45 protein-coding genes and 2 tRNA genes (2 of these 47 cut by a window edge) are annotated in these 57,671 nt (G+C 35.9%); 27 read left to right on the top strand and 20 right to left on the bottom strand.

The window, feature by feature from the left end; translation table 11 throughout:
- From OZP07_RS17950 to OZP07_RS17890, 14 genes are all read left to right on the top strand, one after another.
- On the top strand, positions 1-62 hold the final stretch of the coding sequence (locus OZP07_RS17950; RefSeq protein ID WP_281636190.1) for a DUF4861 family protein. Its footprint begins 796 nt before the window's first position; 62 of the gene's 858 nt are visible here — the last part of the coding sequence; its start codon lies off the left edge, out of view; it ends in the stop codon at positions 60-62.
- Positions 63-148: 86 nt separating this feature from the next.
- Entirely contained in the window at positions 149-1,732 is a 1,584-nt protein-coding gene (locus OZP07_RS17945; protein WP_281636189.1) for a glycoside hydrolase family 28 protein, read from the top strand.
- Positions 1,733-2,803 carry a phosphatidylinositol-specific phospholipase C1-like protein gene (locus tag OZP07_RS17940; RefSeq protein WP_281636188.1) on the top strand — a complete coding sequence of 357 codons (1,071 nt, stop codon included), beginning with the start codon at positions 1,733-1,735 and terminating at the stop codon, positions 2,801-2,803. It abuts the gene before it with no gap.
- A 185-nt stretch (positions 2,804-2,988) separates the two neighbouring features.
- On the top strand, positions 2,989-4,818 hold the full coding sequence (locus OZP07_RS17935) for a metallophosphoesterase family protein (RefSeq protein WP_281636187.1): 1,830 nt from the start codon (positions 2,989-2,991) through the stop codon (positions 4,816-4,818).
- 53 nt (positions 4,819-4,871) lie between these two features.
- Entirely contained in the window at positions 4,872-8,903 is a 4,032-nt protein-coding gene (locus OZP07_RS17930; protein WP_281636186.1) for a hybrid sensor histidine kinase/response regulator transcription factor, read from the top strand.
- A 122-nt stretch (positions 8,904-9,025) separates the two neighbouring features.
- Complete coding sequence (locus OZP07_RS17925) at positions 9,026-9,898, top strand: inositol oxygenase family protein (RefSeq protein WP_281636185.1); 873 nt, start codon at positions 9,026-9,028, stop codon at positions 9,896-9,898.
- A 140-nt stretch (positions 9,899-10,038) separates the two neighbouring features.
- Entirely contained in the window at positions 10,039-13,185 is a 3,147-nt protein-coding gene (lacZ, locus tag OZP07_RS17920) for a beta-galactosidase, LacZ type (RefSeq protein ID WP_281636184.1), read from the top strand.
- A 170-nt stretch (positions 13,186-13,355) separates the two neighbouring features.
- A complete protein-coding gene (locus OZP07_RS17915) occupies positions 13,356-14,504 on the top strand; it encodes an acyltransferase family protein (RefSeq protein WP_281636183.1) in 1,149 nt (382 codons plus the stop codon).
- Between the two features lie 219 nt (positions 14,505-14,723).
- Positions 14,724-16,361, top strand: a complete 1,638-nt coding sequence (locus tag OZP07_RS17910) for a sodium:solute symporter family transporter (RefSeq protein ID WP_281636182.1) — start codon at positions 14,724-14,726, stop codon at positions 16,359-16,361.
- Positions 16,362-16,551: 190 nt separating this feature from the next.
- Entirely contained in the window at positions 16,552-18,117 is a 1,566-nt protein-coding gene (locus OZP07_RS17905; RefSeq protein ID WP_281636181.1) for a glycoside hydrolase family 28 protein, read from the top strand.
- 58 nt (positions 18,118-18,175) lie between these two features.
- A complete protein-coding gene (locus OZP07_RS17900) occupies positions 18,176-19,615 on the top strand; it encodes a glycoside hydrolase family 28 protein (RefSeq protein ID WP_194642098.1) in 1,440 nt (479 codons plus the stop codon).
- A 47-nt stretch (positions 19,616-19,662) separates the two neighbouring features.
- Positions 19,663-21,126: a putative Ig domain-containing protein gene (locus OZP07_RS17895; RefSeq protein WP_281636180.1), complete on the top strand. Its 1,464-nt coding sequence runs from the start codon at positions 19,663-19,665 to the stop codon at positions 21,124-21,126.
- Positions 21,095-21,229 carry a hypothetical protein gene (locus OZP07_RS22280; protein WP_432419539.1) on the top strand — a complete coding sequence of 45 codons (135 nt, stop codon included), beginning with the start codon at positions 21,095-21,097 and terminating at the stop codon, positions 21,227-21,229. The genes OZP07_RS17895 and OZP07_RS22280 overlap by 32 nt, the downstream gene beginning before the upstream one ends.
- 59 nt (positions 21,230-21,288) lie before the next feature.
- Complete coding sequence (locus OZP07_RS17890) at positions 21,289-23,274, top strand: alpha-L-arabinofuranosidase C-terminal domain-containing protein (RefSeq protein WP_281636179.1); 1,986 nt, start codon at positions 21,289-21,291, stop codon at positions 23,272-23,274.
- A gap of 67 nt (positions 23,275-23,341) precedes the next feature.
- Here the strand turns inward: OZP07_RS17890 and OZP07_RS17885 are convergent, their stop codons facing one another.
- The 3 genes from OZP07_RS17885 to OZP07_RS17875 are packed head-to-tail and all read right to left on the bottom strand — an operon-like array spanning position 23,342 to position 27,770.
- Positions 23,342-25,687 carry a glycoside hydrolase family 2 TIM barrel-domain containing protein gene (locus OZP07_RS17885; protein WP_281636178.1) on the bottom strand — a complete coding sequence of 782 codons (2,346 nt, stop codon included), beginning with the start codon at positions 25,685-25,687 and terminating at the stop codon, positions 23,342-23,344.
- Between the two features lie 28 nt (positions 25,688-25,715).
- On the bottom strand, positions 25,716-26,705 hold the full coding sequence (mgrA, locus tag OZP07_RS17880; protein WP_194642102.1) for an L-glyceraldehyde 3-phosphate reductase: 990 nt from the start codon (positions 26,703-26,705) through the stop codon (positions 25,716-25,718).
- Between the two features lie 45 nt (positions 26,706-26,750).
- Positions 26,751-27,770, bottom strand: a complete 1,020-nt coding sequence (locus OZP07_RS17875) for a LacI family DNA-binding transcriptional regulator (RefSeq protein WP_281636177.1) — start codon at positions 27,768-27,770, stop codon at positions 26,751-26,753.
- 434 nt (positions 27,771-28,204) lie between these two features.
- Here OZP07_RS17875 and OZP07_RS17870 point away from each other — a divergent pair, with 434 nt between their 5' ends.
- From OZP07_RS17870 to OZP07_RS17840, 7 genes are all read left to right on the top strand, one after another.
- The gene (locus OZP07_RS17870; protein WP_194642104.1) at positions 28,205-29,557 is read left to right on the top strand and encodes a heme-binding protein; all 1,353 of its coding nucleotides are present in this window, start codon (positions 28,205-28,207) and stop codon (positions 29,555-29,557) included.
- Between the two features lie 38 nt (positions 29,558-29,595).
- Positions 29,596-31,314, top strand: coding sequence for an alpha-keto acid decarboxylase family protein (locus OZP07_RS17865; protein WP_194642105.1), 1,719 nt, complete (start codon positions 29,596-29,598; stop codon positions 31,312-31,314).
- Between the two features lie 26 nt (positions 31,315-31,340).
- On the top strand, positions 31,341-33,338 hold the full coding sequence (locus OZP07_RS17860) for a flavin monoamine oxidase family protein (protein ID WP_281636176.1): 1,998 nt from the start codon (positions 31,341-31,343) through the stop codon (positions 33,336-33,338).
- Positions 33,339-33,421: 83 nt separating this feature from the next.
- Positions 33,422-34,936, top strand: a complete 1,515-nt coding sequence (locus tag OZP07_RS17855) for a ferritin-like domain-containing protein (protein WP_281636175.1) — start codon at positions 33,422-33,424, stop codon at positions 34,934-34,936.
- A gap of 16 nt (positions 34,937-34,952) precedes the next feature.
- Positions 34,953-35,531 (top strand): hypothetical protein, encoded by a 579-nt coding sequence (locus tag OZP07_RS17850; protein WP_281636174.1) that lies wholly within the window; start codon positions 34,953-34,955, stop codon positions 35,529-35,531.
- On the top strand, positions 35,528-36,442 hold the full coding sequence (gene bufB, locus OZP07_RS17845) for an MNIO family bufferin maturase (protein WP_281636173.1): 915 nt from the start codon (positions 35,528-35,530) through the stop codon (positions 36,440-36,442). Before OZP07_RS17850 ends, bufB begins: the two co-directional genes overlap by 4 nt.
- 9 nt (positions 36,443-36,451) lie before the next feature.
- Entirely contained in the window at positions 36,452-37,291 is an 840-nt protein-coding gene (locus OZP07_RS17840; RefSeq protein WP_281636172.1) for an HvfC/BufC N-terminal domain-containing protein, read from the top strand.
- A gap of 275 nt (positions 37,292-37,566) precedes the next feature.
- Here OZP07_RS17840 and OZP07_RS17835 read toward each other — a convergent pair whose 3' ends face one another.
- The 5 genes from OZP07_RS17835 to OZP07_RS17815 all read right to left on the bottom strand — a co-directional run bounded on the left by OZP07_RS17835 (position 37,567) and on the right by OZP07_RS17815 (position 43,207).
- On the bottom strand, positions 37,567-37,992 hold the full coding sequence (locus tag OZP07_RS17835; protein ID WP_281636171.1) for a hypothetical protein: 426 nt from the start codon (positions 37,990-37,992) through the stop codon (positions 37,567-37,569).
- A gap of 806 nt (positions 37,993-38,798) precedes the next feature.
- Complete coding sequence (locus tag OZP07_RS17830; protein WP_194642112.1) at positions 38,799-39,320, bottom strand: endonuclease V; 522 nt, start codon at positions 39,318-39,320, stop codon at positions 38,799-38,801.
- Positions 39,317-40,111, bottom strand: a complete 795-nt coding sequence (locus tag OZP07_RS17825; RefSeq protein WP_194642113.1) for an alpha-ketoglutarate-dependent dioxygenase AlkB — start codon at positions 40,109-40,111, stop codon at positions 39,317-39,319. Before OZP07_RS17825 ends, OZP07_RS17830 begins: the two co-directional genes overlap by 4 nt.
- Positions 40,112-40,125: 14 nt before the next feature.
- Positions 40,126-41,355, bottom strand: a complete 1,230-nt coding sequence (locus OZP07_RS17820) for a hypothetical protein (protein WP_281636170.1) — start codon at positions 41,353-41,355, stop codon at positions 40,126-40,128.
- 292 nt (positions 41,356-41,647) lie between these two features.
- Positions 41,648-43,207 carry a tetratricopeptide repeat protein gene (locus OZP07_RS17815; protein WP_281636169.1) on the bottom strand — a complete coding sequence of 520 codons (1,560 nt, stop codon included), beginning with the start codon at positions 43,205-43,207 and terminating at the stop codon, positions 41,648-41,650.
- Between the two features lie 90 nt (positions 43,208-43,297).
- On the opposite strand from OZP07_RS17815, the gene yiaA reads away from it, so the two are divergent.
- Entirely contained in the window at positions 43,298-43,768 is a 471-nt protein-coding gene (gene yiaA / locus OZP07_RS17810) for an inner membrane protein YiaA (RefSeq protein ID WP_194642116.1), read from the top strand.
- Positions 43,769-44,233: 465 nt separating this feature from the next.
- Here yiaA and OZP07_RS17805 read toward each other — a convergent pair whose 3' ends face one another.
- From OZP07_RS17805 to OZP07_RS17765, 9 genes are all read right to left on the bottom strand, one after another.
- Positions 44,234-45,217, bottom strand: coding sequence for a quinone oxidoreductase family protein (locus OZP07_RS17805; protein WP_281636168.1), 984 nt, complete (start codon positions 45,215-45,217; stop codon positions 44,234-44,236).
- A gap of 11 nt (positions 45,218-45,228) precedes the next feature.
- Positions 45,229-46,230 (bottom strand): NADP-dependent oxidoreductase, encoded by a 1,002-nt coding sequence (locus tag OZP07_RS17800; protein ID WP_281636167.1) that lies wholly within the window; start codon positions 46,228-46,230, stop codon positions 45,229-45,231.
- A gap of 10 nt (positions 46,231-46,240) precedes the next feature.
- The gene (locus OZP07_RS17795; protein ID WP_281636166.1) at positions 46,241-46,618 is read right to left on the bottom strand and encodes a DoxX family protein; all 378 of its coding nucleotides are present in this window, start codon (positions 46,616-46,618) and stop codon (positions 46,241-46,243) included.
- Between the two features lie 25 nt (positions 46,619-46,643).
- Positions 46,644-47,408 (bottom strand): SDR family oxidoreductase, encoded by a 765-nt coding sequence (locus OZP07_RS17790; protein ID WP_281636165.1) that lies wholly within the window; start codon positions 47,406-47,408, stop codon positions 46,644-46,646.
- 63 nt (positions 47,409-47,471) lie between these two features.
- Positions 47,472-48,209 (bottom strand): SDR family oxidoreductase, encoded by a 738-nt coding sequence (locus OZP07_RS17785; RefSeq protein WP_281636164.1) that lies wholly within the window; start codon positions 48,207-48,209, stop codon positions 47,472-47,474.
- 91 nt (positions 48,210-48,300) lie between these two features.
- Complete coding sequence (locus OZP07_RS17780; protein ID WP_281636163.1) at positions 48,301-48,891, bottom strand: TetR/AcrR family transcriptional regulator; 591 nt, start codon at positions 48,889-48,891, stop codon at positions 48,301-48,303.
- A gap of 968 nt (positions 48,892-49,859) precedes the next feature.
- A complete protein-coding gene (locus tag OZP07_RS17775; protein WP_281636162.1) occupies positions 49,860-50,429 on the bottom strand; it encodes a hypothetical protein in 570 nt (189 codons plus the stop codon).
- The gene (locus OZP07_RS17770) at positions 50,416-50,910 is read right to left on the bottom strand and encodes an RNA polymerase sigma factor (RefSeq protein ID WP_281636161.1); all 495 of its coding nucleotides are present in this window, start codon (positions 50,908-50,910) and stop codon (positions 50,416-50,418) included. Before OZP07_RS17770 ends, OZP07_RS17775 begins: the two co-directional genes overlap by 14 nt.
- Before the next feature lies 1 nt (position 50,911).
- Positions 50,912-51,748, bottom strand: a complete 837-nt coding sequence (locus OZP07_RS17765) for an alpha/beta fold hydrolase (RefSeq protein ID WP_194642121.1) — start codon at positions 51,746-51,748, stop codon at positions 50,912-50,914.
- A gap of 423 nt (positions 51,749-52,171) precedes the next feature.
- Here OZP07_RS17765 and OZP07_RS17760 point away from each other — a divergent pair, with 423 nt between their 5' ends.
- Both OZP07_RS17760 and OZP07_RS17755 read left to right on the top strand, forming a co-directional pair.
- Complete coding sequence (locus tag OZP07_RS17760; protein ID WP_281636160.1) at positions 52,172-52,519, top strand: ISAon1 family transposase N-terminal region protein; 348 nt, start codon at positions 52,172-52,174, stop codon at positions 52,517-52,519.
- The gene (locus OZP07_RS17755; protein ID WP_432419569.1) at positions 52,512-53,519 is read left to right on the top strand and encodes an ISAon1 family transposase; all 1,008 of its coding nucleotides are present in this window, start codon (positions 52,512-52,514) and stop codon (positions 53,517-53,519) included. Before OZP07_RS17760 ends, OZP07_RS17755 begins: the two co-directional genes overlap by 8 nt.
- A gap of 58 nt (positions 53,520-53,577) precedes the next feature.
- Here the strand turns inward: OZP07_RS17755 and OZP07_RS17750 are convergent.
- Positions 53,578-53,650 (bottom strand) — tRNA-Met (locus OZP07_RS17750).
- 35 nt (positions 53,651-53,685) lie between these two features.
- Positions 53,686-53,758: transfer RNA gene (locus OZP07_RS17745), tRNA-Met, on the bottom strand.
- A gap of 117 nt (positions 53,759-53,875) precedes the next feature.
- Here OZP07_RS17745 and era point away from each other — a divergent pair.
- Positions 53,876-54,757: a GTPase Era gene (gene era / locus OZP07_RS17740; protein ID WP_194643518.1), complete on the top strand. Its 882-nt coding sequence runs from the start codon at positions 53,876-53,878 to the stop codon at positions 54,755-54,757.
- A 159-nt stretch (positions 54,758-54,916) separates the two neighbouring features.
- On the opposite strand, the gene OZP07_RS17735 is transcribed toward era, so the two are convergent.
- Positions 54,917-55,420 (bottom strand): hypothetical protein, encoded by a 504-nt coding sequence (locus OZP07_RS17735; RefSeq protein WP_281636159.1) that lies wholly within the window; start codon positions 55,418-55,420, stop codon positions 54,917-54,919.
- Between the two features lie 138 nt (positions 55,421-55,558).
- Here OZP07_RS17735 and der point away from each other — a divergent pair, with 138 nt between their 5' ends.
- Both der and OZP07_RS17725 read left to right on the top strand, forming a co-directional pair.
- Positions 55,559-56,869, top strand: a complete 1,311-nt coding sequence (gene der, locus OZP07_RS17730) for a ribosome biogenesis GTPase Der (RefSeq protein ID WP_281636158.1) — start codon at positions 55,559-55,561, stop codon at positions 56,867-56,869.
- A 175-nt stretch (positions 56,870-57,044) separates the two neighbouring features.
- Positions 57,045-57,671 carry the start of an outer membrane beta-barrel protein gene (locus OZP07_RS17725; RefSeq protein ID WP_281636157.1) on the top strand. Its footprint extends 2,166 nt past the window's final position, so 627 of the gene's 2,793 nt are visible here — the first part of the coding sequence; it begins with the start codon at positions 57,045-57,047; the stop codon falls past the right edge of the window.

The following is a 57,671-nucleotide window of genomic DNA, read 5'->3' as shown; positions in this document are numbered from 1 at the left end:
CTTCAAGCGAAAGAGAGCAGGAACTAAACACATTGGATAAATTAGAAGCCTATATAAAATAGACTGATTGTCCTTTAATTTAAGCCAATGAAAAACAGTTTTAGTTTAGTATGTTCTTGTTTGAATTGTAAAATAATAAAAGAATAATATGTTAAAAATTAAACTAAAACCGTTTTTTTTGGCTTTATTGATGGGTCTTTTTTCATTTGGTTTTATTTGCACAGCGCAAAAAAGCATTAAATCCCAAAAAGAATTTCTTATCACGGATTATGGTTCAAAACCAAATGGTAAAACGCTTAATACAATTGCTATCCAAAATGCAGTTGATGCGGCTTTTAAAAATAAAGGTGGCCGTGTAATTTTTCCCAAAGGGATCTTTTTGTCAGGGAGTATTATTTTAAAAAGCAATGTAACCTTATATTTTGAGGAAGGTTCGGTACTGCTGGGAAGTACAAATCCCAAAGATTATCCGAATATGGCTTTTGAAGGACGCCCTGATTCTCCAAAAAAAGATGACAACTCCCAGATGGCTTTAATTATAGCCCATAAAGCAAATAATATTGCGCTTAAAGGTAAAGGTACAATTGATGGTCAGGGACTAAAGCTGGCCTTGAATATTGACAGCCTTCATCATGCAGGGATTGCTGTTGACCTAAAATACAGCATTCGCAGAAACAGGCCAAATGAAACCATGAGGCCCAAATTATTTCGTTTTTCACAATGTGACAATGTTTTGGTCGAAGACCTGAAAGCAGGAGAGGCATCCTGCTGGGGATTGTCTTTTGAATTATGCAGCAATCTTACGCTCAATAATCTTACAATTGTGAACCGCTCGTATTGGAACAACGACGGAATAGATATCACAGATTGTAGAAATGTTAAAGTTGTCAATTGCGATATAAACGCCGCAGATGATGGTATTTGTTTAAAATCATACTATCCAGGATATTGTAATGATTCGGTATATATTGCCAATTGTACCATTAAATCCAGTGCCAGTGCTATAAAGTTTGGAACTGCTTCTTTTGGCGGATTTAAAAATGTGACCATTAAAGATATTAAGGTTTTCGATACTTTTCGTTCTGCCATTGCAATAGAATCTGTTGATGGTGCTTTTATTGAAAGCATTAATGTTTCAAACATAGAAGCAGTAAATACAGGTAATGCCATTTTTATACGTTTAGGACAGCGTACTGGCGAAAAACCGGGAAATATAAAAAATGTATTTCTAAAAAATATAAAAGTGCAAGTACCATTTGGTCGGCCCGATGACAATTATGATTTGAGAGGACCAGAGGTTGATTTTTTTCACAATCCTTTTCCTGCTTCAATAGTTGGTTTGGAAGGTTATGCAGTTGAAAATGTAACTTTAGAAAACATCGAAATAAATTATCCAGGAAGAGCAACAAAAGGAATGGCTTATATTCCGTTAAACCGATTAAATAAAGTGCCGGAAGCAGTAAAGGATTATCCTGAATTTTCGATGTTTGGTGAATTGCCTGCATATGGTTTTTATGTGAGACATGCCAATGGGATAACAATGAAAAACATCAAACTGACATTAGCGGATGCTGATTTCAGACCAGCATTTGTATTTGATGGTGTTCAAAACTTAAAAATGGAAGCCATAAATCTTCCGAAAGAAAAGCAGAAACAGCTTGTCTTTAAGAATGTAATTTCAGCAGTCTTAGAAGATCAGTTATTAGAACAAACAATAGAAATTAAGAACTAAATGAAAACAGTAAATATCCGAAAATATTATCCTGCTCTATTAATTTTAGGCATCTTCATCTGCGGTTTTTCAAATGATGGTGTCCGCCTTAATGACATTCAGGTTATCGGCAGTCATAACTCTTATAAAATCGCTATTGAAGAACCTTTGTTTAATTATTTGTTTAAACTGGATTCTTCACGGGCAAAATCGCTGCAGTACAGCCATATTCCTTTGGAAGAGCAGCTCGATTTAGGTTTGCGAAATTTAGAACTGGATGTTTTATATGACCCCAACGGTGGCTATTACTCGAATCCAAAAGGCCTGGAAATAGTGAAAAATTTAGGGCAGGAACCTATGGCTTTTGATAAAGAGCAAAAACTTAAAAAGCCAGGTTTAAAGATGTTCCATATTCAGGCTATTGATTTTAGAAGTCATTATCTATTGTTTAGGGAAGGCTTATTGGCGCTGAAAAAATGGTCTGATAAACACCCGAATCACACCCCGATTTTTATTTTGATGAACACAAAAGATGATGTTATTGAAAAATTGCGTAAACCGTTACCTTTTACCGCAAAAGCTTTGGACAGCATTGATATAGAAATAAAAAGTGTTTTTTCTAATAAACAGCTTATTACACCAGATTTGGTTAGAGGAAAATACAAAACTTTGGAAGAAGCAGTTCTAAAAAAAGGCTGGCCTGAATTGAAAGATGTAAAAGGACGTTTTCTTTTTGTATTAGACGAAAAAGAAGATAAAATCAATCGGTATTTAGAGAATCATCCGTCATTAAAAAACAGAGTTTTATTCGTTAATAGCAAAGAGGGGAATCCCGAAGCAGCGTTCCGGATTATAAATGACCCAATCAAGGATTTTGACTATATTAAGGAATTAGTTGCCAAAGGCTATATGGTTCGTACCAGAGCCGATTCGGATACCAGGCAGGCTAGAACTAATGATTATACTTCGTTTGAAAAAGCCAAAGCATCAGGAGCACAAGTTATTTCAACCGATTATTATCTGCCAAGTAAATTATTTAAATCGGATTTTAGAATTTCCTTTGAGAACAATACTTTTGAACGAATAAAATAATGTAATTAAAATTATGATTCTTATGGTATTTGTGTCAAATCAAAATAAGAAAAAGAATTTTAAAATCTTTGGACCATTAAGAGATTAGGAAAATTAAGGTATTGTCCGCTTCATAATGAGCCTTCATGTCTTAATGGTGGAAGAAAAATTAATATTGATAATATTTCCAGTAAAACTAAAATTATATGTTAAGAATATCAAGTTTGTTATTACTGCTGTTTTCTTTCTATGCCTGTAAATCACAGCAGCAGGAAAGAAAAGCATCTGTAAAGATTGCTTTTATAGCTGATGTTCATCTGCAGGATATTTTTGCAAAATTTGAAGATAATAATTACCAGGGAATTAAAAATCCGGTTACGGGCGAGTATGCGAATATCAGGACGATGGACTCCCAGCTGCATTCTACCCGAATTTTTAATGAAAACTATTTTGCCTTTTTGGATGCTCTGAATGATATTTCCAAAAGAGGAATTAAGCTCGTGGTACTTCCAGGTGATTTCAGCGATGACGGACAGCCTGTGCATATTAGAGGATTAAGAAAAATATTGGACGAATATTCTAAAAAATACGGCATGTCATTTTTTGTAACTACAGGAAATCATGATGCTCCTAAGCCTTTTGCACAAGAGGCTGCTAAAACTGATTTTTTAGGCAAAGACGGTAAAGAACAAATCATCAGCAGTTCTAAAAGTATTTTGAAGCCGAAAGAAAATCAATTGGAACCCATCATCACATCCGATATAAAAAATGGCGGCTACAAAGAGACTCTGAGTGAAATGGCGAATTTTGGTTTTTATCCAAAAAAAGAATTTCTGTATTGGGAGACACCTTTCTCAACTTATAGTTATGAAAGCTATAATTTTGATAAAGCTTTAAAAGAATCTATTTTAGAAAAACGAATTTATCCAGTAAAAAACACTAATTTATTCCTTCCGGATGCGAGTTATCTGGTTGAACCCATAAAAGGAATTTGGCTCTTGGCAATAGATGCTAATGCGTATGTCCCAAACGAAAAATTATCAGGTCTGCCGAATGATCCACATGATTTTTCGGGAGCAAGCATAGGCTATAACAATGTGCTTATTTATAAAAAACATTTAATACAATGGGTAAAGAAAGTTTCGGCAGAAGCAAAACGGAAAGGAAAAGTTCTTATTGCTTTCAGTCATTATCCGATGGTTGATTTCAACGATGATGCTTCAGCAGAAATGAAACTTCTTTTTGGTTCCGATAAAATGCAGCTGGCAAGAGTTCCAAATGAAGAAGTCGCACAGGCATTTGCGGATGCAGGTATTCAGATTCATTTTGGCGGCCATATGCACATTAATGATACAGGAGTGCGGACAACTGCCAAAGGCAATACTTTATTTAATATCCAGACACCGTCTCTGGCAGCTTATATGCCGGCTTATAAGATACTCACTATACATTCGGCTGCAGCAGTAGAAGTGGAAACGGTTGTTGTGGGTTCTGTTCCAAAATTTAATAGCTTATTCCCTTTTTATGAAGAAGAATATGCTTATCTGCAAAATATAAAAAAACCTGCGATTTGGAATAAAGACATTCTGAAAGCCAAGGATTATGAAGATTTCACAAAATGGCACCTGAAAGAATTAGTGCGTCTTCGGTTTTTGCCTGAAGATTTTCCGACAGATTTTTTAGCATCTGTCTTGAAACTTTCCGGGAAAGATTTATTGCAGATTAATAATAATGCCGCTGCTTTTGAAAAACAATTAGCTTCTAATAATTTAACTGTTAAAGATTTTGAATCATGGACTGGTTTTGATATGATTTTTGATTTTTACAGGTTAAAAAACGCAGATGAATTGGCCATTCCCGGAATTGGTGTCAAAAGATTAAAACAGTATCAATTAGTATGCGGGCAGTTAGAAAAAACAGATAATGCGAAGCTGGTTTTATGGGCAGAAATAATGCTGAAAACCATGAATGGAAAACCGTCCGATCATTTTAAAATTAATCTGAAAACCAATCAGATAGAAAAAATAAATCCTTAAAAAATAATGATTACTGGTTAAAAATCAGTATATTGTATTGATAATTCAATGTTATGAAGAAAAATCTGTTTATAGTATTCCTTTGTCTATTTACTTTTTATTATTCTTATTCTCAGAATATAAAGTTTACGCATTATAACGACAACAATGGTTTGTCTCATAATTCCGTTAGGCATATAGTTCAGGATAAAAAAGGTTTTTTATGGCTGGGTACTTTCTCTGGATTGAATCGTTTCGATGGTTATCAATTTAAAAATTACATGAGTTCTTCCGCTAGTGCAAATAAACTATACAATGATGATATCACGGCATTGGAACTCGATGAAGAATCAAACAATTTATGGATAGGTACTAGAAAAGGCTTGACTCTTTTCAAATTGGACACGCAGGTTTTTACCACTTTTTTCTCCAAAAAAGAAGATTCAAATAGTCTGCCCGAAGAAGAAATTCGTTCTGTATATGTAGATAAATTTAAAAGAGTTTGGGTAGGTACTAAAACCAAGGGTGTTTATCTGTTTTTTTTGAAGGAAAATAGATTTGAAAAGATTCCGATAAAGGGTTTTGAATATGTAAAAGAAATTTTTGAAGACAGAAGCGGGAATATCTGGATAGGCAGTTATGAAAAAGGATCTGTGGCCAAAATAACAATGGACACCAAAGGTGCAATCGTAAAAATTAATGATTATACGCTTACTGTTCCTCATTCGAATGAGAAGAATCCATACGTCAATTTTATTTATCAGGATGCCAAGTCGGATATTTTTGTTGGAACACGCCAAGGGCTTTATAAATTGGATAAAAATACTAATCAATTTGTAAACCTGTATATTGAAAACAAAGAGATTAGAGGAAGTTTAGGCCCGTATTTTTTGTCTGTTGCCCAAGCTCCCGATGGTAAATACTGGGTGGGAACTTTAGGAGGATTACTCGTTTGCAATCAATTGGAAGATATTCAGAAAGGCTATTATAAATGGTATTATTCTATATTGTCAGAAGAAACATCTATAGTTGATAATTTGGTTTCGGCATTATATTTTGATGCTTCAGGAGTACTTTGGATAGGAACCGAAGACGGACTGGATAAATACGATCCTTATGAAAATCAGTTTACAATCAACAAAGATATATCACATTACATAGGCAATCAGGCTCCCCGCATAAGAGGATTTGCCAAGACCTATGATAATAAGGTGATTGTTACAACCAGCCATAATGGACTTTTTATCTCGAATGGCAATGTTTTCAAGCCATTGTATAATAGTGATAAGGATATTGCCAGCATTTATTCGGAAGATGGGAAGATTTTTTACTGCGGTCTTTGGAATGGCAATCTGCTGGTTTATAATTATCTTACCAATTCTTCAAAAGAAATTAGTTTAGGTTTCGAATCGGCAGCATTATTTGCTTTTTGTAAAATAGGACCGCAAGCAATGATGGTCGGTTCTTTTGGCGAAGGAGCAGTTGTGATAAACACTAATACCTTGGAAGTTCAAGTCTCGAAAGGTAAATTACTGCCAGGTTTTCAAATCAATGCCATAGAAAAAGACAATCAGAACAATATTTGGTTTGCCACAGAAACCGGTGTAGTGAGGTACAACACTGTATCAAGCAAAATAGATACCTATAAGTCGCTTTCTAAAAGAGAAAACGGAATACCATACGACGATAATGTCAGCGATGTTTTAATAGATAAAAAAGGAAAGGTATGGGCTTCTACCCGCTATGGTCTGTGTATTTATGAGCCTTCAAAAAACAAATTCAAAGCAGTTACTCATCTCAAGGAACTAAATGGAAAGTGGATTACAGATATACTGCTGGATTCCAAAGGGGATTTATGGTTAAATATCAATAATAACAGTATTGCATGGGTAAAATACAATTTGAAAGATATTAATATTTATCATGTCAATAGCGGTAATAGATTAGATGTATTTAGTTCAAGCGGTTTTTTCAATTTTAATGATTCGAAAATCTATTTAGGAGGCAAAAACGGTATTATTTATTTTTCTCCTCATACGATGAAAAAAAATAACTGGTCGCCCAGCCCTATAGTTACCGAATTCAAAATTCAGAATGAAGAAGTACTTCCGGGAATGGAAATTAACGGACAGATTCCATTGGTTAATGATTTAAATTACGGCAGGGAGATTGAACTGGATTATAGAAACCGCAATTTTTCGCTCCAGTTTTCGGCTCCGTCATTTGCAAACGAAAAATTGAATAAGTTTCAGTATATGCTGGAAGGCTTTGATAAAAACTGGATTACTGCAAACAGCAACTCAAGAACCGTGCAGTATACCAACCTTTATCCGGGCAGTTATGTGTTTAAAATAATGTCCAGCAACAGTGACGGACATTGGAGCAAGGCTGCTTCTTATAAAATAGTAATACATCCTCCTTTCTGGCTGACACCAATAGCTTTGCTGTTATTTTTAGTGCTGTTATCTGTCGGTTTTTATTTCGTTAGAAAAGAAATCAGAAACCGTATCAGATTAAAACAGGAATTACTTACTGAAAAAATAAACAGGGAGCAGGATATTAAACTGAACAATGAAAAGCTTCGTTTTTTTACCAATATCTCTCATGAGTTAAGAACGCCTTTGACACTGATTTTGGGCCCCGCCAAACAATTGATGGAGGAAGGGAATGCAAGCGAATATCAAAAGAGCAGGTATAATCTGATTCATCAGAATGCCAGCAGAATGTTAAATCTGGTCAATCAGGTACTGGATTTTAGAAGAGCACAGGCAGGGGAATTAAAACTTAAAGCTTCGGAGACAGATATTGTTACCTATTCTAAAAATATCTTTGATTCTTTCAAAGAAATGGCTTTCAATAAAAATATTGTCTTGACTTTTAATACAGAAAATGACCATATAAGAGGCTGGGTGGATAATGATAAGTATGATAAAATTTTATACAATCTTTTGTCTAATGCATTGAAATTTACCAATAAATATGGAAACGTTGATTTGTTTATCCGATTAAAAGAAGAAAACAAATTAGTTATTGAAGTAAGTGACAATGGAATAGGAATTCCGTTAAAGAGCCAGGAGAAAATTTTCAAACGTTTTTATCAGGTTAGCAGCAGTAAAACTGATAATACGGGTTCAGGAATTGGTCTGTCATTGGTAAGATCATTGGTAACACTTCATAAAGGAACTATTAAAGTAGATAGTACTCCGGGAAGCGGCAGTGTATTTACAGTTGAAATTCCAATTGACCGCAGTTTTTATAATGACAAAGAAGTATTCGAATATATTCTGAAAAATGACAATCAGAGTATGTCTCTTCCCGAAAAGACCGTGAAGAAAATTCTGCAGAATACGGAGATGAAACAAAAAATATTAGTGGTTGAAGATAACACGGAACTAAGGAAATATTTGGTTGATTATCTGTCTGATTATTACAAAGTTTATGATGCAGAAAATGGAATGGAAGGACTGAAAATCTGCAGACAGGTAAAACCAATTCTGTGTGTTGCAGATGTCATGATGCCGGTTATGAACGGACTTGATTTTTGCGAAGAATTAAAAAAAGATGAGTTTATCAGTCACATTCCAGTGGTTTTACTAACAGCACTTTCTGAAAATGAAGATAAGGTAAAAGGATATGGCATTGGCGCAGATGGTTATCTTGTGAAACCATTTGAGCCTTCACTGCTTAAAACAGTTATCGAGAATATTATTAAGTCAAGATTAGAATTAAAGGAAAAATTCTCCGGCGAAGTAGAAAGCAAGGTGGGTTTATTGACACATTCTCCTATCGATGAAGAATTTATGACCAAAATTACTGCTCTGATAAATGACAATCTGGACGAAATTGATTTGTCTACAGAATTTCTGTGTGATAAACTTGGAGTAAGCTCTTCAAAGCTGTACCGAAAAATAAAAGAACTTACAGATTTGGCACCAAATGAGTTTATCAGAACGATTCGTCTGAAAAAAGCAGCACAGCTTCTCAAAACAAAAAGATATAATGTTTCTGAAGTAACAGAGTTAGTCGGCTTCAATGATCCTTTGTATTTTAGCCGGTGTTTTAAAAAACAGTTTGGATTTCCTCCAAGCAAACTAATTAACGGCTGATTTCTTAAAACTTTGAAAATCAGCTGTAGTAATTAGAATATATCCATGTTTTTGATGAATTAATCCATTTCGTTTTCTAAGTGATATTATATTTTTGTCTTGTAAATTTTAATTTAAACACGATGAAAAAGATAATAGATACAGATAAGCCGTTAAAGAATTTGGACGAATGGGAAGACGATTTATTAATACGTTATCCCGATCCGGCCGAAAATATAAAAGAAAAAGAAGAGTTTAGAAATTATGTCGATTCAGAAAGAGTAGAAACCGTTAAGGAGTTTTACAGAATGAACCATACATATCAAACCTATGATTTTGTATGCAGTAAAGAAGAAGAGTTTTTACAGTTTAATAAAAAGAGTTTGTCTATTTGGGAAGCAGTTGAATTCCTGAATACCCTTGTTGATGACAGCGACCCGGATATCGATTTAGACCAAACCCAGCACCTTTTGCAGACTTCGGAGGCGATTAGGGCTGACGGTCACGAAGACTGGTTTGTTCTTACAGGATTTTTGCATGACCTGGGAAAAGTATTATGTTTGTTTGGAGAGCCTCAATGGGCTGTAGTTGGAGATACTTTTCCTGTGGGCTGTGCTTATTCTGATAAGATTGTTTACCCTGAATTTTTCAAGGAAAATCCAGATTATACCGATGAGAGATTCAATACAAAGTTTGGAATTTATACCGAAAACTGCGGTCTAGACAAAGTAAAAATGAGCTGGGGACATGATGAATATCTGTACCAGATAATGAAAGATTACCTTCCGGATCCGGCATTATACATGATTAGATATCATTCTTTTTACTCTCAGCACAGAGAAAATGCCTATGCCCATTTAATGAATGAAAAAGATGTAGAAATGTTCGAATGGGTCAAAAAATTCAATCCCTACGATTTATATACAAAAGCCCCTGTTAAGCCGGATGTAAAAGCTTTGCTTCCTTATTACAAAAAATTAGTAGCTAAGTATTTACCAGAAAAACTTAATTTTTAAAGTACAAATCACTTTTTGTTTAGAGAATGTATTTCTTTCTGCAGGGTTTTCTAAATCCTGCAGGAGTCTTACTGATGCAGGTTAAATACTTGTAAATCGGAGACGGAATGATCTCGTGTTAATTAGTAGATAAATAGTAAATGAAGAAAATCAGAACTGGAATAGTATTATTTTGCCTGTCTGCGATTTATGGCACAGCTGTTTTTGGGCAAGAAAAAAACAGCAGGAACGATTGGGAAAACCCAGAGGTTTTTCAGATTAACAGAGAGCCTGCTCGTGCCACTTTCCTTCCTTATGCAGATGAGGCATCGGCATTAAACGATATTTACACTAGTTCACCTTGGTATTTTTCATTAAATGGGAATTGGAAATTTTCCTGGGCTCCGACACCGGATCAGCGCCCAAAGGATTTTTATAAAACCGATTTCAGCACGCTGGAATGGAAAGAAATTGCAGTGCCTTCCAATTGGGAGCTCAAAGGATACGGCATTCCAATTTATACCAATATTACGTATCCTTTTGAAAGAAATCCTCCTTTTATTAATCACTCGGATAATCCGGTCGGATCTTATAAAAGAGATTTTATTCTGCCCGAAGATTGGAAAAGCAGACACGTTTTTCTTCACTTTGAAGCAGGAACATCGGCTATGTATATTTGGGTTAATGGAGAAAAAGCAGGTTATACAGAAAATACAAAAAGCCCTGCTGAATTTGATATTTCAAAATATTTGAAAGCAGGAAAAAACAGTTTGGCTGTTGAGGTGTACAGATGGAGTGATGGTTCCTATCTGGAAGATCAGGATTTTTGGAGACTTTCGGGGATTGACCGAAATGTTTATCTGTACAGTACCAATGACATTCGTATTGCTGACTTTTTTGCAAAACCAGACTTAGATTCCAATTATAAAAACGGCAGTTTGAATGTTGATGTTAGTCTGAAAAACCTATCATCAGCTTCAATAAGCAATCAAAAATTGGAAGCTAAATTGGTCGATGCTTCGGGAGCGGCTGTTTTTATAAAAGATTTAAAAGTAAATTTTGATGCTAATAAAACGAATACAATCAATTTCTCTCAAAATGTATCAAATCCAAAATTGTGGAGTTCTGAAGCACCAAATTTATACACATTATTGCTTACGTTAAAAAATGAGAAAGGAAATATCATCGAATCCGTTTCGACTCAAATCGGTTTTAGAAAAGTAGAACTGAAAGACGGACAATTATTGGTAAACGGAGTCCGTATCATGTTTAAAGGTGTAAATATTCATGAACATAATCCTGTTACCGGACATTATCAGGATGAAGCCACGATGATGAAGGATATTAAATTGATGAAACAGCTTAATATCAATGCGGTGCGTCTCAGTCATTATCCCAACAATGTGGTATGGATGAAACTCTGTAATAAATACGGATTGTATCTGGTTGATGAAGCTAATATTGAAAGCCACGGAATGGGAGTAGAGGGACAGCCTCTTATTTGGATGAATCCAAAAACTAATCCGGGTCATCTTCCGGAATGGCATGCGGCTCACATGGACAGAATTTACAGTTTGGTCGAAAGGGATAAAAATCAGCCTGCGGTATTATTTTGGTCATTAGGAAATGAAAGTGCTAACGGGCCTGTATTTCATGATGCTTATAAATGGATAAAAAACCGAGATAAGACCAGATTGGTTCAATTTGAGCAGGCCAAAGAAAACGAAAATACAGATGTTGTCTGCCCAATGTATCCAAAAATTGAGTACATGAAAGAGTATGCGGAGCGCAAAGAAGTGAAACGTCCTTTCATCATGTGTGAGTATTCGCATGCGATGGGGAACAGTAACGGAAACTTTCAGGAATACTGGGATATTATCCGCGGAAGCAAAAATATGCAGGGCGGATTTATCTGGGACTGGGTAGATCAGGGATTTGAGGCGAAAGACGAAGCCGGCCGCAAATATTGGGCTTACGGTGGCGATTTAGGCAGCCAAAACTATACTAATGACGAAAATTTTTGCCATAACGGATTGGTTTGGCCAGACAGAGTTCCGCATCCGGGAGCATTTGAAGTCAAAAAAGTATATCAGGATATTTTGTTTAAGGGTACAGATATTAAAAATGGAATTATTCAGATTACAAATGATTTTGGATTTACCAATTTGAATAATTATAATTTCAGATATCAGATTTTAGAAAACGGAAAAAGTATAAAAGAAGGTACAATTGATGTTGATCTGAATCCGAAATCCAAAAAGGATTTTAAGATTGATCTGCCAAAATTAGCAGCGAAACCGGGAGTTGAGTATTTACTGAATGTTTTTGCTTACACTAAAACAGGTTCTGTATTAATGCCTCAGAATTTTGAAATCGCAAGAGAGCAGTTTGTTTTAGAAAGCGGCAGCTATTTTGCAAAAGCCGATCAGAATAATTCCTCTTCAAAAGCAAATGATGAGAAAAGCGAATATGTTTTGAGTGCCAATAATGTTATAGTTAAAATCAGTAAAACAACAGGATTAATTACACATTATAGTTTAAAAGGGGAAGAATATTTTAAACAATATCCGGAACCTAATTTTTGGAGAGCACCTACAGATAATGATTTTGGAAACAAAATGCCAATCAGGGCAAATGTTTGGAGAACAGCTGGTAATAATACCACTTTAGAATCTATTCAGCTGACGGAAGAAAATGGGAAAAATTATGTAGCTGTAAAATTAAAGCTCAACGATGTTGCTTCCGATTATTCAATCAAATATTCACTAAGCAGTGATGGAGCTTTGGAGATACAGCCTTCTTTCAAAAAAGGTACTAATCCAATACCGGAAATGCCGCGTTTCGGGATGATTTTTTCTCTAAAAAATGATTTTGAAAACCTTGATTACTATGGAAGAGGGCCGTGGGAAAATTATCCCGACAGATACGAATCTTCGATCAAAGGGATTTATCAAAGTAAGGTAGCAGACCAGTATGTTCCTTATACGCGTCCTCAGGAAAATGGCTATAAGACCGATGTCCGCTGGTTTACACTTTCGGATAATAAAGGAAAAGGTTTTGAAATTAAAGGACTGCAGCCTATATGTATGAGTACTTTGAATAATTATCCAAGTGATTTTGATCCGGGATTGACAAAGAAAAATCAGCACATAAGCGACATTACACCTAGAAAAGAAGTGGTGGTATGTGTGGATTTAACTCAGAGGGGACTAGGAGGAGACACCAGCTGGGGAGCATTGCCGCATGAACAGTATTTATTAAAAGGAAGTGAATACAACTACGGATTTGTTATAAAACCAATAGAATAAAAAATAAGTAGTAGCTTACTTCCCCCCTTGTAGATATGCTATTCCCCCAAGTCATACAATCGTTCCCCCAAGCGATTGTATGGCTTAACTTATCGACAAAAATATCATTAATAAGCAGGTACTCATAAAGAGAAACCAATATTTGAAATATGCTTTTAAATAAGTAAAATATGAGTAATACAAATACAAATGGAAGGTTAGTTTCCCTGGATGCTCTAAGAGGATTTGTTATGTTTTGGATTATGAGCGGAGAGCACATTGCACATGCTTTGGCGAAAGCCGCGCCAATTCCTGTTTTTGTATGGATGTCATCACAGCTGCATCATACAGACTGGAACGGTATTACGTTTTATGACATGATATTTCCAGTGTTTCTTTTTGTTGCAGGAGTTTCAATGCCTTTTTCTTTCGAAAAGAAAATGAGTGTTGCAGGAGTGAATACACCAATGGAACTGCCAGCAGAAGAAAAACGAAAAATATACCTCACCATGGTTAAAAGAACGTGTAAACTATTGCTATTAGGATTTATTGTCAATGGATTATTGAAGTTTGACGGATACAGTCAGACTCGTTTTGCAAGTGTATTGGGACGTATTGGACTTGCTTGGTTTTTTGCAGGAATTATCTATTTAAATTTTGATATAAAAAAACAAGTGCTTTGGTTAGTAGGCATTTTGGTTGGTTATTATGCAGTAATGAAGTTAGTACCAGTTCCAAATTTTGGAGCTGGTATTTTAACGCCGGAAGGATCATTTTCGAGCTATATAGATCAGCTGTTTCTGCCAGGGCGATTACACAGTAAAGTATATGATCCCGAAGGATTGTTTTCGACCATACCGGCTGTTGCTACTGCTTTGCTGGGCGTGTTTTTAGGAACTTTTCTGAAAAGCAGGGCAAATGAATTTTCGACAAATAAAACAGTATTGATAATGATTGCAGCAGCAGCTGCTCTGATTGCTTTAGGGCTTGTTTGGGATTATAGTTTTCCAATCAACAAACGTTTGTGGACAAGTTCTTTTGTATGTTTTGTCGGGGGATTCAGTATTTTGTTTTTTACTTTTTTCTACCTGATAATTGATGTATTGGGTTTTCGTAAATGGGCATTCCCTTTACTGTTAATTGGCTCCAATTCTATACTGATTTATATGGCATCCGAAGGCTTAGTAAATTTTGGACATACTGCAGATTTCGTATTTGGCGGACTGATTAAGTTCTCTCCGATTGTCTGGCAGCCAGTCTTTACAGCAATGTCGGTAACATTAATTCAATTCATTTTGCTTTATTTTCTATACAAAAGAAAATGGTTTTTTAAAGTCTAAGCTGCATGTTATAAAGAACTATTTAACACAAAGAGACATAGGTTTTAAACTTCGGATCTGAGTTTTTTTAGAAACAATAAATTTTCACATTGATGCTGTGAGATTGTTTATAAACAGAAACTTCTTTTTGGTTAAACTAAAACCATGTCTATGTGTTAAAAGATAAAATTAAATATTTAAGTCAAGTTACCTATTAACTAAAAATAAACCAACCTAATTATGAACGTATTACAAACCGCAGATTATATAGTCTTCTTTATTTATTTTGTTTTAGTTACAGCCTATGGAATGTATATTTATAGGAGTAAGAAAAACACATCGAGCAGTTCTCAGGAATATTTTCTGGCTGAAGGATCACTCACCTGGTGGGCTATTGGTGCTTCATTGATAGCGTCCAATATTTCGGCAGAACATTTTATAGGAATGAGCGGTTCTGGTTTTGCACTGGGACTGGCTATTGCATCTTACGAATGGATGGCAGCCGCTACATTAATTTTGGTAGCCATATTTATTTTACCGGTCTATCTTAAAAACAAGATATTTACGATGCCGCAGTTTTTGGCAAAAAGATACAATGGTTCCGTAAGTACTATAATGGCGGTCATTTGGTTATTGATATATGTGTTTGTAAATCTTACTTCCATTATCTATTTAGGGGCTTTGGCAATTTCGTCTATCGCACCAGTTAGTTTTGAATTTTGTATTATAGGATTGAGTCTGTTCTCGGTTATTGTTACTTTGGGCGGAATGAAGGTCATAGGGTACACCGATATTTTTCAGGTTGTAGTATTAATATTGGGAGGTCTGGTTACTACTTATTTGTCGCTGACTCTGCTTTCGGAGCAGTTTGGTTTTGGGAAAGACATTTTTAAAGCGCTGTCAGTTATAGCTGAAAAAGCACCAGATCACCTGCACATGATATTTGATAAATCCAGTCCTCATTATGTAGAACTTCCGGGAATGTCTGTACTTATAGGCGGAATGCTTATTAATAATCTGGCGTATTGGGGCTGTAATCAGTATATTGTTCAAAGAGCTTTGGGAGCCGATTTGAAAACGGCTCGTAAAGGTATTCTGTTTGCTGCTTTTTTAAAGTTATTAGTCCCAATTATTGCTGTACTGCCGGGTATCGCTATGTATGTAATGCATCAAAACGGAATGTTTCAGCAGGAAATGGTAGATGCTGCAGGTGTACTGAAACCTGACCACGCTTACCCAACTTTGATGAATTTACTGCCTGCCGGATTAAAAGGAATAGCCTTGGCAGCTCTGACAGCGGCAATTGTTGCTTCTTTGGCAGGTAAGGCAAACAGTATTTCGACAATTTTTTCTTTAGACATTTATAAAAAATATTTTAATACAAATGCTTCGGAAAGGAAATTGGTTCTTACTGGAAGATGGTGCGTAGTAATCTGTATGGCTATTGCGGCTGTAGTTGCTCCTGCATTAAAATCATTAGATCAGGCTTATCAGTTTATACAGGAATATGTTGGGTTTTTCTCGCCAGGGGTTCTTGCTATTTTTCTATTGGGAATGTTCTGGAAAAGGACTACTGCATCAGCAGGACTTGCCGGTGCTTTCCTTACGGTTCCTATCGCGGCAGTATTAAAATTCCTGCCGATGTGGACCAATGGTGCTTTTCCTGATTATCCGTTTTTGGACAGAATGACAATTGCTTTCTTCATCATAGTATTGTTAATGGTGGCAATAAGTCTTTTAAAACCTGAGCCAAAAGAACAGCACGAAGCACACAAAATTGAAGTTGATACTGCATTGTTTAAAGTGTCATCTGAGTTTGTTATTGGGTCATTCATCATCAGCGGTATATTAGTAGCTTTATATACTGTTTTTTGGTAAATTTTGGAACAGTTTCTTATCCGATTCTGATGTTTTAATGTGAAAGACAGTTTGATTTTTTAACCATTAAGGGATTAAGGAAAATTAAGGTTTTGTTTGTTTTTTAATGAACCTTAATGTCTTAATGGTAGAAAAAAATATGAATGTTCATAAAATTCCCAGTAGAACCAAATTATTAAATAAGAATAAAATGATTTTGAATACCAGCAGTAAAATTTTTAAGAGTTATATCATTTTGCTTTTTCTTTTTCAGCTCAGTTTCAATTCGGAAATGTTTGCCAATAAAAGAAAAGATTTTCCGGTTACGGCTTTTGGTGCAGTGGCTGATGGTAAAACGCTAAATACTCAAGCGATTCAGAAAGCAATTGATGCTGCCAATAAGAAAGGAGGCGGAAGAGTTGTTTTTTCGAAAGGAAATTTTTTATCTGGGAGCATTATATTAAAAAGCGGAGTTGAGCTTTTTTTTGAAGAAGGAAGTACGCTGTTAGGAAGCACAAATCCCGATGATTATCCAAAATACAATGATGCACGCGCACTGATAATTTCCCACGCTCAAAAAAATATTGCCATTACTGGAAAAGGAATTATCGATGGTCAGGGGCGTGAGCTGGCTTTGGCGGTTGACAGTCTGCATCATACGGGAGTGCGGATAGACCCAAGTTACAATTACAGGAGACTCCGCCCGAATGACGGCAGGGGAAAATTGATTTTTCTTTCAGAATGTGATTCTATTAAAGTGACAGATGTGCTGCTGAAAAACAGTCCGGGCTGGGTTTTTTCAATGCGGAAATCAAAAAATATAGTCGTCGATTATGTTAAAGTCAACAGCCGCGCTTATTGGAATAATGATGGTATTGATATGGATGGATGCAGTAATGTCCGCGTAACCAATTGCGATATCAATGCTGCCGATGACGGTATTTGCCTGAAGTCGGATTCTCCGGGACTGTATAACGACAATTATTATATAGCTAATTGTTCCATTCGTTCCAGTTCCTGTGCTGTCAAATTCGGGACTGGTTCCTATGGAAGTTTCAAAAATATAACGATAGAAAACATTAAGGTATTTGATACTTTTAGATCGGCTGTTGCCATTGAATCTGTGGATGGTGCCGAAATTGAAAACATCAAGGTTTCGGATATTACTGCCGTAAATACTGGAAATGCGGTTCTGATTCGATTGGGACATAGAAACGGAGAGAAGCCAGGCTATATCAAAAATGTATCGGTAAAAAATATAAAAGTGCAGGTTCCTTTTGGCCGTCCCGATATTGATTATGATTTAAGAGGTCCGGAAGTAGATTATTTCCACAATCCATTTCCTGCTTCCATTGCTGGAATTCCTGGACATTCCATCGAAAACGTAACTTTGGAAAATATTGAAATCCAGTATTCGGGAAAAGCTTCGAAGGGTATGGCATATCTGCCTTTATGGCGTTTAAAAGACGTATTGGAAAACATAAAAGGATATCCTGAGTTTACGATGTTTGGTGAACTGCCGTCCTGGGGATTTTACGTTCGTCATGTTGACGGAATCCAAATGAAGAATATAAAACTGACGCTTGAAAAGGAGGATTTTCGTCCGGCATTTGTTTTTGATGATGTAAAAGGACTTGTGATGGAAAAAATTGATGTTCCTTCGGATAAAAACAATCAGATTATTTTTAAAGATGTTCCTTCAAGTAACCTTGATGCAGAAGCTTCAAAAAGAAAAAGTGAACCGAAACAGAGTACGTTTGAATTGCCTGCGAGGTGATTTAGACTTTGAAATAGTAAATAAAGATTTGAAAATAATCTTTTAATAAATAAAAAATATGATGAAGAAACATGTAATTACTTTGATCGTTTTTTGCCTGTCACTGAGCGTTGCTGCGCAAAAAGTATATGACGTTAAAAAATATGGAGCCAAAGGTGACGGAAAAACGAATGATGCCATTGCGATTCAAAAAGCGATTGATGCCTGCAGTGTTACAGGCGGACAGGTGTTGATACCAGCTCCGTTTACTTTTTTGACAGGACCTTTCAATGTGAAATCAAATGTAGATCTGCATATCGAGGGAGGTGCTAAAATTTTGGCAAGCCCGGATGAAAAATTATACACCGAAAGTGCTTTTCGTGCCAACAAAGGTGAGGGAACAATTTGGATTGGTGGCAAAAACATCGAGAATTTTACCATTAGCGGCAGCGGAAAAATAGACGGAAACGGAATTTCCTTTATGGGTGCCGAAGAGGAAGATGCTTATGTACTGAAACCTTTCAATATCCTGGACCCGCGTCCTCATGTGCTTACAATTATTGGAGGAAAAAACATTCGAATAAGAGATGTCCATATTGGAAATTCGGCCTATTGGACCGTTCATCTTATTGGGTGCAATGATGTTGTCATTAGCGGAATAACGTTGTTGAACAGCCTGAAAGTCCGCAACAGTGATGGAATTGATATTGACCACAGCAAGAATGTCCGCATCAGCGATTGTTATATAGAAAGCGGTGATGACTGCATCTGCCTAAAAAACAGAAGAGAATTTGAAGAATTTGGTTCCTGTGAGAATATTGTTGTGACCAACTGTACCATGACCAGCAGCAGCTGTGCCATCAAGATTGGTTCAGAGAATATGGATGCCATCAGACAGGTGATTATTAATAACTGCATTATTAAAAACAGTAACCGCGGTGTAGGAATTCAAAATCGTGATGAAGGAACGGTGAGCGATGTGATTTTTTCGAATATGATTATTGAAGGAAAATTAAAGACCGATACCTGGTGGGGAAAAGCAGAACCTATTTATGTAACTGCTTACAGTCGTGCGAGCGGCAACCACAAAGATGCCAACTGGCGTTTTCCAAAAGGAGCAACTGAAGGAAAAGTGGGGACAGTAAGCAATATTTATTTTACCAATATCCAATGTACAGGTGAAAATGGTGTTTATGTGAGCGGCGAATCGAAGGATAAAATTAAGAATATAGTTTTTGAGGGAGTGAGTGTTTCTATTGATAAAACATCCAATTTCCCAGGCGGGGTTTATGACCGCCGTCCTTCAAAAGCGGATGGTTTTGTAAAAGGCAGTACATCGGGATTTTATTTTGATACCGCAGAAAGTATAAAAGTTCAGAATTGTTCAGTGAGCTGGGGAAATAACAAACAGGACTATTTCAAACATGCAGTCGAAAGCAAAAATGTAGATGTTTTGAAAGTGAATAATTTAGATGGAGAATCGGCCTTTCCGGATAAATATGAAGCGGTGAAAAAGTAATAATATTTTAAATAAAACATTAAGTTTTTCTTTAAAATCAAAATATAATGAAAAATATTTTAGCTTTCTTTTGCTGTTTTTTTTTAATAGTCGCTCAGGCGCAGGATAACGATCAGAGTATTTTAACGCCTAAACCGGGGAGATTTCCTAAAGTTAATGCCGTTCGCGTTTTTGGAGTGCGTCCAAACAGTGAATTCATTTATAAAATTCCTGCAACTGGAGAAGGTACTTTGGTTTACAGTGTTGATAATTTGCCTTCGGGCTTATCTGTTGATTCCAGAAATGGTGTGATTACTGGAGTTTTAAAAGAAAAGGGTGATTTTACAGTCGTTTTAAAAGCGACAAATAAATTAGGATCCGATAAACGTGAAATGAAAATTAAAGTTGGAGATAAAATTTGTTTAACTCCGCCAATGGGATGGAACAGCTGGTATTCTTGGTCAGAATCCGTAGCCGATGATAAAATTCGTAAAACAGCTGTAGCTTTTGAAAAATTAGGATTAATTAATTACGGGTGGAATTATATTAATATTGATGATTGCTGGCAAGGTAAAAGAGAAGGAAAAGATCTTGCACTGCAATCCAATGAACGATTCCCTGATATGAAAGGTCTTTGTAATTATGTTCATAGTTTCGGTATGAAAATTGGAATTTATACAACGCCTTGGGTTAGTTCTTATGCCGGATTTACAGGAGGAACCTGCGACAATGCAGAAGGAAATTATGATGTATTTGCAATTTCGAAAGAAGACAGAAAACAAGTCAATCAAATATCAGGAAGTTATCCTGGGGTACACCGTAAAAATTTATCGCGAATTGGAGAATATTGGTTTTTAGACAAAGATGCAAAGCAATTTGCAGAATGGGGATTTGATTTTGTTAAGGTCGATTGGAAACCAAATGATATCAAGACTACAAAAAGATTTTCTGAAGATTTGTTAGGAAAAGGTCGTGATATCGTATTTTCGGTTTCTAATAATGCTCCAATTACAAATGCAGAAGGATTGTCTGCTTATTCCAATTTATGGAGAACTACTACAGATATTGAGGACAAATGGGAGAAAGTTCTAAGCATAGTTGATACACAATTCGAGTGGAGGCCTTATGTGGGACCAGGACATTGGAGTGATCCTGACATGCTGCAAATAGGGAATTTTGGAATTCCAAACAGCTTTGTCAAGAAAACAGTACCATCAAAATTAACAGCTGATGAGCAATATTCACAAGTTAGTTTTTGGGCTTTGCAGGCAGCTCCACTTATAATAAGCTGTAATTTAGATGAACTGGATGATTTTACATTATCTTTAATTACAAATAATGAAGTAATTGATATTGATCAGGATCCGTTAGGAATTTCAGCAGATAAATTTTGGTTAAAAAGTGATGAGATCAGAGTAATGTACAAAGCACTTTTTGACGGTAGTATCGCTGTTGGAATATTCAATACCACAGATTTAACAAAAGAATATACGCTGAAAATTGAAAGAATTTCATTTTTTGAAAAAATATAAAATCAGAGATGTTTGGCGTCAGAAAGATCTCGGAGAGTTCTCAGATGAAATAAAAGTTAGTGTAAATCCTCATGGAGTCATGCTTTTAAAATTATCGAAATAAGTTTTTTAAATATTTAAATATTGATACATTTGAACATGTTTCAACATAAAATCTACATAATGAAAAACAATATAATTACAAAAATTATCATTGGCGGTTTGCTTTTTAATGGTCTTTATGGATTTGCCCAAAAGACAAATTTAGAAGTAGACGTTACTAAAACAATTACCAAAATCCAGCCCACGATGTTTGGTCTGTTTTTTGAAGATATCAATTTTGCCGCCGACGGAGGACTGTATGCCGAAATGGTAAAAAACCGTTCCTTCGAATTTGATAAACCGTTAATGGGATGGGAGCAGCCTAATACAAAAAGGTCTTCTTTGAATATGCAGTCGGGTACTGCAGTTCCTATCAAAGTATCGGGAAATAAAACCAATACTAATTTTTGCAGAGTTCTTATAAATGATGACAAAGGATATACGATTATCAATGAAGGATTTAGAGGAATGGGTGTCAAAAAAGATGCGAAATACAATCTTTCTTTGAAGGCGGCTAATCATGACGGAGCCATAAAAAAAATAATCATTCAGTTTATTGATAAAGACAAGAAAGTTATTGGTGAAACCAGTATTGTGCCGGCATCAAATGAATGGAAATACTATACTGCACAATTTACAGCAACTCAGACTGAAGCAAAAGCAAAATTAAAAATAACTTTTGAAGGGACTGGAACTATTGATTTAGATATGATTTCACTGTTTCCGGAAGATACCTGGATGAATAGAAAAAATGGTCTGCGCAAAGATATTGTACAGCTTTTGTATGATATGAAACCAGGATTTTTACGTTTTCCAGGTGGCTGTATTGTAGAAGGAAGAACTTTGGCAGACCGTTATCAGTGGAAAAAATCAGTAGGAAATGTTGAGGATAGAAGAACGATGATGAACCGCTGGAATGTGGAGTTCAGCAATAAGCAGACTCCTGATTATTTTCAGAGTTTTGGTTTGGGATTCTATGAATATTTTCAGCTTTCAGAAGATATTGGGGCATCTCCATTACCTATTTTAAGCTGCGGAATGGCTTGTCAGTACAATACTGGTGAATTAGCTCCAGTAGAAGAATTAGATCCGTATATTCAAGATGCGCTGGATTTAATTGAATTTGCTAATGGAGCAGAGACGACAGCTTGGGGGAAACTCCGCACGGATATGGGACACCCAAAACCATTTAATCTTAAATTCATTGGAGTAGGAAATGAACAATGGGGACCGGATTATATAGAAAGGTATAAAGTTTTTGAAAAAGCAATTAAGGCAAAATATCCAAATATAACTATAGTGTCAGGAAGCGGACCATCTCCAGATGGCGAGCATTTTGATTTTGCTATGCAGGAACTTAAAAAGCTGGATGCCGAACTGATAGATGAACATTATTATAAAAGCCCGCAGTGGTTTAGAGAAAATGCTGCCCGTTATGACAAATACGACCGTAAAGGGCCAAAAATATTTGCCGGAGAATATGCAGCTCAAAGCCCTGCAGCTGATAAGTCAAGTAATAGAAACAATTGGGAATGTGCCTTTTCTGAAGCCGCTTTCATGACCGGACTGGAACGAAATGCCGAAGTGGTGAATTTGTGTTCTTATGCTCCGTTAATGGCTCATGAAGATGCCTGGCAATGGACACCGGATATGATCTGGTTCAACAATTTGGAAGCTTTTGGCTCTGCTAATTATTATGTTCAAAAATTGTTTTCTCTCAATAAAGGAACTGATTTATTATCTATTACTAAAGACGGACAGCCGCTGACAGGACAAAACAGTTTGTATGCTTCTGCGGTGAAAGATGTTAATTCTAAAGAAATAATTGTAAAACTGGTAAATACAGCTGCTACAGCACAAGAAGTTACTGTTGATTTAAAAGGAAGTAAATTATTGTCAAAAGGAAGTATAATTACGCTTACCAGCCCAAATCTACAGGATGAAAATACTTTTGCCTCTCCTAAAAAAATAAGTCCGACAGAAAGCGAATACAATTTGAAAGGGGAGAAAGCACAGCTTAATCTGCCTGCTTATTCGGTTATTGTATTGAAAATTAAGATGAAATAATAAATAATGATAGATACTAAAAAAGCTTCAGAGGAATCTGAAGCTTTTTTAGTTATTGGAAGTAAGTCTATTTTTTATCAGAAACAATCTCGACAGGCAGTGAGCCTTGTTCTAAACCTTCAGCATCTGCTTTAACGGTTATTGTGCCGTTATCTTTTACTGCTTTAATAATCGCGATTGCTTTTCCTTGATAAGCTCTTACAGCTGGGCCTTGGTAACCATCGTGGTTTATGATATTTCCATTGTCTACAGCAATGATTTTGCCTGAATCGGTAATTGTGAATTTTATCTGATTATCGGCATTAGCGCATCTGATTCCTTTTTCGTCAACAATGGTCGCGGTAATGAAGTTTACATCGTCCCAGTTGTTGGCAAGTACTGCATTGCTTTTGGTCAGGATAATTTTGGCTGGTTTTCCGGCAGAAGTGTGTTCTTCCTTGGCTGCAGCTTTTCCGTTGTTTTTTCCAATTGCTTTTATTGTTCCTTGTTCAAAAGTGACATTCCATTCTCTTGGTGAATCATCTGCCGGTTTTTTTAATGTTCCTAATGATTTGTCGTTCAGAAAAAGCTCTACTTCGTCACAATTACTGTAAACATTTATTTTGGCATTGTCATAAGTGTCAAAATCACTTGGAGTCCAATCAGAAATCCAGAATCCAGCCCCAGCATTATCTGATTTTCTCACAATATGCACCACAGGTTTTGATGACCACCAGCTTTCTCTTTGCAGTGCCTCCTGTTTCCAGTTTCCAGCTCTGTCAAACAGCCCTTGATTATTGGTGGTTTCTGGCCAGTCGGCTTCTCCCAGATAATCGTAGCCCGTCCATAAAAACTGCCCAGCCATATAAGGTTTGTCTCTCAAAGCCAGCCATTGGTTGATCACATGAGTGTTTTCGGTACCAATAACTTTCCAGGTTGGATGCTCTTCATGCGCGGCAATTAATTCGTTTTCACGGTAATTTTGCCCTACAACATTCATTTGTTCTGCAAAACCGCTAAGATATACTTTGGAATTTGCTGGTCTGAAAAGAGCCATGGTTACAGGCTTGGTGCTGTCGTATTTTTTTACAACATCTTCCTGCATTTTATAAGTTTTGTAGCCTTCAGGATAACTAAGGTCATCATGGATTTCATTCCCTATGCTGTAAATAACAATTGAAGGATGATTTCGGTCTCTCAAAATCATATCTCTCGTATCTTGTTCCCACCAGTCCTTGAAGTATAAATTATATCCTTTTTCGCCATTATGCTTGGCGGCTGTCCAGGTATCGAAAGTTTCGTCCATAACCACAAATCCCATTTGATCGCACAAATCAAGAAACTCTGGAGCTACAGGATTGTGTGAGGTACGGATTCCGTTCACACCCACTTCTTTTAATTTTTTCAACCGCTCTTTCCAAACGCCTAGTGGCACTGCAGCGCCAACAGCACCTCCGTCGTGATGAAGGCAGACTCCTTTTATTTTGTAATTTTTATTATTCAGCCAAAAACCGGTTTCGGCTCTAAATTCGGCATTTTTTATTCCAAATGTAATCGTTTGGCTGTCAATAAGTGTTTTGCCGGAATATAGTTTGGTTACCGCAGTATAGAGATTCGGGGCTTCAATATCCCATAATTTAGGATTTTGAATTTCAATATCTTTAGATAAATTGCTTGTTTTATCAATATTCTCTTGACTCTCGATTGATTTAACAGCCTTTCCTTTGCTGTCAATAATATCAATCTGTAATTTATAAGTTCCGGCAGCACCGCTGTTTTCTATCTCAGTTTTAATATTTACAATGGCTTTTTGAGTCGTCGCATTTGGAGTTGTAATCTGTGTCCCCCAATGTTTAAAATGTGTAGTATTTACAGCAGTTAATCGTACATGACGATAAATTCCGGCACCGGTATAATAACGGGAAGCAGGCTGAATTGAATTATCAGCTCGAACTGCAATTACATTGGTTTTGTCTTTTCCAAAATTTAAATAAGGAGTAAGATCATACGTGAAACTGATGTAGCCATAAGGGCGTCTGCCTAAATGGGTACCGTTAATCCATACATCGCTGTTTGCCATGACACCATCAAATTCTATGGAAAACATTTTATTAGCGTCGGTAGAATCTAATTGGAAGGTTTTGCGGTACCAACCAATTCCTGCTGGCAGATAACCGCCGCCACGGGCAGACGGGTTTTCTCGGTCATAAGGACCTTCGATACTCCAATCGTGCGGCACATCAAGTGTTTTCCATGTTTTGTCGTCAAATGTCGGTTTTTCGGCATTAGCGATTTCTCCTGTTTTAAACTGCCAGCTGGCATCAAAGGGGATTGTTTTTCGTCCTTGAGAAAAAACGGCTGTCGTTGTAAATACCAAAACAAATAAGAAGCAGCGTATAAATAGCTGCACCTTTGTTTTTTTTAAATCCTTCATTCTTTTGGGGTTTAAGTTTTTAAAATTCTTATTTTAAAATCAGATTAATCTTTTTTAATTCTTCTTCGCTGAAAGCGGTATTTTCTAAGGCTTTAATTGAATCTAAAATTTGCGCAGGTCTGCTGGAACCAATTAATACCGAAGTCACTCTAGGGTCACGTAAAATCCAGGCCAATGCCATTTGTGCTAATTTTTGACCTCTTTCTTCTGCAATAGTATTTAATGCTTTGATTTTATCCAGCCTTTCAGTGGTAATGTGACTTGCATTCAAAAATTGTCCGCTGGTAGCAACTCTTGAGTCAGCAGGAATTCCATTTATATATTTATCGGTTAGTAATCCCTGTGCTAATGGAGAAAAAGGGATACAGCCTACTTGTTCTTTTCCTAATAAATCCAAAAGTCCGTCTTCAATCCAGCGTTCGAACATCGAATATTTTGGCTGGTGAATTAAGCAGGGAGTTCCCATTTCTTTCAATATTTTAAAAGCCTTTGCAGCTTCGGCCGGGCGATAGTTAGAAATACCAGCATATAAAGCTTTTCCCTGCTGTACGATTAAGTTCAAAGCTGCCATTGTTTCTTCCAAAGGAGTTTCCGGATCTGGTCTGTGGTGGTAAAAAATATCCACATATTCTAAATCCATTCTTTTTAAGCTTTGGTCTAAACTGGAAACTAAATATTTCTTGGATCCCCAGTCACCATAAGGACCGTCCCACATAGTGTAGCCGGCTTTGGATGAAATAATCATTTCATCTCTATAATTTTTGAAATCAGTTTTTAAAATTTTCCCAAAACATTCTTCTGCCGATCCTGGAGGCGGGCCATAATTATTAGCAAGATCAAAATGGGTAATTCCACTATCGAAAGCTGTTTTTATTAAGTTTCGGCTGTTTTCAAAATCGCTGTTTTGTCCGAAGTTGTGCCAAAGGCCTAGTGAAAAGGCTGAAAGTTTAAGCCCTGAATTTCCGCATCTGCGGTATTCCATATCGGCATATCTGTTTGCGGCTGGCTGGTATGTCATTTTTTTTAGTTTACGTAATCGTTTACGGTGATTAATTAATTTTTTTTAGTTCTTATTTGATGATTGCCTTAGAATTAAAGCTGGTGTTAGTATTCGTCTTTGCAGGTTTATTTTTTCTCCTTTCTTTGAAATTAATTCATAGATGAGATTGAATGCTTCTTCGCCCATCTGGACAGTTTTTTGGTCTACAGTCGAAAGGGAAGGCGTAATATGTTCACTGAATAAATCATTGCAGAAACCCATTACTCCAAATTGATTAGGCACATTAATTTCTCGTTCTTTTAATTCCTTTAAAGCACCAAGCGCCGTAAAATCTTCTGTGGCAAAAACGGCATCTGGTTTTTTTTCTAATTCTAAAAAATACTGCACGCCTTTTCTCCCGGCTTCAATACTGATGTCTCCGCTGTAAATCAGATTTTGGTCAAAATTAATATTGTACTCATTTAAAGCTGCTTTATAGCCTCGGATTCTTTCTGTGAAAGCTTTAATTTGCTGTGGGCCCGAAATATGAGCAATTCTTTGATATCCTGATTTTATAAGGGATTCAGTTGCCATGAAGGCTCCCATATAATCATCAGTGCAGACGGACGAAATTTCTAGATCATCATTGGTACGGTCAAAAAAAGCAATTGGAATATTTTTCTTTTTGACCGATTCGAAGTGTGAAAAATCGGTTGTGTTTTTAGAAATTGAAACTAAAATCCCATCAACTCTTGCTCCAATAAATGTATCAATTCCTTTTTTTTCAAACTCTTCGTTTTCGTTGGACTGATAAATAAGAACATCATAACCGTGCTGGCTGGCTAAATTTGAAATGCCATGAATTACTGATCCGAAAAATAAATGTTCAGCAGTTGGAATTAGTACTCCAATAATTTTTGTTTTTCCCGAACGCAATGAAGAAGCAATTTTATTAGGTCTGTAGTCAAGGCGTTCTGCAGCAGCTTTAACTTTTTTCTTGGTGGATGCGCTTATTTCCGGATGATTGCTTAATGCACGAGAGACGGTCGCCGGAGCGATGCCTAATTCTTTTGCAATGTCGTTAATAGTAATTTTTGTTTTCATTTTTCCGTAATCGATTACGAAAATAGATTATTATTTTGAATTTACCAATTCGTTCTGCTTGAAAAAAACTGCTGATTTAGAAAGCAGTCTTTAAGTGCAGATTCCAATTGTCTTAATACTATTTATCTTATACTATTATTTGGGTTTCTTATAGATGAAAATTCGGTATTGATACCTTTTTTTTGATTTGAAATGTAGTGTCATCGTAAGTTTATAATAGAAAAGAAATCCTAACGCTGGATTGTTTTCAGGATACTGCTCCAAATTAATATGTCACAAGTTTTAAATTGACTTTTTATAGAGAGCTATGAAAGTGCTGCGATATATTAACTGGAAGCATAAAATAAAAGCTGACCTGTAAAATGCTTTTATAGAGGAAGAGGAGGTTTAGCCAGAAAATTTACGATCAAGGAACCAATAAAAAACATAAAAAAATGGAAAATTCAATCAGCTTAGAAAAACAAAAATGCCCTTATCTTGCTGAACAAGCATCAGCAACAGCGATAATTCCAGACATTACAACGCCGCTTGTATCAGCAACAAATCAGCCGCCAGTCATTGGTACTTCAAATCTGGGACTTTTAAATAATTTTATTGGTACTTGGAACAGCCCGACTGGAGCTGATGCTGCAGGTTACAATGTTATGCCTTTGCCTCAGACAGATGCTCCAAATGGCTACATCACTAAAAATTTTCCTTATTTTGAAGAAATTTCATTTTCGGCAATAGCCGGCGGAGCGCCAAACAGGGAAGGGCAGTTTACACAGTCCAGCGGTGTACTGTTTTATGAACAAAGAGTATACATAGCAGACAACGCCGATCCAAGCGGATCACAGCCAATTGAGAACACCTTGATTCATGCTGAAAATGGGACTTGGCTTTATCATGCTATACAAAATCAAATGGAAGGACCTTATGGACCAGGGACTGTTCCTGTCACAAATCCAATTCCAGTACAAAATCCAGCAACTCAATATAACAAACAAATTTCGGTGCCTCATGGTGTTTCCGTTTTGATGACGGGAGGACCGGTTGTATCTGGAACAGGAAATCCGGTTTTTCCAATAGCCGATAGAACTAAATTACCTTTTACGGATTCTTCTATAATTGATCCATCAACTTATTTGACACAGCAATTAAAAGGATTGAATAGTAAAGGTATTACTGTCGAGAGTTACTCAAGCATTACGGTTAGTACTACCAATGAAGGCGGTGCGGTAAGTAATATAAATTTTGAAAATTCCTTTGGGAAAGTGATTTCGATGGACACTACTTGGTATGTTGAAACTTTGAGTAATGGAAAAGTGCAGCTGCAGTACATTCAAAATATTGTTTTACAGTTTTTAATAAATGGTTTACCGACCCAATTTTTACATATTGATGCAAACACCTTACAGCTGGTAGAAACGTTTACTCAAGTGAATGCAAAACAGCCATGGCAGGAAACAGGAGTTACCGTACAGCCAGGAAGTCAGGTAACAGTAAGTTACAGTTCTGGTCAATGGACTGCAGATCCAGAAACAAATGGCGGCAATTTGTATGGAGCAGATGGATGCCCTGGTATTATCGTGACCCAGTCAGGTTATCCAATTCAAAATGTAAATATGGGATCTCTTATAGGACAAGTTGGGTCTAATGCTCCTTTCTATATTGGAAACGGTCCCGTTACAACTCCCGCAGGGGAAAGCGGAGCCTTAAAATTATGCATCAACGATGATTTAAATGGAGAATACGGAGCTGGATTGACTGACAATATTGGAAGTTTACAGGTGCGTATAAAAGTGTAAGAAGAACAAATGTGATGCTTAATTTAGAAAATCAAATAATGAAATCTACAAAAGAATTTACAGTTGCAGATTATCTGCTCACTCGGCTCAAGCAATTAAATGTTACCGAAATTTTTCAAATACCAGGTGATTATGTCAAGCACTTTACACAAGCCCTGGAAAATTTTGATGGAATCAAAACCATTGGAACTTCCAATGAATTAGACGCTTCTTATGCTGCAGATGCTTATGCACGTACCCGCGGGCTGGCTGCTGTATCCCTGCAGTATGGGGTAAGTACTTACAGCGCATTAAATGCTATTGCAGGAGCTTATGTAGAGCGCAGTCCTGTTGTGGTAATTAGTGCCACTCCCGGAGCAGATGCACGCCAGATCGGGAGTATGTACAATGTGCTTTATCATCATTCTACGGGTAATCTCAACGCGGATCAGGAAATTTACGAAAGAGTAACTGTTGCTGCCGAGACCTTGAGCAGTTCTGTAGATGCTCCAGAAAAAATCGATAAATTAATCATTACTGCACTTACGCACCAGCGTCCTGTATACATTGCATGTTATAAAGAGGTGTGGGGTGAGCCTTGCCCAAAGCCTTCAGATAAAAAATTAAAGCCTCAGATAATCAAAAGTGAAGCGGCGGCACTTGAGAATGCTGTTTCTCAAGCCTGGACTCAAATTACTGAGGCAAAATCGCCTTTGATTTTTGCAGGCGTAGAGATTTTGCGGCACAATTTGTCCAGTCAGCTGGAAGAATTTATCAAATATAGCGGTATACTGTACACTACTACTTCACTGGGAAAAACGGTTCTGGATGAGGAGGGAGATAAATTTATTGGAACCTATTCAGATCAGGCATCTATACCCGAAGTGATAAAACTGGTCGAAGCTTCTGATTGTATCCTGTCTTTAGGGACGATTATTACAGATGATTATTTGTGGCTGGTAGAAAATAAGTTTTCGGATATGATTCAGGCAACCACAGAAGAAATGCGTGTTGGTTATTTTACGTATAATGATGTAACCTTAAAAGATTTTATTGAAGCATTAATAAAACGTTTTAAAAAAGCGGCAGAATATCCTTTAAAATCGGTGGCACCACCTCAGCCAAAATTTCCAGAGCCTTGGAAATCTAATTCGGATCCTAAATATGATAACACCCCCGAAGTAATAACATTCAATCGCTTTTTTGAAAATACGGTTTCTTTCTTGGAAAAGAACAAAATGCTTGAAGACATTGTCATGACTTTTGGCGTAAGCTCATCTATGTATGTGGCTACCAATATTTACGGATTATCAAAAAATGCTTTTATTTCTTCGGCAGCGTGGCAGTGTATTGGTTTTGAAACTGGTGCAGCTTCGGGTGCTCAGCTTGGAAGCGGCAAGCAGGCTTGGACTGTAGCCGGAGATGGCGGTTTTATGATGATTGCACAGTCACTTTCGACTCTTGTAAGATACAATATCAACTCTGTGATATTTGTCATGAGTAACGGGGTATATGCTATTGAGCAGGTATATGTAGACATGGACTCGTTTAAGGCGGGACCAGAACATAAGTTTGATGAATTTGATATCCTTCCAAAATGGGATTATCAGGCACTTGCCAAAGCATTTGGCGCAAACAGTTACCGAGCCGAAACCGTAACAGAGTTAAACGAAGTACTTCTTGAACTCAAGAAAAAAACGAATCTTCCAAGTTTGGTAGAAATTGTAATTCCTCAAAAAGATCTGGCACAGCAAATGTCAAGATTGGGTAACGAATAAACAAAAAAACAAAAAAATATACAATCATGACTAATAAGAAAACATACTCTATTTTTGGAGCGGGTGCAGCTGGGCTCTATACTGCCTGGAGATTACTGGAAGGGAAATCCAAACATGATAAAAACGAAAAAATGCTTGTCAAAGGTGATGTGTTGGAACTCTACGACTGGGGGAAATATGATTTTTCCAAAAAAAATCCAGGTACGAGAGAGCCAGGCGCACGTGTCTGTACATGGCATTACAAGGACAATAAAGACAATTCGTATCTGGAATTGGGCGGTATGCGATATTCTTATTGGGACGGAAGTCCTGAAGGGGCTGGACATCGTGTAGTTACCAAAACTATAGAGAAACTTGATTTAAAGAAAGATTCCATTGAGTTTAATGAATCTGCGGATCCATTAATGTCTCTGCGTTCTAAAAATATGTATGTCTCAGACATTAATTCTAATCAGCCAGCGCCTTATTTTGCAAACAATTATGGTGAAGACGCTCCGCCGGATGATGGATTTACAACGATACAATCTGTAGCTATTACGCAAGAATCCGGGCCTGTAACCAGAAGAGAGTGGTGCCGGTTTTATGCAGAAGGAAGAATCAATATTGATATGCCGGAAAGTTCAATCTTTCAAAAAGGAGATTTACTAAAAGATATAGGGTATTGGAATCTCGCTTATGACAGACTTGGACAAGAAGGATTTGGCTATCTGGCGGATGGTAACGGCTATAGTTCAAACGTAGTAAACAGCCATAGTGCCCAGTCCTTTAATGTTAATGACGAATTTACTCCTGGAACTGAATATAAAACGCTGGTAAAAGGATACTCCAGTTTATTTGATGCTTTATTCGAAGAAGTTGAAAAACTGGCAAAACAAAAAGGAATTACACTGAATTATTTTCCAGATACCAGATTACGTTCAATTCTGCATACTAAGGCTGGGATTCGTTTTACCACCGCAAAACGCGCAGCTCCTGATAAACTTGCCGAAAGTAAAATATGCAATGCTGCATTTCTTGCAATGCCTCGTGCGGCTATTGAACTGGTAGCTGAGGCAACGCGTTATACAGATGATGAAGGTCAGGATGTCTTGAACCACGAAAAAGTACAGCTCTATCTGGAATCTGTAATTATGGAACCTTCGTACAAAATAGGAATGTTTTTTACTACTCCTTGGTGGAGAACAACCGAGGCTGGAAGTCCAACGTATCCTGCCAAACTAACCAGTTATTTCCTAACACAGGAAGGAATTGCCAAACTTAAAAAAGAAAAATTTCCTTCTAATTATTTGAAAGCAATAGAATCAGCAAAAAATCCGGTTATTATAGGTGCATCATTTAACGATAAGATCAGTTTTATAGCTGCTGTAGAAAATGCAATTCAGGAACGCCTGACTTTTAAAGAAGAAAAGCAGATTGCAGCTGTAGCCGAATTAGATACTATTGGTCCAAGCATTACCGATATGCCTATCCGGCAGGTGGTTTATTTTGGTGATAACGCCATAAATAAAAAGGGGGAAAAAGTGTATGGTATTCTGGCCAGTTATGATGATATTCAGTATACAACATTCTGGAAAGCTTTAGAGCTTGGGCCAAATGGAACACGTGAAATTCCGGAGTCCAGAGATTGCCAGCCGCTCGAAGGACCAAGAAAAGCCACGCCAGTAATGGTCAAAATGCTCCGTTCACAATTGGCAGCACTGCATTTTGGACCACAGGCTGATTATTCTTTTGTGCCTGAACCTTTGGAAACAAAATACATGGACTGGTCGCTGCCTCCTTTTAATGCAGGGTATCATGCTTATAAATCACACTATGATTTAGGTGACGTGCAAAGAAAAATTAGAAAACCGTCACAGCTCGTTCCAAAAACGGATTGCGATATTTTTATAGTTGGCGAAACGTATTCAAATGATCAGGCTTGGGTAGAAGGGGCATTTTGTACTGCCGAATCTGTTCTTAATGATTTTTTTGGTATCGAACCAATCATAGATGAAAAGTATTATCCTTTTATCTCTCCAGAATAATTCACTCTAACTAAATAAGGCAGATTAACATTTGTGTCACTTTGCTTATACAAATGTTATAATGCTTTCAAATTTCTAAAAACATGAAAACCAAAAAACTTTTTACATTTTCAAATGAGGTAACAAAAGATAATATCAAAGAGGTAATGCAGCAGGCAATTGCACTGGAGCTTGCTACTATTCCAACGTATCTGTCGACCTATTATTCAATAAACAGAGCGCAGGATCAAGATAAGCTATACGCTAAACTCCATGCGCAGCTATCGCAGTCTGGTGAACGTACTGAAGCAGAAATTGAAGCATTGGCGCAAGATCTGAAACTGGATGTATTGGTATATTCGAATAAATCAGCTGCTTTAATTATGAGTGTGGTTATCGAAGAAATGCTGCACCTGGCTCTTTCCTGTAATGTGAAACAAGCAGTTTGTCAAACAGAGCCGGATCTTATGGGAATCGGAAAAGTACTGTCATTTCCAACACAATTAGATGGACATATTCCTGAATTTCAAATTAACGCTGCAAAATTATCGCTGAATCAGCTGACTACTTTTTTGCAGATAGAAAGCCCTGAACCATTTGTAGATCCATATGCAGAAAAACAATTGTTAAACACGGTTGATTATCAAACTATTGGCCGTTTGTATGAGATGATTATTGAGTGCGTAAAAGAGAATTTCCCTGGTCCGTATAATTATAGACCACAATTGCTTCCACCTGATAATCCGGCACGTCCTAAGCCGTTTTATTCTCAAAACTCGATGAATACTGTGCATTATGACAGAGAGCACAATCCTAAATTTGCTAATGGCAATGATAGCGGCGAACTGGTTGGGGTGTATGATGCTCATTCGGCAGTTGAGGCTTTGGAACGAATTGTAGAACAAGGAGAAGGACGAAGCAAGGAGAAACAGCATACTCTGATTTGGGGAGAAAATAAAATGCCGGTACCAATGGAAGTCGTGGATGGAAAGGTTACGTTTTGGGAAGGCGATTATGATGATACCGGAAAAGAAGTGGCACATTTTGCCAAATTCCTCGAAGCGTATAGCCTTGGAGGTCATTATCAGGAAAAGTTTAGTAAAATTCAGGGCTTGGACGATTTTTTCAGCTATTTCGTGTACGACACTGATGCCAATCCGACAATAGCCGATTATAGAGCATCGGGTAATGAGGCTCTGGCACTTTGTTCAGAATTGGGTAATGCGGTTTTTGCTTATATTCTTTTAATGATTGAAACCTGTTATTATAAAGACGAAAGCACTCAATATGATTTGTTCCTGTATGGCATTCATAAATCGATGATCTGGCTGTTGAGCGGTGTAGGAAATCAGATAAATTATTATACTTATTCCAAAGGAAATAGCGCTTACAGAGGAGCTTTAACATTTGAACCTTATTCTTTTGTAAATAGTTTTTTAAGACCAAAAGAGCAGATTATGAATTTGGTCGATCAATTGGCTAAAGCTGATCCTGTTAATTGGGGCTGGGCAATTAAGAGTGAAAATTATTTTCCTTCACTGCCAGACGTAGGGCTGGATCACAGTATTATAGCCGATATGCCAAAGGTACCAAGCACACCATATAAACATAATCATTAATCAAAAAATAAAAAAGATGTCAGAATTAGTAAATAGAGAGCTTCATGTATGCATGGGGCTTAATTCATGTAAAAATGCGGGATATTCAGGCAATAATGATTGTGCTGGAAAAGGAGATTGTTCAACAGCAGTTGGTCATCCCTGTCATACCTTGAATGCCTGCAAGGGACAGGGAGGCTGTGGAATCTTTGGAACTACCGAGGAACTTTGTCATCCAGGCGAAAATGAATGCCGTTATCAGGGAAGCTGCGGAGTGCCTATTCTGTCTTCTCGTTTTTTGGCACAAGGGCCTAATAAAGGACTTAGTGTCTGGCAATTGGCAAGAGCGCGTTTTGAAGAAAAAAGAACAGAAAACGGTGAATCATTTGGCGCAGCGCCACAACAGTATGGTCCAAGCGATGAATATGTAAATATGGTTCGCGGGACTACAGGTAAAGATTATTCTTCCTGCGGACAAAGCGGTTCAAGGTCTTGTTCCTACATAAACAATCCTGTGGATAGAAAGGCGGCTGCCGACTTAAGGGTTTTGAAGATGAAGGAAGAAAGTGCAAAAAAACTGCCTGAGACTATTTCAAACTGCTGTTCGAAAAAATGATAACTAGACTTGGATTGCCTAATTTAGGATTAGGATTAGGTTTAAGAAGTCAGCATTTTGAGCATATACTTCAGAATAAACCCGGAGTAGATTGGTTTGAGGTAATTTCTGAAAATTTTATGGATTCGCATGGACGGCCTAGATATATTTTACATCAGATAGCAGAACAGTATCCCGTGGTAATGCACGGGGTATCGCTGTCTATAGGAAGTACCGATCCGCTGAACTTTGATTACCTAAAAGGTTTAAAACAGCTGGCAGCCGAAGTAAAACCGGCTTGGATTAGCGATCATCTGTGCTGGACAGGAGTTTTAACAACCAATTCGCATGATTTATTACCGCTTCCGCTAAATGACGAGTCATTAAAACATGTTTGTGATCGAATCAGGCAGGTTCAGGATTATCTGGAACGTCCATTGATTTTGGAAAACCCAAGTACGTATGCATCCTTTAATAATTCTACACTTCCAGAATGGGAGTTTTTGCGATTAATGACCGATGAAACAGGTTGCGGATTACTGCTGGATGTAAACAATGTGTATGTGTCTTCTTTTAATAATGATTTTGACCCAGTGGAATATATCAATGGAATTCCGCATGATAAAGTAGTGCAGATGCACTTGGCGGGTCATCAGAACTGCGGCAATTATATCATTGATACACATGATAGGGAAGTGACCAATCCAGTATGGAAATTGTTTCAGATGGCATATCAATTGGTAAGCGAAGCTTCCGTTTTATTGGAGTGGGATGGTAATATTCCAGCCTTTGATGTGTATCATTCCGAGTTGCTTAAATCAAAAAAATATATGGATAAAGCATTTGCTGGAACTGAAAATGAAATTCAATCTATTGATAATGAGCAAATTTCAAATCCATTGAATATTGTTGCGATAAATCAATTTATATAAGTGTTTAAGATGCACAAAACGCCTACCATACCATTGAAGGATTTTCAGCAATGGATGCAGCAGCTTTTACTGGATCCTTACCAGCAGACAGCTGTCAATCCTAATGATTTGCTTTCCAATGCATCAAATGCAGCATCAATTGAAGATGTGATTTGTCATTCTGAAAAATTGACCGCGCAAGAACATTTGGGTATTTACCAGCGGAGTTATATTGCGCGTTTGCGAAATTGTATGTCACAGCAATTTAGCGCATTAGAATATGCCTTGGGGGAGGCTATTTTTTGCGCTTTTGCTGATGATTATCTTGCTTCAAAACCATCGTATAATTACAACTTATCTTTTTTAGGGGCTCATTTTTCGGAGTATCTGCAAAATAATAGACCTGATGCCCAAGACGAACTGAAAGAAGATTGGATAGATTTTATGATTGAACTGGCTCAATTTGAATATGCTATTGGTGTTCTTTTTGAAATGAAAGCGGAAGAAAATTATCAATTAGCGGCGATTAATATTGCAGAAAAGGAACTAAAATTAGTACCTATATGCAGCTTATTCAAATTCCAGTTTCCAGTACAAAAATACTATTCCGAGTTTAAAAATGGAAAGGAACCCAATTTACCATTTGAAAGCGAAAGTTATTGTGTGGTTTTGCGCCATAAATTTAAATTGGCAATTTATGATCTGCACAAAGAACAGTATGATTTTTTAAGTATTTTAAAAGAGCAAGGTGATATTGCTGTTGCAAAAGAACGGTTTAAAACTCAGTACAAAGAAAATGATGAGGTATTTGAAGAAATATGGAGCAGTTGGAAAAAACGCTGGATTGAAGCTAATTTTTTTCGAGTTTAGTAAAATAAGTAACAAGCTGTTATATCTTTATAAAATCCTATTCTTGGCTTATAGGAATGATTGCGTCTACAAAGTGAATATCATTTAAGCTAAGGTTGTGTGCTAAAATATAATTCTTGCAAAGTTGTGAAGACGCAAAGTTCTGAACGTTTTTTTGTGTCTTCGCGACTTTTCGAGAATGAAATTAAAGCTTAACGTAACGGCATTGGCTTCTATCCTTGATAATTTTAGATTGAAAACGATATTGGATTAAAAATGTTTCAGTATTTTTTGTTTTATTTCGCACCAAAATGGTAGCATAATCCATATAAAAAAGTATCTACCACATTATCAGCACCAACAAGAACCCCAATATTTGGTGTAATTCTTACTTCTAATGCTCCTCCATAGGCAAGCTGAATTGTTGTGTTTTCAGTATTCATTTGTTTTAGGCTGGTACCTCCAATTTTCACTGTTACTGTAACCCTTTCAAACTCTCCTCCTAGTGAACCGTATATTGCATAAAATGATTTTTCATTATTCACTATGTCAAATTGAGTTCTTTCAAATGAAACGCCGTATGTTAGGATATCAGTATAGGAAACTCCTACTTCATAAGAGCTGGGTGATGCTAACAAACTGACTTGAGTACCTGGATAATAGTTGGCATTATCTTTCGCATACTGTTCTCTTTTTGATTGTGAGTTTGCAAGTGATGTCATTAAAACCATTAGTAATAGGAATTTTTTCATAACTATACATTTAAAAAGTTACTAAATCATCTTTTTTATTTTCCGATATGTTGTTTTTTGTTATTTTCTGTCACTAATAAAGTAGGTAGTGTCAGGGAAATAATCTAAAAATTTAAAGTAAGTTCTGGGGTGACTGTTGCTTTAAATTTCTCATTCAATTATTTCTATATGTAAAGTTAATGTATTAATAATCAATACGTATATAAAATAAATACAATTTTACTGCCTAAAATTATAAATGGTCAAAATAATTGAACAAGCGCAGTTTTTTTATTTGGTGAGAGGAAGAATATGATTGAAAATAAAGATTAGATGCAGAGAAAATTACGTTCTCTCTTTTCCTAAAATTTTATATTATATTCCTAGTTAAGGTTCTTTATTATAATCCGTTTATCTTATTTGTAAGCAATGAAAAGTATGACTTTATCAAAAGAAAGTTTTTAATAAATTTGTATTTGTAATCCTAATTTTAAATTAGTAATTTTACTTATCACTCACTAAACTTCGAGATATTCTGGTTTTAGTGGCAGCATAAAAAAATATCTAACAGACGGCAGAAACTAATACAACGCCGTCAGAAAACAAATAAGTTATGTCGAGAATTTTCATGGTAATAGGTTTGACGCTCACTTTTATAGTCTGGACTTTATATCGGCTTATAGTTAAAAAGGATTTAAAGAAAAACTTAAATAACATGTATCTTGGTCTTTTTTTTATAGGAACTTGGGCACTTCTTTATTTTTTTATTGTGGAGTGTTTTTAGATTTGAGAATGATTTAAATTTCTTTAGTCAGCCTGTCTAATTCTTTTAATAAAGTAGGAAATCTAAATTCTCCAGCCATACTTTCGATTTTTGCGAATGCCTCGTTTAAATCAATCCCGATTGAAGTGATAAAAAGAGGTTTTTTACTATCGCCTCTAAACAAGCTTTTTTTGTCTTTGTTTAATGATGCAAAATTAGTTTTGGCTACTCCAATTATTGGGATCTCCTGATTTAATTTTTCATACAAATGCCCACCTAAGCCATATTTTTTGTCATCATCCAGATAAATATATCCATCAACAATTATTGCATCAATGTTTTTTTTCAGCTCCATCTTTTTCAAAAGGCTTAAAATACAAGGCAATTCTCTTCTATAAAATTCTCCTGGAATATATTCTTCGACATTATCAACTATTTCTGAATATACTTTATAGTCTTTGCTATGATTCCATTGATTAAATTCAATACAGACGGTTTTGGCTTTTCCGTCAAAATAATATGTGTCAAATGCCAAAAGCACTAATTTTTTTGTCATGATTCTATTGGTTCCATTGTATCTCCTATACTTAATGTGTATGATAATATCGGGTAAATAAAATTTAAATTGTTGTTTTCCTGTCCTCTTAAAGTATAAAATTCCTTTTTTTGATTTTCATCAGCCAATGTTAACAATTCTCCATTGGAGAAATACGGTAAATTATCTTTGAAATGTATAAATGTTTTTGATTTTCTAAAAGTAATTCCAAGCCATTTATTATCAAATTCAAGTTTCTTTTTGCTTAAAGCAGATTCTAATATAATTTTATGAAGAAACTTTTTATTAGTTTCCAATGAAAATAGGATAATAGAATTATGTGTCAGCGGGATTTCGTATTCTTCATTACTGACTTTGTCTTTAATTTTTAGTTTACGTATGTTCTTTTCTATTAAATTGTCAGGATTTTCATAGCATGAAAATAAACCAATAAAAGAGCCAGTTTCCAAATCTAAAGATTGATCAGAATGATAATTCATTTTAGAATAATTACAGTCGTAGATTTCTATAAGTGCATTATTAAAATCTGCCGATTGTAAATTTTCAATAGGATTGTTTTGAATTTCAGTATTTAAAGACGCTATAATTTGATGATGTACAGGAGAAAAATCATGAGGCGGAATATTGTAAATACTGGTTGTTCTTGTGATTGGAATATTTTGATCAGATATATTAACTAAATTATTTCCGATTCTCCCTTTAGTGATATTTTCAAAAGTTATGGAATTTGATAATTCTTCGAATAAGTTTTCAAGAGGGAGTGTGATTTTATAAAAGCCTAAGTTGTTCATTACTTATTGTCAGATTAAAATATTGGTTTTTCGTAATCACCAGAATTCATGCTAAAATGAATTTTACCGTATTCTATTTTCTTTTCACTGATATTTTCTTCGTAATATGAATTTCTTAGGTCAATCATTGTATCTGAAGTCATTGGTTCAAGTTTAATAAACCTATTATTTTCCTTGATATAGGTTTGGTCATTTATGTAAACGGCTTCTAAATTTGAACAGCGGGCAACATAACCCATTCTAATTGGAATTTGATCTACATTTAGAACAGAAGGCTTAATTTCGTGAGTGTATAATCTATTTGTAGAAAGAGGTATTAAAAAAGCTGAATTTGGATACAAAGTAACATTGAATTCCTTTTCTAAAGCTGGATCAGTTACGGTATTCTTTAATTTAAAATGAAGTTTTGTCAGTCCGCTTGCTTTCTTATAAAACCAATCGTACCTATCCTCTTTTGATTGTGTCAGCTGGTCAAAATTGGATTTGTCATAGAAAGTGCAAAAAGCAATAATACCATCTTTAGACATATCTTTTGTTTTGTCAGAATGTGCTTTTATTTTAGATTTTACTTCTTTTGCGCTGTCATTGCTCTTTATTTTATTCTCATAAATTTGAGCTAGAACATGATTAACTTTTGTTTCTTTTTCAAAAGTATATTTGATAGCATTATTTAAAATGTTTAGGATAATTTGATCAGTTTTTCTAAAATTGTCTGTTGGTCCGGTAAAATTGCTTGAACATCTCAAAAGGCGAAAATGAAGCAATTCTGAATTATTTGTATTTTCTTTTACAATTTCAGTTAAATAAATGCCTTTTCTTAGAGCCTTAGATTCTTTGTTCGATTCTGTCAGTTCCTGAAATAAATGTTCAGATTTAATTGTATTAAAATAATCATTGTCGCCAAACATATTTCGGTAATAGATTCCAGCATTGCTGATAAGAAGCGGAACTTCTCCTAATGTTATAAAATGCAGATTATCACCTTTGTAATTTTCGTGATTTATTGACAGTTCTTCGATTACATATAAGTTATGTTTATTGTTTTTAAGTTGATTAATATCTCCGCAGACGTAAATCATTTTGTCAGCTAACGAAGTTTTAATTTTAGAAAAATCATTTACTACAATTCCACAGAATTTTTCTATCAGGTAGCTAAGCTCTAAAGTTGTGTTTGTGTTTTTACCTAAAACAATGAGAATATTTTTGTCTTTAGAAATTTTGTTTTCGCTGGGTAATGTCATCATCTTTTATGCGTTTTCTTCTTTAGTTTAAGTTGGATCTCAGTGTTTTTATTGCTAATGTATAACTAATTTTATTACAGAAATAAATAAATTTTTTAAATAGCAGTTTGGCTTTTTTATATTTGTAAATAGTAGAAAGATATATTTAAAAATAAGTTGATTTATAAATTTTTTTGTGTGCTGAATGAAAACTAAAGTTAGTTTTCTAAAATGTTCCAATGAAAAGCTGCTGCAGATGTTCTAAAGTTCAAAAGACATAATGTGTTTGTTCTTAAAATCTATTTAAGATCAGTATTTATATGAAATTTGTAACAGGGAAGTAGGCTGTCAGTAGATTTAACGTAGTTTCATAAGTCGTTTTTCGTCTCACTTTTGCAAGCAGCCAGGATAAGAAGCTCATGATAAAAATATCTTTTGGGCCGTTTTGTGCCGAAACTATAAAATCTTCTATTTCTATTTGGAATTTTTGTGTTTTTATAATTTCGGGTTTCAGTACATATTGCTCAATAAATAAAAGATAGTGTACAACACGTTCTTCATTTACCGTTAAAAGGTATTTTTTATAACGCCGTTTAAAACTTTTTATTCGGGATAAAGTCAGTTCGGTGTTCTCCTGCTGGACATGCAGAATGATTTCGACAAGACACTTTTTTATCGTCCAGTCCATTCCCATTTTTTTTTCGTACCAGCTGTCGGTATGGTTTAATTTTGCCATTTCTTTTACGGCATTGCGTCCTGTATTTTGCTGTATATAAAAAACGATCAGCATCAGACGGATGTCGTTACTGTCATTAGGATCTGTTTTTTTATTTGAAGAAAGCGCTTTTTCGGCAATTTCAATTGCTTTTTGCCAATGACCAAGATAATTTTCATTGAAAGCCAATAATAAAAAATACCGAAGGCAGAACCGCTGATAATATTTACCAGATTGTTTTTGAAGTTCGGCAGACATCAAATCAAGATAGTCCAAAGATTCTCTAAACTGACCATTCCGAAAATAGAAGTTGGCTACAAAATATAAAATGTAGATATGATAGTATAAATGTCTGTCTGTCAGATCCGTTTTTTTACTAATGAAACGGTAGCTTTTAACTACAAAAGGCTGAATAAGCGAGAAATTACTGTTTAGGGAAGCATATTCGTTGGCGATAAATAATATTTGATACAGCGATTTAAAAGTCAGTCCCTGTTTTAATGATATTCCATGTGTTTCAATGGTGTTTTTTATAAGAGACTGAAAATCTACAATCCGGCCTTCGTGATGAATAGCGGCAAGTTCACGGCGTAAAACAGCATAGCCTAAATTGAGCTGTTCTTCATATTCGAGTTGTTTTTTATTGGCTTTAAACTTCTCAATTATTTTTTCGATTGGTTCTGATAGGTTGAAATGTGCAAATTGTATCTGAGTCTGATAGATTTCATTGAGAAGACCAAAATGTTCAATGCTCAATGCAATATCTTCGGCCTTTGCAAGACATTTAAAGGCTGTTTTTATCAATTTGTGTTCAAAAAATAAACGGCTTACAACAATAAGACGAAGTACTGCATTTTCTTGTGAGGTGTCATTCTCAAAACTTCGATTGGCCATGAAATCAATCATGCTGTCATAAAGTCTTTTTCTGAGAGCATGATAGGCATCGGTACTTTTTTTGTTTTCTAAAGTATTTATTTTATAATTTATATCGTCAGTTTTTAAAGAATTAAATAATGCTGTATTGCTTGTGTCTTTACGTTTGTTCTTTTTTGAAAGATATTGTATGAATGCCTTTTTTTCGTTTTCATTCATCATATTTACTATTTCCTGAAGTGCATTCATACGGATGGTTTTTTTTAGTATAAAAATAATAAAATACATTTTTATATCGTCAGTTTTATTAATAAATTGATTTTTAGAATTCCTGTTTCATGCTGACATTTGCCTCATAATCATAAAACATAAAAAATTATGGAACCGCTAAAATCAAATGAATCAAACAGCAATTCAGAATCAAGAAATGCAAGATTAAACAATGAATCTCCTCTAAAGCCAAGTGTCGCTTTTGTGGGCGCATCGTGGATGACGTTAATTATAGGTATGACTTCCTATTGTATCGGACTTTATAACTCGGATATGGCTTACAACGAAAAAGGATATTATTTTACGATTCTCCTTTTTGGTCTTTTCTCTGTAATATCAGTGCAGAAAAGTGTACGAGACAGACTGGAAGGTATTCCCGTAACCGATTTATATTACGGTTTAAGTTGGTTTAGTACCATTACTGCTGTAGTATTGTTAATAATCGGTCTATGGAATGCCGATTTACTCCTGAGTGAAAAAGGATTCTTCGGAATGTCGTTCGTATTAGGACTGTTTTCTGCTCTTGCAGTGCAAAAAAATACCCGAGATCTCAAACAATTTGAATCGGCTAACATATAGTTTTTAGCGGGCCTCATTACTGTCACAACATTGTGCAGTTTTGAGGTTTTCTAAGTTTTAATTTGTATGGATATGAAATCGAATGTTGCTCTACAAAGTCTTTTGATGAATGCTGTGCGAATGTCTCTCGACTTCGCATCCCGCAAGTCAAGTATTATATAAACGAAAAAGCTTCAGAGAAATCTGAAGCTTTTCTAATAGCGGGTAATCTTGAAAAATCTAACAAGTTTATTGAGGATTATTGTGCTTTTTTTGAATTGCAATGATATTGTAAAAACAATGAAAATCATTTAACTTAAATTCAATCAATATACAATTTAAAGACAGTTTAAGTATTCTCGAAAGTGTAGATTTTGCCCATTTATGGAAAATTTCACCTGATTAGACCGATGTTAAATCAATAATCTGGTTAGATTTCCTGTTAGGGATTAAAGAAAAAATTATCAATTCAAATAATAAATTCTTCTAATCAGCCCATGGCTTCAAAACCACTTTCCCTATATTTTTACGGTTTTCCAACAGTTTATGAGCTTCTGAAGCTTTTGAAAGAGGGAGTACGTGGCCAACTTCCACTTTTACTTTGCCAGTCATGATATATCCGATAAGTTCTTGTATCGCAGCACCTATTAATTCCGGATCGCTTGCATAATTATTGATGTAAACACCGGTAATTGTATGACTTGACGCAGTAAGCCTCCAGGGATCTATTGCAGCTGACTGCCCGCTGCTTTGTCCCAGATAAATCATACGCCCAAAAATAGCAAGCGCATCCAGAGCCTGGTTCACAACATCACCGCCTGTAGTTTCCCAGACAACATCAACACCTTTACCATCTGTAAATTCTCGTACTTTTTGAGCCCAGTCAGGCTGAGTATAATCTACTGTAAAATCAGCACCATAATCGGCAGCCATTTTTCTCTTTTCTTCGGTACTGGCTGCAGCAATTACGACAGCTCCGTAAATTTTAGCGATTTGTACAGCAAACAGTCCCAATCCACCGGCAGCGCCTTCAATAAGAATAGTTTCGCCACTTTGTATTTTGGCCGCTTTTTGCAAAATAATTACTGCGGTTAAGCCATGAGCCAATATCGCTGCAGCAGTATCGAAATCAATAGTTTCAGGCAATGGAATTACTACAGCTGCAGGCACCGAGATATATTGTGCATAGCCGCCTGCGCCTGGTATAGCAAAAACACGGGTGCCTACGGCCAGATTATCAACTCCTTCTCCCAGTTCTTCAATAGTTCCGGCCACTTCAATTCCTAAAGTGAAGGGTACAGGCGATGGGTCTGGATAATCATCACCTCTTCTTCTGATTGTGTCGGCGTAATTTACGCCCACACTTTCAATTTTTATCAAAACTTCTCCTGCTTTTGGCTTAGGGGTTTCTATTTCTTCATATACCAAAACATCGGGATTGCCATTTTGGTGAAATCTGCTTGCTTTCATACTTAAATTATTTATTTGATTTTTAAAACTACTTTTCCTTTGGCCCTGCCGCTCTCCACATATTCCAAAGCTTGTTGTGCATGTTCAAATGGATAAACCTTATCTACAATTGGTTTGATAATGCCGGCTTCAATCAATTTGGTGATCTCTTCAAGCTGCGCACCATTGGCCTTCATAAAAAGAAAAGAATAATCAACATGCTGCTGCTTCGCTTTTTTGCGGACTTTACTGCTTATCATGCCAAATACAAACTTCATCACCCATGACAAACCTAGTTCTTTAGCAGACAGCGGTGTTGGAGGGCCGGAAATAGAAACCAGCTGTCCTCCTGATTTAAGAATGGTAATCGATTTCAGCAGTGTTTTTTTATCCTGGCTGTTCAGGACATAATCATAATCTTTCAGGATGTTTTCAAAATGCTGTGTTTTATAATCAATAATAACATCTGCCCCTAGAGATTGAACCAATTCATGATTTTTGCTGCTGGTAGTGGTAGCTACTTCCAATCCCAAGTGTTTTGCCAGCTGGATAGCGAACGTACCTACACCGCCGGATCCGGCCTGGATGAAAACTTTCTGACCTTTTTTTAAATGAGCTTTTTCAAAAAATGCCTGCCAGACTGTTAATCCAACCAGTGGAATAGAGGCTGCCTCTTCCATTGAAATGTTTTTGGGTTTTAAAGCTGCATCTGCCTGGTCAAATGCTATAAACTCTGCGAAAGTTCCAATCCTGAAATCTGCCGGACGGGCATAAACTTCGTCACCAGCTTTAAATTTGGTTACTTTTCTGCCTGTTTCAACAATCACACCAGCCAGATCATGACCTAAAACAAGAGGTGTTTTATAGGGCAGTAATAATTTAAATTCCCCGTTCTTTATTTTAGAATCGAGTAAATTAAGAGCGGTGGCATGTATTTCGACCAGTATTTCTGTATCTTTAATTGTTGGTTTTGCCGCATCAGAAAGCTGCATCTTTTCCTTTTTGCCGTATTTATTAATTACAAATGCTTTCATAGTCTATAATTTAAATGTTTTTTGACCTGCTATTGTTTAGTTTATGATAATAGAAATAAGAAATTACCAAAAACACAAATGGTATTAGCGGAAACAGGCTTTTGCTGAAACCATCAATCATAAAATGAGCATAAGTACCGGAAAGGAACGTAATTCCGAAACCGAAGTAGACCCACTCTTTAATCTTGGAAGGAACACTAGGAATCAGAATCGCAAAAGATCCCAGCACCTTGAGTACACCAAGTTCTATCCTGAAATGATCCGGAAAACCAAGATGGTGAAATGCTTCCAGCATCGTTGGATTAGTAAAATAAAAGTAACCGGAAGTGGCTCCTGTAAGCATTGCTAGTACAGTTGTTGTCCAGTAAATTATGTTGATTTTTTTCATAAAGTTACAAATTAAGTTAAAGCATCTATTTCAGCTGTTTGTAATGTTCTTTTTTGTTGACCATTTTATACGCAGTCTCAGGCATCAAACGATTCAGGAAGTAAAGTGCTTTTGTATCTCCCACACGAATGGTATAAGTATCGTTCCGCAGACCTTTAATCAACTCGTCGACTAATTTTTCAGGACTCATTTTCTTATCCGGGCGGTCTGCCACCATATCTGTATCTACCAAGGGCGGTAATAATTCAAAAACTTTTACCGAACTTTGGATAGCCTGCAAATGGGATCGCAATGATTTGGTGTAAAATGCCAAAGCCGCTTTTGTAGCCGAATAGGTTGCTTCTAATACGGAAGGGACAATACTCAATATAGAAGTGGTGTTTATGATAGCTGCTTCCCTGCGTGATTGAAGCATATCCATAAAAAGATTATTCAGGCGGATGACGCCAAAATAATTCACCTCCATTTCATATACTGCACCGGCTAAATGCTTGTCATTCGCAACACCAAGATTTATCGGAGGAACCCCTACACCGGCATTATTAAAAAGAATATCGATTCCTCCAAGTCCAGAAACCTTCTCAAAAAGTGCATTGGCATCTTCTGCTTTGGAGACATCGCTTTTAAGGGCGATAAGTTCCGGAAACTGCTGTTTGGCAGCATTCAATTTATCCTGATTTCTGCCGGTAATAATGACCTTCGCACCATTTTTCAAGAACTGTTTGGTGGCCTCGAATCCTATTCCTGATGCACCACCGGTGATTAGTACTGTTTTGCCTTGAATATCCATAACAATAGTTTTTATAGTAAAAGTGGATTTGCTGTTCAGAGCAAAATCCACTTTAAAAGTTAATTAGTGATTTGCCTGAGATGCAATTTTGGCCATCGCTTCGCCAACAGCTGCAGCGTAAATTTTTGTTTCTCCCACCGGAATATCAAACAGGTTATCTTTTAAACCAATAAGTAATTCGTCTGCAACTTCACTTGGAGGAATTCCATTTTCACCTCCGATGTAAGATGAAAATTCGGTATTGGTCAACGGAGGATATACTTCATAAATCTGAAGGTTTTTTTGTTCCTCATAAGTGTATCTCAAAGCTACAGTATAGCTGTGTAATGCCGCTTTTGTAGCACCGTAAGTCGGCAGGAATTTATGGCTTCCATAAACTGCAAGCGAAGAAATATTTACTACTGCCGCTTCTTGTTTTTGCAATAAATGAGGAATCATCAGTTCGTTAAAATGGATGATGGCAAAATAATTCACATTCATCTCAATCTGTGCTTTCTCAAGTGCATTGGTCTGTTCACTTAAAAGGTACCCAAAAGCAGCACCTGCATTGTTTATAATGATATTTACATCTGAATATTTATTTTTCAGTTCATCAGCAATCTTGATTCTGTCAGATTCATTTGCCAAATCCCCTACAATAGCTGCCGCACCGTCTAATTCGGAAAGTGCTTTTTGCAGACGCTCTTCATTTCTTCCGTTGATAATTATTTTATTGCCTTCGGCATGTAATTTTTTAGCGATTGCTAAACCTATTCCGGCACTTCCGCCACTAATAAATATTGTATTTCCTGTTGTTTTCATTTTATGTTATTTTAAAATTTATTTTGTTTTATATTGATTTCGTGCGTTTTTGTTAAAATATACTTTTTAGTATATTTTTGATTAAAAAAAATTACAAACTGTATTGTTCAAGTTCTTTTTTCAGGTCGTTTACCAATTCATACATTGGCTGAGCTGAATCTATAGTACGACAAATTACGATACCGCCTTCAATTGCGGCAACCATCTTAAATGCAAATTTTGCAGGATTAAGCTGGGATGAAAACTCACCGCTGTCAATGCCTTGCTGCATCACTTCACAAAGAGCTTCCTGTCCTGCTAAAAATCTTGCTGCAACCATTTGTTTGATTGCTGGAAAGTTGTCATCTGCCTCAACTGCCGTGTTAAACATTGGGCAGCCACCGTTTATATAGGTATTGATTGGATTTTTATAAAAATCCATGAACGCATTGATTTTTGCCTTAGCAGTGGTTTCCTTTAAGACAGCAGTCGTAATTTTTTCCGCCAGATTATTCAAAGAATACTCAATTACCTGTTCGGAAAGATCGTCTTTACTCTGAAAATGACCATAAATGCAGCCCTTTGTTAATTTGGTAGCTTCCAGTACATCATCAATACTCACACCGGAAATACCCTTCTCGTTGTAGAGTGGTGCTGCTGTTTCGAGAATAAATTGTTTTGTTCTTTCTGCTTTGGTTGTCATGATTATTGTAATTAAAAATGCAAATATACTAAAAAGTATATTTTAAAGCCAAATAAAATATACCAAAAGTTTTATTTTAATTCAAACTAGATACATTTGATGCAAATTCTGATGATATTAATTATCTTTTCCTATTTAAAGTGAACATCTGATTCCATTCAAAATGACTTCAGATCTATAAATCTTTTTATGACTATCCGTAATTCATACCAAGAGTCTAAATATTGAAATACCCTTTGACCTTTGCGTGAAATTGGGCTCGCAGAGGCGCAAAGAACATAAAGGCTAAAGTTTTTGAAAAAAAATCAAAACTAATTTATTGGTCTCAAATAGAGTTTAAAACTATACACTTTCAGCGCATCTTGCTTTAGCTTCTAAAAAAAAATTGCCACAGATTCACAGATTTTAAAATCATTTTTTATCTGTGAATCTGTGGTAAAATTTCATCAATTTTCGCAATCCAACCTTGCCGATTCTGTGCCTGACTAAATCTATGGACTTTCAGTCCATAATGGTTTAGTCTGTGAAATGGTACTAGTCACGGATAGTCATGAATCTTTTTATGAAAATTCATGCTGAAAAAGTAGTAGAAAAAATCAAAAACATCAGTGATTGCTGAATAAGAGGAGATGTTGAGGATAAGATAAGGATTCAAAAGTTAGTGTTTCCAGAGAGTTTGTCAATTAGGGCAGAAAATAGAGAATATCTAACCAAAAAAGTGAACCGTATTTTTGAGTTAATTCCAATTTTTACGGGAGGTGATGAACATGATAATCATAAAAAAACCCATCAAAATGCTGATGGGTTGGTCTCAGTAGCGGGAAGCATTCAAATATCTAACCGGCTTATGGAAGATTTCTAAAAAGAATTACTTAACCACACTTGGATATATTTAATATTTCTAAGGGCCAGATTAAAAACTGTTATATCTAAATTAGATAGCTAATAAAAGAACGTTTTTTTTTCTTTTAAGTGATATTTTTTAAGAAATTTAAAAGCTTTATTTCCTTTTGGATTATTCTTACCATAAATAGTCCAAAGATTAATAAAAAAATATATCCGCTTGATAGGATGTAAAGATAAAAGCCTCTTGAGAAATTGTTTTCAAAAACAGGTAAAAGTAACGTGAAGCCAACAATATAAGTCAAGTAAATGACAGGTGTAAGGATGTAATGTATTTTTTTTCTCCATTTGTAAAACTCATGCGCTAGTTTACTGTATTCAATTAAGTTAACATCGGTTTTTAAGTCCTCTAGTTTTTTTACACTGATCGATTCTAAGGCTGCACGGATAAGAAGCATTGCAATCATAATACATAATCCAAAACTAAACTGTGTATGTCTATAAGCACCTGCCCAAATATAATAAGTGATTAATATTAATGAGGTTAGACTTAAAATTACTCTGGTCCAAAAATGACTGCGTTTAATTTTTTTAGTATGCGCCTCTGCTTTTTTAATAATTTCGGAAGCAGTTGGCTGTGTATTAGATTCTGTCTGCTGATCCCAGATATTTTGTAATTCTTCAAATGTTTTCATTTTGTACACATTGAGTTAAACTTTTTTTGATTCTATGAATTCTAACGCGAAGTGTTTCTTCTGTTATCCCGATTACTTCTGATATTTCCTGGTATTCTAAACCGTCTAAAGTCATTAGGATTATCATTTTGTTTGTTTCTTCAAGTTTTTGTATGCATTGATACATTTGCTGCAGCTGTTCATCTTTTTCGCTCGAATAGGTTTCTGAAACTGTCTGAGGCATAATATCGGTCCTAATTTCTTTTCTTGAAGATGATTTTCTTAAATAAAGAAGGCATGTGTTTACTGCAATCCTGTAAATCCAGGTGCTGATACTCGAGTCATTTCGGAAGGTGTCTAGTTTCTCCCAGACTTTGATGAAGATTTCCTGAGCTGCATCAGAGGCCAATGCAGTATCTCCACAAAAATAACCTTTGCACAAACGAAACACCTTATTGTAATTCTTGTAATAGATCTCGTTGAATTGTTCTTTTTTAGCCACCTTATTTTAATTCAAGTTTTACTTTATCCATAAACCATTCAGGTTGATCATACATTACAAAATGAGCAGAGTTTGCTGCGTAATAAATTTTAACTGAAGGAAGGTTTTCATACTGGGCTTTATAAGTGTTTTGTACTGTATTAAGATCTGGATTTGTGGCAGCTAAAATGACTGCCGGAATTTTAATCTTAGAAATTTCTTTTCGCAGGTCTAAATTAAGCATGTCAATATAACCATAAACATAAGTTTTTCTATCGGCAATATTCATCCATTCATTGATTGTTTTCTGTTTTTCTTTGTTCATGCACATATAAGCAGTCGACTGCGAATTCATTCCGTTGAACGCTTTTTGATCCATTGCCAGCATCATTTTACTTTGTGGATTGTCGTACGGAATAATTTCCCCTTTGTAGTTAGGAATCATCAAAGCTGCACTTGCAGGTAAAGCATCAACGATAATTAACTTTTTAAACAAATTGGTTTCTTGAGAGGCTAACCACAAGCTTAAAGTACCTCCTAAACTATGGCCAATTAATGTAGCATTCTTTATTTTCTTTGTTTTTACATAAGAAATGACCTGATCTTTTATGGTAGAAAACCAAGGTTCTTCAATTGGAGGAACATTTCCGAATCCTGCAAAAGTAAAAACATGACATTCGTAATTTTTAGAAAGCTCTGCAACTGTTTCATTCCATACTTCTCCTGTACAGCCAAAACCAGGGAATAACAAGACAGGAGCTCCTTTTCCTTTTACCTCTACTTTGAAGGCAGTTTGTGAAAAAACAGATTTTGAGATAAGAAGAATAAATGTAATAATTAAAATAGATTTCGTTTTCATAAGATTTAATTTTTTAAAGTTTATCTTTTGATACAGTACTAGGTTAATTGTTACCTCAAAAAAACATTTTTTTTTAAAATATTTTTATCGCTTTCAGAATTTAGGTTTAAAATCCTGCAGTTTAGCTTAATAAAAAGCAAGTGATGATTTAAAAAGAGTGCAGAAAAAGTGGAAAATAAAAAAGAATAGAGAGAGAAAAATCCATTCTTTTGGATAGACAGAGGCGGAAACACTTTTATTAATTTCTTTTTTAGTTTTTTCAGAAAGCTTAGCAGTCTAGGAAAATAAAAGCGTTTAGATTTCAATTTAGAGGTGTTAGAAATATAGACTTCTTCTTATTCAGATTATCTAAAGGATCAAGAACAAAGTCTGGGGAGGAAATGTCGAAAAAAAATTAGAAATTTGTCACTCTAACAATTTGTAATGACTTTTATAGATCTTTTGAAATTTATGCTGTCTGATTTTTTAGTTGACCACTTTGAGGTGTTTTCTGCTAATGAAACTCAGGAGATATTGCACCTATACTTTGAAGAAAAAGCTAAAGCTCCTAAAGAGTTTGATACACTTGAATTAGCATCAAAGGGATTTGTGGATGAAATTACCATTCAGGATTTCCCTCTACGAGGTAAGTTTGTGTATTTACATATCAAAAGACGTCGTTGGACTAATAAAACTAATGGAGAAATCCTTAAAAGAGATTGGACTTTAGTTGCTAAAGGAACCCGCATGACTCAAGAGTTTGCGGCTTTTTTAAAAGAAATCAATAGATAACAGCGCCACCGACTGCCATACCATCGGAAGGTTTTTCGGGGTCAACGGAAAAAAACTTCAAAGACAGTATAAAAAACACCTGAGCTCCTTTAATACCTGGGCTCCACGAGAACATGCCCATCAGTGGATTCTTTACCCTGAAAACATAGGTACACACTTATCGATTGATGAAGTAGCTTTGTCTCAGGGAGAGCTTTACACCATTGTAACCAACAAGAAGTTCAAAGGCAAACAAGGTTGCTTAGTGGCTATTATTGCTGGAACAAAGGCAGATCAAGTCATAGAACACATCAGTAAGATTGATTATAAAAAAAGAAGTGGTGTTCAAGAGATAACACTGGACATGGCTAATTCTATGAAACTGATCTCCAAAAAATGCTTCCCAAAAGCAATACAGGTCACTGACAGATTCCATGTTCAAAAATTAGCATTGGAAGCCATGCAAGAAATCAGAATCAAACATCGCTGGGAAGCTATGGATCTTGAGAATCAATTGATAATGCAAGCCAAAAAAGAGAATAACACATTTATACAGGAGCTCTTGCCTAATGGAGATTCCTTAAAACAACTTATAGCCAGAAGCAGATATGTGCTTTATAAATCTCGCGAAAAATGGACTGAGCACCAAAATGAGAGAGCGCAATTGTTATTTGAGTTATATCCAGATATAAAGAAAGCTTACGGTTTGAGTCAACAACTTCGAGGCATTTACAATAATAACAACGACAAGCACGTTGCCATGACAAAACTAGCACATTGGTACAGGAATGTAGAAGAATCAGGATTTAAAAACTTTAATATATTACTCAATACGGTAACTCTTAATTATCAGTCAATTTTAAACTATTTTGATAACAGGAGCACTAATGCTTCTGCAGAATCCTTTAATGCCAAAATAAAAGCATTTAGAAGTCAATTTAGAGGAGTAAGAAAGATAGATTTCTTTATATTCAGATTATCTAATAATCCCCAACTTTTGCACCTGATCCAAAATAATTGAATTTTACAAAAGTTGTATAATAAAAAAGCTCCAGATTTCTCTGAAGCTTTTTTCGTTGTAGCGGGAACAGGACTCGAACCTGTGACCTTCGGGTTATGAGCCCGACGAGCTGCCTACTGCTCTATCCCGCGATGTGCGTTTTGTAATCTCAATAAGGCTACCTTAGTAGCGGGAACAGGACTCGAACCTGTGACCTTCGGGTTATGAGCCCGACGAGCTGCCTACTGCTCTATCCCGCGATGTTTCGGGTGCAAAGATACGCTGAATTTTGACAAATCCAATAGAAACTTTAAAAAATGTTTTATTTCGTGTATTGGCTTGATATGACTACCTTTGCACTATAAATTATAATAGAAATGTCACATAAAGCAGGTTTTGTAAACATCATAGGGAATCCAAACGTTGGAAAATCAACGCTAATGAATGCCTTTGTTGGTGAAAGATTGTCAATTATTACTTCGAAAGCGCAAACAACTCGCCACAGGATTCTTGGAATCGTAAATGGTGAAGATTTTCAGTTGATTTTGTCCGACACACCTGGTATCATCAAACCAGCCTACGAAATGCAGGAATCAATGATGAACTTTGTGAAATCTGCTTTTGAAGATGCTGATATATTGATTTATATGGTCGAAATAGGAGAACAGGATTTGAAAGATGAAGCTTTTTTTAATAAAATTATCCATTCGAAAATTCCGGTGTTGCTGTTGCTGAATAAAATTGATAATTCTAATCAAGAGCAGTTGGAAGCGCAAGTGGCTTTTTGGACAGAGAAAGTACCAAATGCAGAGATTTATCCAATATCGGCATTGCAGAATTTTAACGTGCCAGAAGTGTTTCAAAGAATCATTTCGTTATTGCCGGAATCACCTGCCTATTACCCAAAAGATCAATTAACGGACAAACCGGAACGTTTCTTCGTAAACGAAACCATCCGTGAAAAAATATTATTGAACTACAGTAAAGAGATTCCTTACGCAGTAGAAATCGTAACGGAGGAATTCTTCGAAGATGATAACATCATTCGTATTCGTTCTTTGATTATGGTAGAACGTGAGACTCAAAAAGGAATTGTAATCGGTCACAAAGGTGCTGCTTTGAAAAAAGTGGGAATGGATGCCCGTGTGGATCTGGAGAAATTCTTTGGCAAACAAATCCATATTGAATTGTATGTGAAAGTGAATAAAAACTGGAGAAGCAATGCGAATATGCTGAAGCGTTTTGGGTATAATTCGTAGGGACAGGTCGCGACTTGTCCGTACCCGTACGGGAGAAAATAATAATTTAAAATCAGTATTTGGGGGTTTTCCTAATGCTGATTTTTTTTAACCGCAAGGTTCGCAAAGGAATCGCTATGTACGCAAAGCTTAGCGAACTTTGCTTAATTCTTTGCGTGCTTAGCGGTTATTTTCAATAATTTCCAAAAACACTTTTTCAATATCATTCATTTGCTTTTCGCCGTTGCTTCGTATTTGTTTTGCTATGACGTAGAGCAGAAACCAAGCAAAAATCATCAGCGACATCACAACAAAATCACCCGAAGTGGATCTTTTAAGTACATAATCGGAGTAGGCGATACCGCAAAAAATGATAAATGTTCCCGCTATCATAAAATGCAGAAACATAAAAAAAGTCCACAAACCGGGATCGGGTCCAAATAAACCGCGGATGTTGGTCTGGTTTTCGCCTTTGGACTCCATTTCAATATGAAGATGAGGAGACCAATAGGCTTTTTTAGAGCCTTTTATATTGATCCAAATATGGTATTCTTTTATTTTCAGAATGAAATCTGGGGATTTTGTCGTGGTAAACTGAATGAATTTTTGACGCAGCGAATCGATGTCCTGATTGACTTCTTTGTAGAATCGCAGGCGCAGACGGATCTCATTATTGGTATCCATAAAATTAAAAATGAAGTGGTTAAGGAAATGTAATCTGGCGAATATACCAAAAAAATTGATATTCATGCTTTTATACACTACCTTTGCACGCCGAAACTGGAAAGCAGTGTTCGGAAAAATTAATATCTAATTTAGATTATGAGTAATATTGTTGCGATAGTAGGAAGACCTAATGTGGGGAAATCAACCCTTTTTAATAGGCTGATACAAAGAAGAGAAGCTATTGTAGATTCAGTGTCTGGGGTTACCCGCGATAGAAACTATGGTAAAAGCGAGTGGAACGGAAAAGAGTTTTCTGTGATTGATACCGGTGGATACGTGCGCGGATCGGATGATGTTTTTGAGGGAGAAATTCGTAAACAGGTAGAATTGGCCATCGATGAGGCTGATGTTATCATTTTTGTTGTAGATGTTGAAGAGGGAATTACCCCAATGGATGAAACGGTTGCCAAATTATTGCGAAAAGTGACCAAACCGGTTTTGCTTGCCGTCAATAAGGTGGACAATGCGATGCGTGAGAAAGATGCTGTGGAGTTTTACAACTTGGGATTGGGAGATTATTTTACTTTCGCCAGTATTTCAGGAAGCGGAACAGGTGATTTATTGGATGCTCTGATTGAAGCTTTTCCTGTAAAACCGGAGCCAGTAAAAGAAGAAGTTGTTTTGCCTCGTTTTGCAGTGGTAGGACGTCCAAATGCAGGAAAATCAAGTTTTATCAATGCGCTTATCGGTAAAGACCGTTTCATGGTTACCGATATTGCGGGAACTACACGTGATGCGATTGATACAAAATTTGACCGTTTTGGTTTCGAATTCAACTTGGTGGATACAGCGGGAATCCGCCGTAAAGCCAAAGTTAAAGAGGATTTGGAGTTTTACTCTGTAATGCGTTCAGTGCGTGCGATTGAGCATGCCGATATCTGTATATTAGTGATTGACGCAACCCGCGGATTTGAAGGACAGGATCAAAGTATTTTTTGGCTGGCCGAGAAAAACCGTAAAGGACTTGTAATCTTGGTCAACAAATGGGATCTGGTTGAAAAAGACACTATGTCAACCCGAGATTATGAAGAGAAAATCAAAAAAGAATTAATGCCATTTACAGATGTGCCTATTCTTTTTGTTTCGGCATTGACTAAACAGCGTCTGCTAAAAGCTTTGGAAGCAACTGTTAAGGTTTATGAAAACAGACAGCAGCGTATTGCTACTTCAAAATTCAATGAATACATGCTGAAAGCGATTGAAGCCTATCCGCCGCCTGCGACTAAAGGAAAATATGTAAAAATTAAATATTGTATGCAGCTGCCGACACCGACACCGCAGTTTGTGTTTTTTGCCAATATGCCTCAATATGTAAAAGAGCCTTATAGACGATATCTTGAAAATAAAATCAGAGAAAACTGGGACTTTGCAGGAGTGCCAATCGATATTTATATTAGAGAGAAATAGAAATTTAAAAATCCTGAGTAATCGGGATTTTTTTTTGCATTTTTTTTTGTGTATTTATGCTTTATTTACGGGTGTTTATAAATTCAAAAGGAAATTTCTTAAATAAATATTGAATGTAAAATTAAACCTTTTGTAAAGTTCAATGTCTTAGTCATATTGTTTAATAAAATATTATATGTCTAAAATTTACGCCGCTTTACTGTTTGTGTTTTTATTTTTTGCAGCTAATGCTCAAAATAATATTACTATCAAAGGAACTGTCTATGATATAAATACTCAAAAACCATTGGAATCGGCTATGGTTTATTTCTCTAATGTCAAAGATTCAACAGTTGTTGAATATACGACTACTGATAAAAATGGGGAATTCAAAATAAATACCAAAAAATACGATAAGCCAGTTTTCTTGAAGATAAATTTTATGGGCTATCAGACATACACAGAAGAGCAGAATAAACTTTTGGAAAATAAAGATTTTGGAAAATTATATTTAGCCCAAAATGAAACTGCATTAAAAGAAGTAGTTGTAAAAAATGACGCACCTCCTATTAAAATAAAAAAAGATACTCTAGAGTTTAATGCAGCCTCATATAAAGTGCGTCCTGATGCCAATGTTGAGACTTTGCTGAAACAGCTGCCTGGAGTAGAGGTTGATACAGATGGAAAAGTTACGGCTAATGGAAAGGAAGTAACTCAGTTTTTGGTTAACGGGAAATCTTTCTTTGGTAAGGATGGTGCTATATTGCTGAAAAATATGCCAGCCGATATGATTAATAAAGTTCAGATTTCTGATTTTAAAACT

The organism is Flavobacterium marginilacus (genome assembly GCF_026870155.1).
Lineage (GTDB): Bacteria > Bacteroidota > Bacteroidia > Flavobacteriales > Flavobacteriaceae > Flavobacterium > Flavobacterium marginilacus.
This window is presented reverse-complemented; position numbering and strand designations above follow the sequence as displayed.

Excerpts from the sequence above, each read along its gene's own strand:
- OZP07_RS17835 (WP_281636171.1), bottom strand. The coding sequence starts at position 37,992 with ATGACATCACTTGCAAACTCACAATCAAAAAGAGAACAGTATGCGAAA.
- OZP07_RS17910 (WP_281636182.1), top strand. The coding sequence starts at position 14,724 with ATGAACGTATTACAAACCGCAGATTATATAGTCTTCTTTATTTATTTT.
- OZP07_RS17790 (WP_281636165.1), bottom strand. The coding sequence starts at position 47,408 with ATGGATATTCAAGGCAAAACAGTACTAATCACCGGTGGTGCATCAGGA.
- lacZ (WP_281636184.1), top strand. The coding sequence starts at position 10,039 with ATGAAGAAAATCAGAACTGGAATAGTATTATTTTGCCTGTCTGCGATT.
- OZP07_RS17870 (WP_194642104.1), top strand. The coding sequence starts at position 28,205 with ATGGAAAATTCAATCAGCTTAGAAAAACAAAAATGCCCTTATCTTGCT.
- OZP07_RS17800 (WP_281636167.1), bottom strand. The coding sequence starts at position 46,230 with ATGAAAGCATTTGTAATTAATAAATACGGCAAAAAGGAAAAGATGCAG.
- OZP07_RS17735 (WP_281636159.1), bottom strand. The coding sequence starts at position 55,420 with ATGGATACCAATAATGAGATCCGTCTGCGCCTGCGATTCTACAAAGAA.
- OZP07_RS17830 (WP_194642112.1), bottom strand. The coding sequence starts at position 39,320 with ATGACAAAAAAATTAGTGCTTTTGGCATTTGACACATATTATTTTGAC.
- OZP07_RS17890 (WP_281636179.1), top strand. The coding sequence starts at position 21,289 with ATGAAAAACAATATAATTACAAAAATTATCATTGGCGGTTTGCTTTTT.
- OZP07_RS17925 (WP_281636185.1), top strand. The coding sequence starts at position 9,026 with ATGAAAAAGATAATAGATACAGATAAGCCGTTAAAGAATTTGGACGAA.
- OZP07_RS17945 (WP_281636189.1), top strand. The coding sequence starts at position 149 with ATGTTAAAAATTAAACTAAAACCGTTTTTTTTGGCTTTATTGATGGGT.
- bufB (WP_281636173.1), top strand. The coding sequence starts at position 35,528 with ATGATAACTAGACTTGGATTGCCTAATTTAGGATTAGGATTAGGTTTA.
- OZP07_RS17815 (WP_281636169.1), bottom strand. The coding sequence starts at position 43,207 with ATGTATTTTATTATTTTTATACTAAAAAAAACCATCCGTATGAATGCA.
- era (WP_194643518.1), top strand. The coding sequence starts at position 53,876 with ATGTCACATAAAGCAGGTTTTGTAAACATCATAGGGAATCCAAACGTT.
- OZP07_RS17915 (WP_281636183.1), top strand. The coding sequence starts at position 13,356 with ATGAGTAATACAAATACAAATGGAAGGTTAGTTTCCCTGGATGCTCTA.
- OZP07_RS17825 (WP_194642113.1), bottom strand. The coding sequence starts at position 40,111 with ATGAACAACTTAGGCTTTTATAAAATCACACTCCCTCTTGAAAACTTA.
- OZP07_RS17860 (WP_281636176.1), top strand. The coding sequence starts at position 31,341 with ATGACTAATAAGAAAACATACTCTATTTTTGGAGCGGGTGCAGCTGGG.
- OZP07_RS17765 (WP_194642121.1), bottom strand. The coding sequence starts at position 51,748 with ATGAAAACGAAATCTATTTTAATTATTACATTTATTCTTCTTATCTCA.
- OZP07_RS17785 (WP_281636164.1), bottom strand. The coding sequence starts at position 48,209 with ATGAAAACAACAGGAAATACAATATTTATTAGTGGCGGAAGTGCCGGA.
- yiaA (WP_194642116.1), top strand. The coding sequence starts at position 43,298 with ATGGAACCGCTAAAATCAAATGAATCAAACAGCAATTCAGAATCAAGA.
- OZP07_RS17895 (WP_281636180.1), top strand. The coding sequence starts at position 19,663 with ATGAAAAATATTTTAGCTTTCTTTTGCTGTTTTTTTTTAATAGTCGCT.
- OZP07_RS17805 (WP_281636168.1), bottom strand. The coding sequence starts at position 45,217 with ATGAAAGCAAGCAGATTTCACCAAAATGGCAATCCCGATGTTTTGGTA.
- OZP07_RS17760 (WP_281636160.1), top strand. The coding sequence starts at position 52,172 with ATGACTTTTATAGATCTTTTGAAATTTATGCTGTCTGATTTTTTAGTT.
- OZP07_RS17775 (WP_281636162.1), bottom strand. The coding sequence starts at position 50,429 with ATGAAAACATTTGAAGAATTACAAAATATCTGGGATCAGCAGACAGAA.
- OZP07_RS17820 (WP_281636170.1), bottom strand. The coding sequence starts at position 41,355 with ATGATGACATTACCCAGCGAAAACAAAATTTCTAAAGACAAAAATATT.
- OZP07_RS17780 (WP_281636163.1), bottom strand. The coding sequence starts at position 48,891 with ATGACAACCAAAGCAGAAAGAACAAAACAATTTATTCTCGAAACAGCA.
- OZP07_RS17930 (WP_281636186.1), top strand. The coding sequence starts at position 4,872 with ATGAAGAAAAATCTGTTTATAGTATTCCTTTGTCTATTTACTTTTTAT.
- OZP07_RS17935 (WP_281636187.1), top strand. The coding sequence starts at position 2,989 with ATGTTAAGAATATCAAGTTTGTTATTACTGCTGTTTTCTTTCTATGCC.
- OZP07_RS17840 (WP_281636172.1), top strand. The coding sequence starts at position 36,452 with ATGCACAAAACGCCTACCATACCATTGAAGGATTTTCAGCAATGGATG.
- mgrA (WP_194642102.1), bottom strand. The coding sequence starts at position 26,705 with ATGACATACCAGCCAGCCGCAAACAGATATGCCGATATGGAATACCGC.
- OZP07_RS17850 (WP_281636174.1), top strand. The coding sequence starts at position 34,953 with ATGTCAGAATTAGTAAATAGAGAGCTTCATGTATGCATGGGGCTTAAT.
- OZP07_RS17905 (WP_281636181.1), top strand. The coding sequence starts at position 16,552 with ATGATTTTGAATACCAGCAGTAAAATTTTTAAGAGTTATATCATTTTG.
- OZP07_RS17855 (WP_281636175.1), top strand. The coding sequence starts at position 33,422 with ATGAAAACCAAAAAACTTTTTACATTTTCAAATGAGGTAACAAAAGAT.
- OZP07_RS17875 (WP_281636177.1), bottom strand. The coding sequence starts at position 27,770 with ATGAAAACAAAAATTACTATTAACGACATTGCAAAAGAATTAGGCATC.
- OZP07_RS17885 (WP_281636178.1), bottom strand. The coding sequence starts at position 25,687 with ATGAAGGATTTAAAAAAAACAAAGGTGCAGCTATTTATACGCTGCTTC.
- OZP07_RS17900 (WP_194642098.1), top strand. The coding sequence starts at position 18,176 with ATGATGAAGAAACATGTAATTACTTTGATCGTTTTTTGCCTGTCACTG.
- OZP07_RS17795 (WP_281636166.1), bottom strand. The coding sequence starts at position 46,618 with ATGAAAAAAATCAACATAATTTACTGGACAACAACTGTACTAGCAATG.
- OZP07_RS17940 (WP_281636188.1), top strand. The coding sequence starts at position 1,733 with ATGAAAACAGTAAATATCCGAAAATATTATCCTGCTCTATTAATTTTA.
- der (WP_281636158.1), top strand. The coding sequence starts at position 55,559 with ATGAGTAATATTGTTGCGATAGTAGGAAGACCTAATGTGGGGAAATCA.
- OZP07_RS17865 (WP_194642105.1), top strand. The coding sequence starts at position 29,596 with ATGAAATCTACAAAAGAATTTACAGTTGCAGATTATCTGCTCACTCGG.